Here is a 57,193-nt window from a genome sequence, read left to right on the forward strand (position 1 = left end):
CTGCGCCGCGGCGCCGAGCACGCTCCAGGCGTACGGCGAGTGCCCCTGCGAGGTGAGCCAGGGGAAGTAGTGGTCCGAGGTGACGGAGAAGTCGAAGCCCGCGCACTCCGCGACCATGGCGCTGAGGCTGCCCGTCCGGTCAAGCAGCTCCCGCTGGATGCGGGCTCCCGTGCCGTGCTCCAGCAGCTCCGCGGTCCTCTTGCGGGCCATGTCCAGGTCACCGGCCTCCTCCAGGGCGTCCCGCACATGATCCAGGAGCCCCGCCATCACCTCCCCGCAGGGCGCGGGACGCATGGTCCGCGGGTCCAGCAGGGTGTCCTCCAGGCCGGACCGGGCGGCCCGCCACGCGGCGAGGCGCAGCAGGCTGACGTCGAAGCCGGGCGCCGGGCGCCCCGCGCGCCACTCCCTGGCGGCCGTCTCGACCAGCGCCCGCGACAGGGCCGCGATCAGCACGGTCGTGGACGCCTCGAGGCACACGTCCGCGACCCGGATCTCGACCGTGGGGTAGCGGTGGGAGAGCCGGGCGTCGAAGTAGACCATGCCGCGATCGCGCAGCACACCGGTGTCGACCATGTCGCCGACCAGCTCCTCGTACCGCGCGGCGGAACCGAAGATCTGCGTGGGGCCCGCCATCGGCCACCGCCCCCACACCCGGCTGCGGTAGCTGTTGTACCGGCTGTCGTTCCCCTGCCAGTAGGGCGAATTGGCGCTCAGCGCCACCAGGGCCGAGAGCCACGGACGGATCCGGTCGAGCACCGCCACGCCCTCGTCGTCCGACTCGACCGACACATGGACATGGCAGCCACAGGTCAGCTGCTCCTGGGTGGTGAGACCGAACTGCTCCTCCATCCACTGATAGCGGCTGCCCACGTTGATCGAAGGGCTGACGGGCAGGGGAGACGTGGCGAGGGCCGCGACCGCCGCCCCCAGGTCACCCGCGTGCCGCGCCGCCTCCGAGCGCCAGCGGGCGATCTCCTCCGCGAGGCTGTCCATGCCCTTGCGCGGCTGTGTGGCGAATTCCAGCTGCTGGCCCTGCAACTCCTTCTCGAAGGTCTCCTCCTCGGGGTCGCGGTAATTGTCCGCGTGCCGCTCGGCCCCGGGGGAAGCCGCGGCGTCCTTGGCCGCTCGTGCCAGAACCGCCGACGACAGGGCCCGGGGCTCGCCGCTCTCACGATCGATGAGGAGAAGCTCCTCCTCCACTCCTACAGTGCGCAACCGACGTCGCCTTTCTCAGTTCCTTCTCCGGGCGGCGGATGCCACCGTGGTCCGAGTACCCGGATGCCGGGTTCGCAGCCGCCTTCCGTGCCCCTCGGCCTGCCGGAGGTTTCAGCAGGAGCATTTCGGCAAACCGATGTTTCATGGTGCAAATCGGCTACACAATGATGACTGAGCAGGCCGGGCCCCGCGCCCTGGTGGAGGACGTGGTCGCCGCGGAGCGCGCGGGCTTCGACTTCTCCGTCACCTCGGACCACTACTTCCCCTGGCTCACCTCGCAGGGGCACTCGCCGTACGCCTGGAGCGTGCTCGGCGCCGCGGCGCAGGCCACCTCGCGGATCCCGCTGATGACATACGTCACCTGCCCGACGGTCCGCTACCACCCCGCCGTGGTGGCGCAGAAGGCCGCCACGATGCAGCTGCTCTCCGAAGGCCGCTTCCGGCTCGGCCTCGGCTCGGGCGAGAGCCTCAACGAGCACGTGGTCGGCGCGGGCTGGCCCTCCCCGCAGGTCCGTCTCGACATGCTCGAAGAGGCGATCGAGATCATCCGCGCGCTCTTCTCCGGCGACAACGTGAACCACCAGGGCGCCCACTTCGACGTGGCCAACGCCCGCCTGTGGGACCTGCCCGACGAGCTGCCGCCCATCGGCGTCGCGGTCTCCGGCGGCCGCTCCTGCGCCCTGGCCGGACGCCTCGCCGACCTCGTCATCGCCACCGAGCCCAAGGCCGAGCTGCTCGACTCCTTCGACCGGCACGGCGGCGGCGGCAAGCCCCGCGTCGGCCAGCTGCCCGTCTGCTACGACACCGACAAGGACGCGGCGATCGCCCGCGCCCACGACCAGTTCCGCTGGTCCGTCGGCGGCTGGCCCGTCAACTCCGAGCTGCCCGGGCCCTCCGGCTTCGAGGGCGCCACCCAGCACGTCACCCCGCAGGACATCGCGGAGCAGATCCCCTGCGGTGACAACGTCGACGACTTCGTCGAGGCCGTACGCCCCTTCGCCGACGCGGGCTTCACCGAGATCGCCCTCGTCCAGGTGGGCGGCGACCACCAGCGCCCCTTCATCGACTGGGCCGAGAAGAAACTGCTGCCCGCCCTGCGCGACCTCTGACGCACCGGATACCCGCGGCCCTGCCGGGTACCCGGGACCACGTCAGGCACCAGCGACCCACCGGAGAGACTCACCGTGAACGACACACCGAACCAGGCATCCCCCACCTCCCAGACCGACTCCCCGGACCTGGTGCAAGTCGTGCTCGGCGAGTGCTCGGCGGCCGACGCGGACACTGTGTTCACCGTGCTGCGCGAGCACTTCCCGTCCGACCGCGGGGACGACGCGCCGACCCAGACGAGCAGCCACGACCCCGCCGTGTGGACCGGCGCCTTCCGCGCCTCCCGCACCCCGGAGCCCGGCGCGGGCGTCCTGCTCGCCGGGACCGTCACCGCCGATCTGCAAGGCGGGCCGATCGCCGTGGAGCGGCTGCGCGCGGCGCTCGACTCGGCCTTCGCCGTGACCGCCAAGGGCACGGTCTCCGGCGACCAGGAGGTTCAGGTGCAGCTGCTCCTGAGCGGCGCCGAGCACGGCGAGCACCGTGAGCGAGCCTGAGCCGACGCGGCCCGATCGGGCGGACCCCCGCGTGTCGGACGCGTAGGTTCCGCCCGTCGCGGCGGGGTGCGGGCATCGTGTCGGAAGGTGCTCGCACCCGCGCGGCCGGCGCGGGGCGCACAAGCGCCTGAAGCGGCGGCCGCGAAGGAGAGCGATACGGGTGCGCGCCATCAGGTCGGGTCTGCTCGCGGCGGCGCTGCTCGGCGCCCTGACCGCCTGCGGTGATCTCGACGCACGTGAGGACGGCGCGGCCGGGGCCGCGTCCCGCTTCGAGGCGAGCCTGCGCGCCACGGACACCGTACGGAGCTGCGCGGCGCTCGCCCCCGGCACCCGCGACGAACTGGAACAGACCGCCGAACTGCCCTGTGCGCGGGCCCTGCCCGAGGCAGGCCTGCCCCCGGCGGAGAAGGTGCGCACCGTCGACGTGTACGGGCGCCAGGCACGTGTCGTGACCGACAGGGACACGCTCTTCCTCTCCGCGTTCCCCGGCGGCTGGAAGATCACGGCGGCCGGCTGCACCGCGCGCCCGGAGAAGCCGTACCAGTGTCTGATCAAGGGCGGTTGACCGATGCGGTTCCTGTTCACGGTGTATCTCGTGATGGTGGCCGGGGGACTGGTCTACTGCGTGGCGCTGGGGCTGATGCAGAGATGACCCGCGACCGGAGCTTCCTGCGCGACAACAGCCTCACGCTGGTGTTCGGCACGGGCTTCCTCCTCACCCTGGCCGGCCAGGCGATCGCCGGGCACGCCGACTTCAACAACCAGCTGATCGCCGAGGACCTGCACCCGGTGACCTTCGGCGGCTATCTGCTCAGCTCCGACTTCGCCGTGGACGTGACGGAGAACTGGCAGTCCGAATACCTCCAGTTCTTCCTCTACATCTTCGGCACGGTCTGGCTGCTCCAGCGCGGCTCGCCCGAGTCCAAGCAACTCCACAAGGCGGGCCCGGAGTCCGACGCGGACCAGAAGGTCGGGGAGTACGCGAAGCCCGACTCGCCGCGCTGGGCGGCCGCCCGAGGTGCACGCCAGGCCTGGTACGCCCGGTCGCTCGGCACCCTCATGTGCACGCTCTTCCTGCTCTCCTGGCTGGCGCAGTCCGTGGCCGGCGTGGCCGCGTACAACGAACAGCACCTGCGCGAACTCCAGGCGCCCGTCAGCTGGTCCGCCTATCTCGGCGCCGCCGACTTCTGGTCCCGCACCCTCCAGAACTGGCAGTCCGAGCTGCTCGCCGTGGGGTCGATGGCCATCTTCTCCGTGTATCTGCGCCAGCGCGGCTCACCCGAGTCGAAGCCGGTGGGCGCCTCTCACGAGGCGACCGGCGTCGAGGGCTGAGCAGCAGAGGGCCGGGGCGACGGAGGGTCCAACGGCTCGCGCAGGGCGCTGCGGCCCTGCCGCCAGGCGTCCAGGAGCCGGGCGCCGAGGCGGTCCTCCAGGAACCCGGTGGCCTCTACGCCGAAGGCCACATCCGCGTCGAGCGCGGGTTCGGCCTCCAGCAGTCCGCCGACGACATCCCGGCGCACCACCTGCTCGTGCACGGCGTCCGCCTCCACGTGCTCGTCGTAGAACCGCTGGGCGGCAGGTCCCGCTCCCGCACGGCGCAGCGCCGCGGCGAGCCGTCGCGAACCGGGCGACGAGGTCACCTCCACGGACGCGAAGTGCCCGACGAGCGCGCCGCGGAGCGCGCGGTGCAGACCGAAGAGCGACATGAGGTTGACGGTGGCAAGAGCCTCGGCGGGCGCCGCGTCGGCGTAATGTCCGTACGCCGTCTCAAGGCCCAGATCCGCCATGAGGTCGGCGAAGAGCCGGGCGTGGATCTCCTCGGCCCGTCCGGCACCGAACTCGTCGAACTCGATGGCGACCATCGCCGCCTTGGCCCTGCCGTGCAGCCGGGGTATGACCCAGGCGTGCGGATCGGCCTCCTTGAGGTGGTACAGGGAGCGCAGTGCCGCGTACTCCCTGAGCTGCCACAGCTCGCCGTCGCGCTGGAGGTGGTGGCTGACGCTCGCCTCGTCGTGCCCGACGGGCTCCACCAGGAGCGCGGCGAGCGCCTGCTCGGCGCTCGCACCCGGGGGCACGTCGGCCCGCAGGGCGTTCAGGAAGCGCTGTTCCAGCGCCTGCCGCAGGGCCAGCAGCCCCGGATCCCACTCCCGTTCGTCGGGCACGCCCCGAAAGCCCTGGTAGTGGAGTTCGTACAGGACGTAGAGGGCGAGCTGGAGGTCTTCTCCGTACGGGTCCGCGCTCGCCGCCCGCCGCGCGAGTGCCGCGACGGACTCGTCGCGCAGCAGCGCGGCGGCCACACCGCTCGACAACTCGCCGCGCGGGGCCGGAAGCCCGGGGCTGTACAGACGTGACTCGACAGGGGCCGTCATGAGGCTGGGTCCCTTTCGGGGGAGTTCGCGGTGCGCGCCTGCCCGCCGTCGGGCTTCACCCGGCGGCGATGGCTGGTGTCGCACCACGGATATGTGCGGCTGCGGCGGCAGGTGCAGATCGCGACCTTGAAGCGCCGCGACGTGAAGACGGTGCCGTCGTCGCCGACCACCTCGACGGGGCCTTCCACCAGGAGGGGCCCGTCGGGGTCGACCGTGACGCGGCGGGGGCGTTCAGCGGAACCGGGCACGGATGACCACCAGTTCCTCGCGGGTCTCGTCGTCGCCGAGCAGGTTGCGCCGCTGGAGCCAGGCCCGGCGGGAGCGCAGGACGGGCCCGAACGGGATGAACCGCCGGTCGGTGACCTTCGCGTCCATGCCGAGCTCGGTGAGCCGGGTGAGCGTGGCGTCCACACCGCACAGCGCGGAGTGCACCATCAGCAGGACACCGCCCGGCCGCAGGGCGCGGGGCGCCGCGTCGCAGACCCGGTCCACGACCGCCCGGCCGGCCGGGCCGCCGTCCCACGCCCGCGCCGCGCCGCGCCGGGGGAGCAGCGGGGAGGGGGACGGGACGTACGGCGGATTGCTGACCACGAGGTCGTAGGGGCCCTTCGGGGCCGCGGCCGTCAGATCGCCGTGGCGCACGGTCACCGACTGCCCGGCCAGGCGCGCGTTGAGGCGCGCGGTCAGCACCGCTCGCCAGGAGATGTCGACGGCCGTCACTCGCGCCCCGCGCCGCGCGGCCGCGACGGCGAGTGCTCCTGTGCCGGTTCCCAGGTCCAGGACGGCGGTGCCGGGGCCGACGGCCTCGCGGTGCAGGGCGCGGGTCAGGAGTTCGGTGTCGTGCTGCGGTGCGTATACCCCGGGCGGGGCGAGCAGATGGGCCGGGCGGACCGGCGGCGGCATCGGCGTGCGCGTCTGCGTCGTCATGCGGCATCTCCCGTCTGTGGGAACTCCACGAGGGGCGCTCCTCCTTCCACGGTCCGCCGGTTCGCCAGCGGTCACCACTTGAGGCATCACAGGTAGTGACTTGTCACGAACAGTGCGGATAACTTCCTGCGTCTGTCCTGACACTGGGTGCCCGTGCGGCACTGATCCACACCTGTTGCGGGACGCCTCCGGCGCCTACGGCGGTCACTCCGCCGACGTGTGGCGGTACCTCGCCCAGAAGGGCAGCGCGAACCAGAAGAGCACGTACCAGGAGACGACACCGGCGACCAGCCACGGCACCAGATCGTCGTCGGTGGCCACCCGCAGCACCAGCAGCAGCGCGGACGTGAGGGTGCCGAGCAGGAGGATCAGGCCGAGGAAGGTCAGGCGGGACGCCCACGCCACCGCCTGTGGCTTGATCCGGCGCCCGGCGACGATGCGGTGGAAGGAGACGGGGCCGATGAGGGCGCCCGTCGTGGCCGAGCCGAGGATCACCGTCACGATGTAGATCGTCCGGTCGGTGTCGCCCAGCTCCTGGAAGTGCGGGGTGAAGACCACGGTGAGCAGGAAGCCGAAGAGGATCTGCACACCTGTCTGGGCCACCCGCACTTCCTGGATCAGCTCGGTCCACCGGCGGTCGGCACGCTCGGTCGCCGTCTCGCGGCGGCCGTCGTCTCCGTGCTCGGTGGGCTGGTCATCGCACTTGTTTTTCGACGCGTTCACGACACCGAGTCTGCCCAGGAACCACAGAAACAACAATCGGAGTGATCACCAGGGGCGCGGCCGAATTGATCGCGGCGCGGCTGATTCGGCCGGACGAAGCCGGGCAGACGGGCGCTGACTGACTGTCGTACCCCTACCCCTCAGGAGGCCCCCGTGCTGCTGGCACACCCCGCCGTGCTGGAAGACCTGGTGGAGCGCTATAAGGCCCTTGCGGTACTCCGCGCCGATCAGGGAAGCGCCGAAGGCCGTCAGGAGTTCGAGGACATCGCGTACAGCCTGTGCGTGGCCACCGGCACCAGTGATGTCGACGCGGCGCTGGTGGCCGCAAGCCACAGGCTGCCGGGGGCCAGGATCACGGACGACTCGCTGCTCTCGCCCGAGCCCGAGCCGCTCTCCGCCTGAGGCCCTGCCCTCACGGGCACCCTCCCCGCCCTCTCCGTCCGGTACGGCCCGGTCTACTCGTCCGGGCCGTACCAGACGGTCGTGGCGTTGCAGAACTCGCGGATGCCGTGCCCCGACAGCTCCCGTCCGTAGCCGGAGCGCTTGATGCCGCCGAAGGGCAGGCCGGGGTGGGAGGCGGTCATGCCGTTGAAGAAGACGCCGCCCGCCTGGAGGTCCCGTACGCAGCGCGCGATGTCGGCGTCGTCGCGGGTCCACACATTCGAACTCAGCCCGAACGGCGTGTCGTTGGCGAGCGCCACCGCCTCGTCGAGGTCCGCCACGCGGTAGAGCGTGGCCACCGGGCCGAAGGTCTCCTCGCGGTGGATCCGCATCTTCGGGGTGATGTCCGCGAGGACGGTGGGGGAGTAGAACCAGCCCCGTTCCCGTGCCTCGGGCCGCTGCCCGCCGCAGAGCGCGGTCGCGCCGTGGCCGAGCGCGTCGTCGACGAGTTCCTCCAGGTCGGCCCGCCCCTGCTCGCTGGCGAGCGGGCCGACGTCGGTGTCCTCGCTCAGCGGGTCGCCGACGGTCAACTCCCGCATGCCGGCGACGAATCGCTCGCGGAAGGCGTCGTAGACGTCGGCGTGCACGATGAAGCGCTTGGCGGCGATGCAGGACTGGCCGTTGTTCTGTACCCGGGCGGTCACCGCGGTCCGCGCGGCCCGCTCGACGTCGGCGCTGGGCAGCACCACGTACGGGTCGCTGCCGCCGAGTTCCAGGACGGTCTTCTTGATCTCGTCGCCCGCGACGGACGCCACCGAGCGGCCTGCGGGTTCGCTGCCGGTCAGGGTCGCGGCGGCCACCCGGTCGTCGCGCAGGATCTCCTCGACGGCGTCCGAGCCGACGAGCAGCGTCTGGAAGCAGCCCTCGGGGAAGCCGGCCCGGCGGAAGAGGTCTTCCAGGTACAGGGCCGTCCTCGGCACGTTCGACGCGTGCTTGAGCAGGCCGACGTTGCCCGCCATCAGGGCGGGGGCGGCGAACCGCACGACCTGCCAGAGCGGGAAGTTCCACGGCATCACGGCGAGCACCACCCCGAGCGGGCGGTAGTGGACGACCGCGCGGGACGCCCCGGAGTCCTCCACGTCAGCCTGCGCGGGCTGTTCGTCCGCGAGCAGCTCCTCGGCGTGCTCGGCGTACCAGCGCATGGCCTTGACGCACTTCGCCACCTCGGCCCGGGCCGCCTTGACGGGCTTGCCCATCTCCGTGGTCATGGTGCGGGCGACGCTGTCGCCGTCCTGCTCCAGGAGGTCGGCCGCGCGGCCGAGGAGCCGGGCGCGCTCCCCGAAGCCGGTGGTGCGATAGCGGGCGTACGCGGCGTCGGCCGCCGCGATGCGGCGCTCGATCTCCGCGGCCGCGATCGGCTCGAAGGTCTCGAGCGTCTCACCGGTGGCGGGGTTGACCGTGGCGATGGGCATGCCGTTCCTCCTCGGGACGCCTGGCGGGGGGCGCGTGGTCGGGCGGGAGCGCGTGGTGGGGATCGCGTGGTGGGCGGGGGCGGCGGGTCTACCGTCGTTCCACCCTAGGTCGGCGCATGCCCGGGGGCATGCGGAGCGGCGGAGCGCGCCGTCCCGTCCCGGGGCGGCGCGCTCCGACCCGCGGCGGGCCGTCAATCGGTGGACAGGGCCTCCAGGAGCTGTCCGGCCTTGGGGTCGGAGAGCGCGCGGGCCGCGTCGGCGAGCGCCACCATGCCCACCAGCGAGTGCCCGTCGATCACGGGCAGGCGGCGGACCTTGTGGCTCGTCATGGTCGCGAAGACCTCGTCGACGCTGTCGTCCGCGCCGATCGTCACGGCCTCGCTCTGCGCCAGCTCACCCACGAGGACCTTGGACGGGTCCTTGCCCTTGCCGAGGACCTTCACCACGATGTCGCGGTCGGTGATCACGCCCTTGAGGCGGTTGTCGGTGCCGCAGATGGGAAGTGCCCCGACGTCGAGGTCCGTGAGCTTGGTGGCCGCCTGGATGACGGTCTCCTCGGCTCCGGCGCATTCGGCGCCCGGAGTCATGATGTCGCGTGCGGTGGTCATGTGAGCCTCCTTGGCGGTCGATGGGCGGTCGGGCCCGGACGTCCCGGGCCGTCGTCGTCGAATCGGGTGCCCCTCCCACAGGGACAAAACACCCCGACGGCTCACAGGCCGAGATCGGTGAGCCCGGGGTGCTCGTCGGGACGGCGGCCGAGCGGCCACCGGTAGAGGCGGGCCGACTCCCGGATGGGCAGGTCGTTGATGCAGGCGTGGCGGGCGCGCATCAGGCCGTCGTCGTCGAACTCCCAGTTCTCGTTGCCGTACGAGCGGTACCACTGCCCGGAGTCGTCGTGCCATTCGTAGGCGAAGCGCACCGCGATGCGGTGGTCGCCGTGGGCCCACAGCTCCTTGATCAGCCGGTAGTCGAGTTCGCGGGCCCACTTGCGGGACAGGAACGCGACGATGGCCTCGCGCCCGGTGACGAACTCCGCGCGATTGCGCCAGCGGGAGTCCTCGCTGTAGGCGAGGGCCACCTTTTCGGGATCGCGGCTGTTCCAGCCGTCCTCGGCGAGCCGGACTTTCTCGATGGCCGACCGCCGGGTGAACGGCGGTACCGGGGGTCGGGCGGGCGTGGTCATGTTTTCCTCCAGGGTACGGGAGAACGATCGTTCTCCGCGTCGGCTCGCCACGCTAGGAGAACGAACGTTCTCGCGCAAGGGTGCTGGGGCGGCAAGCCTCGTAGTAGGGTCGGAGAACGCACGTTCTCGACGGAGTCGGGTACGTGCTCGATCACTAACTCGCTCGGAGACTCGATGGATCTCGCGGAAGCCGAAGCCAGGCTGCTCGACGCGGCGGAGGCGTTGTTCTACGAGCGCGGTGTCCAAGCCGTCGGCATGGACCAGGTGCGCGCGGCGTCCGGTGTCTCGCTCAAGCGGCTCTACCAGGTCTTCCCGTCCAAGTCGGAGCTGGTCCGCGCCTGCCTCGACCGCCGCGACCTCCGCTGGCGGGCCCGCCTCGCCGCCCATGTCGAGGCGCGGCCTGAGGGTGTGGAGCGCGTCCTCGCGGTCTACGACTGGCTGTATGAGTGGTTCACCGAACCGGACTTCCGCGGCTGCGCCTTCATCAACGCCTACGGAGAGCTGGGCGCGGTGGACCCGGCGGTCGCCGACGCCGTCCGGGCGCACAAGAGCGCGTTCCACGCCTACCTGGCGGGCCTGGTGGCGTCCGCGGGCGGACCCGAGCGGGTGGTCGGCCCGCTCGTCCTGCTCGCGGAAGGCGCCATGACGGCCGCCGCCATCTCCGGCTCGCCCGAACCGGCACGTCAAGCGCGGAGCGGTGCACGGCAGTTGCTGGCCGCGCCGTAAGCTCGCGTCTCTCGACATGAGGAGGGGCGATGGCGAAGACGTACCGTATGAACGCCGGTACGCGCGTGATCAACCGCGTGTTCCACACGATGACCCGGCTCGGGCTCGGCAAGGGCTACCGGTACAACCTGACGGTACGCGGCAGGAAGTCCGGCCGGCTGTACTCGACTCCGGTCGATGTGATGTCGGCCGGGGACGAGCGCTGGCTCGTCGCCGCCTACGGGGTGAGCGACTGGGTGCGCAACGCGCGCGCCGCGGGTGAGGTCGGGCTCAGCAGGGGCGGCAGGTCGCGGACGCTGGGGGTGGTCGAGCTGGGGCCCGAGGAGAGCGTGCCGGTCCTGCGCCAGTACTGGCGTGAAGTGCCCGTCACCCGGGCCTACTTCGACGTGACCGCCGACTCGACGGACGAGGAGTTCGCCGCGGAGGCGGCGCGCCACCCGGTCTTCCGGCTGGTGCCGCAGGCATGAAGGACCGGGCGGGCCTGACTTGTTGTCAGGCCCGCCCGGCCGTCCGGGGGTTCGGCTGTCAGCAGCTCAGGTTCGAGCCCGGCGTGGTGCCCAGGATCTGCGTGAACGCCTTGTACTTGTCGATGCGGCTCTGCACCTGGGCGGGGTTGCCGCCGTTGCACTCCAGGGTGCCGTTGATCGCGCGGATGGTCTCACCGAAACCGGCGCCGTTGACCATGGCGTTGTGCGGGGTCATGGTGCCCGGGCCGCTCTGGGTGTTCCAGTACCAAAGGCCCGTCTGCCAGGCGATGGCCGGGTTCCGCTCCACCAGGTACGGGTTGTTCAGGAGGTCGATGCCGAGGGCGTCGCCCGCTGCCTTGTAGTTGAAGTTCCAGCTGAGCTGGATCGGGCCGCGGCCGTAGTAGGCGGCCTGTCCGGCGGGGCAGCCGTAGGGCTGGGTCTTGTCGCAGTAGTGCGGGTAGTTGTTCTGGTTCTGCTCGACGATGTGGACCAGGCCGCCCGTCTCGTGGCTGACGTTGGCGAGGAACGCCGCGGCCTCCTGGCGCTTGACGGTGTCGCTGCCGGTGTTGGCGAAGCCCGGGTAGGACTTGAGCGCGTCGGTCAGGCCCTTGTACGTGTAGAACGAGTTCCGGTTCGGGAACATCTGGTTGAACTGCGCCTCGCTGACCACGAATCCGGACGGGTCGGGGTTGCCCGGGTCCGTGCCGCCACCGCAGGTGCCCTGGTCCGCCCAGACGTCGGAGCGGCCCGGGGTCTCGTTCTGGGTCCACCACTTGGCGGTCCAGTTGTGTCCGTTGTACGAGGCGGACTTGCCGCCCGTGTAGACGGCCGAGGAGTTCCACGGCGAGGCGCACTCGGCTGCGGACGCCGAGGGGGCGGCCGGGCCCAGGACGATCATCGCGCCGACCGCGGCGAGTGCGGCCGCGAGGCTGGTGATGCGTTTGATCATGCGACATCTCCTAACGGGCGGCACGGGGGAGGGGCCCGGTGCCGTCATGGGGGTGTCGGCGACTCAAGCGAAAGTGGTCTGTACCTGTCAAGGTCTAGACCAAGCTGTGAAGGTAAAACCTGATGTGAACGTCTTTTGACACGTGAAACATGGGATGTTCCCATGTCTTACGGAAGCGGGGGAATGGACGCGAAAGAGAAGGTGCCGACGATGCCGTTGCGTAGCGCCGCGAGGACCAACCTCGTGGACCTGGTCATCGCCCAGATGGAGAGCCTGATCTCCGACGGTGAGTGGAAGGTCGGCGAGAAGATCCCCGCCGAGCCGCTCCTGGTGGAGCAGCTGGCCGTGGGCCGCAACACCGTGCGGGAGGCGGTCCGGGCCCTCGTGCACACCGGCATGCTGGAGCCGCGCCAGGGCGACGGCACCTATGTGCGGGCGAACAGCGACTTCGGCGCGGCCGTGCAGCGCAGACTGCGCAGAGCGGGGGTCCTTGAGGCGTACGAGGTCCGGGCCTGCCTGGAGCGGGACGCCGCCCGCCATGCCGCGGAGCGCCGTACGGAGGAAGACCTCGTGACGCTGCGGGCGGCCCTCGCGGAGCGCGGGAAGGCGTGGGAGAGCGGGAACGTGGCGGCGTTCATCGACGCCGACATGGCCTTCCACCGCACGGTCGCCGACGCGGCGCACAACAGCGTCCTCGCCGAGCTGTACGGGCACCTCAGCGACGTCCTGCGCGAGACGCTTCAGTCGGTCGTCGGCGCGCCGGTGCCGGATTCGGTCCGCCACCAGTTCGACGCGCACGAGGCGATCGTCGACGCCATCGAGGCGCGTGACCCCCAGGCCGCCGAGGCGGCGGTGCTCGCGCACCTCGCCGAGGGGATGGCGGCGCTGCGGGACCAGCCGCTGGACGAGCAGGTGCCGGGTGAGCAGCCGTCAGGAGAGCAGGCGACGGGCGGGCAGCCGCTGGGCGAGCGGCCGTCGGGCGGGCTGTCGTCAGGCGTGCGAGCGTCAGGCGTGCGAGCGTCGGGCGGACAGCCGCCGGGCGGGCAGGCGTCAGGCGGGCAGTCGCTGGCCGAGCGGCCTTCAGGCGGGCAGGTGTCCGGCGGGGCCGGCTTCGTGGCGGGCAGCGCGGAGGCGGCACATGAGTGAGTCGGCACGGGCCGCTGCCCAGGCCGCCCACGACAGTGCGGCGGCACCCGCGGGCCCGGGGCCGCGACCGCCCGCCGTCGCCGGGCGGCGCGCGCTTCTCCTCGCTTTCGGAGTCGTTCTCCTCGCGCTCAACCTCCGTCCCGCCCTCGTCGCCGTCTCCCCGCTCGCCGACACCATCCGCGACGACAGCGGCATGTCGGCCGCCGCCATCAGCCTGCTCACCGCACTGCCGCTGCTCTGCTTCGGCCTGCTCGCGCCGATCGCGCCCCGGCTTGGCCGCCGCTTCGGCATGGAGCGCTCGCTGTTCGGCACGATGGCGCTGATCTGTGCGGGCACGGCGCTGCGCCTGCTCGACTCGGTCGTCGCGCTCTTCGCGGGAACCGTCGTCATCGGCGCGGGCATCGCCGTCGCCAACGTCCTGCTGCCCGGCCTGATCAAGCGGGACTTCCCCGCGAAGGCCGGCCTGATGACCGGCCTGTACTCGATGTCACTGTTCGGCGGCGCCGCCCTCGCGGCCGGTGTCACCCTACCCGTGCAGACGGCAAGCGGCATGAACTGGCGCACCACGCTCGCCTGTTGGGGCGCCCTCGCGCTCGTCGCGCTGCTCGTGTGGCTGCCCCGGCTGCGGTCGCGTACGCGGGTGGACGCGGCGGCGGCCCGGCAGGCGGCGCACCCCGTGCGCGGCCTGTGGCGCTCCCCGCTGGCCTGGCAGGTCACCGCGTACATGGGCCTGCAGTCCCTCAACTACTACGCGGCGGCCGCGTGGTTGCCGACGGTGTTCCAGGACGCGGGTATGGCTCCGGGCGACGCGGGCTGGATGCTCTCCTTCTCCTCGCTGCTCGGCATCGCGGGCTCCTTCCTCGCCCCGGTGATCGTCGGCCGGCGGCTGCGCTCGGGCACCCTCGCCGCGCTCGGCGCCGGGCTGTGCGCGCTGGGCTTCGGTGGCCTGCTGGCCGCGCCGGTCGGCGGCGCCTACCTCTGGATGACGCTGCTCGGCCTCGGTCAGGGCGCGGCGATCAGCCTGGCGCTGCTGTTCATCGTGGAGCGCGCGCCCGACGCCCGGCACGCCGCGCAGCTCTCCAGCATGTCCCAGTGCTTCGGCTACATCCTCGCCGCGACAGGGCCGACCGTACTCGGCGCCGTCCACGACGCGTCGCACAGCTGGACCGTGCCGCTCGTGCTGCTGCTCGCCCTGCTCGTGCCGCAGGTCGCGGTGGGACTCGGCGCGGCACGCGACAGGCACGTGGCGGGCACCGCCTGAGGCGGACGCGGGCGGACGCAGGCGTCCGCCAGGACCCCGCATCGGCCGCCGCGCGCTCGGGCAGGATGCACCCGGTGCGGTTTCCTCACGGCGCACCACGGCGGATCGAGAAGGGTGCGGCGATGACGGATTCGGCCTCCGGGCGGCTCGCGATCTCACGGGCGACGCTCGACGACTGGCGTGTGGTGACGGGGTGGGCGGCGGACGAGGGCTGGAACCCGGGCCTCGGCGACGCCCCCTCGTTCTTCGCGCAGGACCCCGACGGGTTCTTCATCGGCCGCCTCGACGGCGAGCCCGTCTCCGCGGTCTCGGTGGTCAACTACGGGGAGAGCTACGCCTTCCTCGGCTTCTACCTCGTCCGCCCCGACCAGCGCGGCCGAGGCTTCGGCCTCGCCACCTGGCGGGCGGGGCTCGCGCACGCGAAGGGCCGGACCGTGGGCCTGGACGGCGTCCCCGACCAGCAGCCCAACTACCGCCGCTCCGGCTTCGCCCGGGAGTACGGCACGCTCCGCTACATCGGCCCGCTCACCGCGGGAGCCGCGCCCGACCGGCACGTGCGCCCCGTCGAGGCCGCGGGCCTGAAGGCGCTTTTGGCGTACGACGGTTCGTGCCTGCCCGCCGACCGGCCGCGCTTCCTGGAGAGCTGGCTCGCCGCGCCCGGCCACCGCGCCCTCGCCCGTATCGTCGACGGAAGACTCACCGGGTACGGCGTGCTGCGGCCGGGCCGCGACGCGCTGCGCGTCGGGCCGCTGTTCGCGGACACGCGCGCCGACGCCGAGGCGCTTCTGGACGCGCTGGTCGCCGAGGCGGACGGCGCGCCCGTCGCGATGGACGTGCCCGAGTCGAACACGGAGGCCATCGCGCTCGCCGAGGCTCATGGCATGAAGCCCACCTTCGACACGGCCCGCATGTACACCGGGCCCGTCAGAGAGTTCGCCGGGGACCGGGTCTTCGGGGTCACCTCGCTCGAACTCGGCTGACCGACCGGGCCGCGGGCAGAGCGAGGCAGCACGGCGCTCGGGAGTGCGCGGGCTCAGCTGCTCCAGGTATGGGCGAGGGCGCGGGCCGCCGCCGTCACCGCTGGGGCGGAGGAGGCTCGTGGCCGCTGTCGCCGCCCAACTGCCCCTTGAGCTTCTCCTGGGCGGTGTCGACCTGCCCGGTGTACTTGTTCTGGGTCCTGCCGTCGACGTAGTCGCCGGCCTTGTCGATGCCCTGGCCGGCCTTGTCCTCGTGGCCCTTGAGCATCTGCTTGAGCTTGTCCATCACAGACATCGTCGGCCTCCTAGGTGTGAGCCGTCGGTACCAGCATGGGGGCTCCCCGGGCTCCCCGCATCCGGGGCTCAGGTGATCGTCAGCCGCCGCTTGGCCCCGGTCTCGGAGCTGGCGCCGACATAGAGGTCCACCGCGCCCTCCTCGACGCGGAACTCCCCGTCCTGGGCGTTCGTCCAGAAACCGAGGTCGTCGGCGCCGATCCGGAAGCGGACGGTCCTGGACCTGCCGGGCTCCAGCGTGACCCGGCGGAAGCCGCGCAGCTTGCGCACCGGCTGCGTGATGCTCGCCGCGATGTCATGGACGTACAGCTGGACGACCTCGTCGCCCGCGCGGTCCCCGGTGTTGGTGACGCTCACCGACACCTCCAGCGTGTCACCCTCGCGCAGAGCGTTCGCGGAGATCTGCTCGCGGCTCAGGCTCGGCTCGCCGATCTCGAAGGTCGTGTAGCTCAGGCCGTGCCCGAACGCGAACCGCGGGCCGGGGGGCAGGTCCAGATACTTCGACGTGTACTTGTTCCCCGCGTCGTAGGGTCGGCCCGTCGACTCGTGGTTGTAGTGGACCGGGATCTGTCCGACCGTGCGCGGGAACGACACGGGCAGCTTGCCGCCGGGGACGACCTCGCCGAAGAGCACGTCGGCGATGGCGTTGCCCGCCTCCAGGCCAGGGTGCCAGGCCTCAAGGACGGCGGGGGCGGAGCCCAGCCAGTCGCCCATGGTCAGCGGGCGGCCGTTGACGAGGACGACCACGAACGGCTTCCCGGCCGCCGCGACGGCCGCCACCAGCCTCTCCTGGCCGCCGGGCAGACCGATGTCGCTGCGCGCGGCGGCCTCACCGCTCATCGCGGGCGGCTCGCCGACCACGACGACCGTGACATCGGCGGCCCTCGCGGCGGCCACCGCCTTCGGGATGCCCGTGGTCTCCTCGCCCTCCGGGTCGACGCCCCGGGCATACGTCACCTTCGCGCCCGGCACCGCACGCCGGATGGCGTCGAGGACCTTCACCGAGGGGTACTTCTTCGCGGCCCCCGGGAACGACCACGTGCCGAGGAGGTCCTCGGAGTCGCCGAACGGGCCGACGACCGCGAGGGACTTGACGGAGCGCTTCAGGGGGAGCGCCCTGCCCTCGTTCTTCAGGAGGACCATCGAGCGGGCGGCCGTCGAACGGGCCGCCCTGCGCGCGGCGGGGGTCGGGCCGTCGAGGGCGGCGCCCTCATCCACGTACGGATCCTCGAAGAGCCCGAGATCGGCCTTGAGACGCAGCACGCGGGAGACCGCGTCGTCGAGCCGACGCTCGCTGATCCTGCCCTCGCGCAGCAGCCTCTTGCCGTGGACGACGAGATGCGTGCTGGTCATCTCCATGTCGACGCCCGCGTTGAGGGAGAGGCGGGCCGCGTCCGCGCCGTCCTCGGCGAAGCCGTGCGGGATCAGCTCCTGGACGCCGGCCCAGTCGCTGACGACGACGCCGTCGAAGCCCCACTCCTTCTTGAGGATGTCGGTCAGGGTGTGGGTGTTGCCGTGCGCGGGGACGCCGTTGATGGTGTTGAAGGAGGCCATCACCGTCGCCGCGCCCGCCTCCAACGCCGCCTTGAACGGCGGCAGGTAGAGATTGCGCAGCCGTGACTCCGAGACGTCCACGGTGTTGTAGTCGCGCCCGCCCTCCGCGCCGCCGTACGCCACGAAGTGCTTGGCGCAGGCGGCGACGCGGTCCTTCGCGCCGTACGCCGCCCGGCCGTCGTCGTCCGGCTCGCCCTGGTAGCCCCGCACCTTCGCCGCGGCGAACGCCGCCGTAAGGAAGGGGTCCTCGCCGTTGCCCTCGGCGATCCGGCCCCAGCGGGGCTCGTGCGTGACGTCCATCATCGGGGAGAACGTCCAGTGCACGCCGTGAGAACGGGCCTCTCGCGCCGAGACCTCGCCGTCCGCCTTCGCCACGTCCGGGTCGAAGCTCGCCGCCTGCGCCAGCGGGATCGGGAACGTCGTCCAGAAGCCATGGATGACATCGAGCCCGAAAAGCAGCGGAATGCCGAGCCGGGACTCCTCGACGGCGATGCGCTGCAGGGCGTTGGTGGTCTTCGCGCCATAGATGCTGAGCACCGAGCCGAGCCGTCCCGCGCGGGCCGCGTCCTCCACGTCCTTCGTGGCGCCGCCGCCCGGTCCGGTGTTCCAGGCCCACGGGAGCTGCTGGAGCTGCCCCAGCTTCTCTTCGACCGTCATACGGGCGAGCAGCCGCTGGATCCTGTGGTCGTGGCGGGCACTCGCGGGCCCCGGGGGGCCGGGTGCGGCCTCGGCGGTGGCGGTTCCCGCTGCTCCGGCGGCACCCACCGCACCTCCCGCGACCGCCGTGCCGCCGATCGCGGACAGCAGGGTACGCCTTCGTACATCGCGCATGCGTTCGCCTTCTCACCTCGGAGCGGGGGATAACTTCTGTGGTGGCCAGAAGAGTTGAAGCGAAAGTACGTTTCCGATACATACCGGTCAACAGACGCGACGGGGCGGGAGCGAGGAGTGTGCAGCGGGCGGGTGAACCATTGACCTCAAGTTTGGTTGAGGTCATAACGTTCCACCCATGAGCATGGAAACCACCGCATGGAACCAGCTGTACAGCGTCATGCACGCACAGCAGGACCGCCGCCCCTTCGCCCGTGCCACGCTGCGCCGCATCGGCGCCTTCGCGCGGCCCCACCGCAAACGCATCTGGCAGTTCGTGCTGCTGAGCGTCGTCACCGCACTGCTGGCCGTCGCGACTCCCGTACTGGCGGGGAAAGTCGTCAACGCCATCGTCTCCGGAGCCGACTCCGCCACCGTCGTGCGCTACGCCCTGCTGATCGCCGCCATCGCCCTCGCCGAGGCCGGGATCGGACTGCTGAGCCGCTGGCTCTCGGCGAACCTCGGTGAAGGGCTCATCCTCGACCTGCGGACCGCCGTCTTCGACCACGTCCAGCGCATGCCCGTCGCCTTCTTCACCCGCACCCGCACCGGGGCGCTGGTCAGCCGCCTCAACAACGACGTGATCGGCGCGCAGCGCGCCTTCAGCAACACCCTCTCCGGGGTCGTCGGCAATATCGTCACCCTGCTGCTCACCCTCGTCGTCATGCTCACTCTTTCGTGGCAGATCACTCTCCTTGCGCTGGCTTTGCTCCCCGTGTTCGTCGTGCCCGCCCGCCGCATGGGCGCGAAGATGGCCAGGCTCCAGCGGGAGGCCGCCCACCACAACGCCGCCATGGGCACCCGGATGACCGAGCGCTTCTCGGCGCCCGGCGCCACCCTCATCAAGCTCTTCGGCCGGCCCGGCGACGAGTCCGCCGAGTTCGCCGCGCGGGCCCACCGGGTGCGTGACATCGGCGTACGCACCGCCATGACGCAGTCCGCCTTCATCACCGCGCTCACCCTGGTCTCGGCGCTCGCCCTCGCCCTGGTCTACGGCCTCGGCGGGTACTTCGCCCTGGAGGGCACGCTGAAGGCGGGCGCCATCGTCTCGCTCGCCCTGCTGCTCACCCGGCTCTACGCGCCGCTGACGTCCCTCGCGGGAGCGCGCGTCGAGGTCATGAGCGCGCTCGTCAGCTTCGAGCGGGTCTTCGAGATCCTCGACCTCAAGCCGCTCATCGAGGAGAAGAAGGACGCGGTGCCCGTCCCCGAAGGCCCCGTGGCCGTCGAGTTCGACAACGTCCGCTTCGGCTACCCCGCCGCAGACAAGGTCTCCCTCGCCTCCCTCGAAGAGGTCGGCACACTCGACACCCGAGGCGGCGACGAGGTCCTGCACGGCGTGTCGTTCCGCGCCGAACCCGGCCAGACCATCGCGCTCGTCGGCTCCTCCGGAGCGGGCAAGTCGACCATCGCGCAACTGCTGCCGCGGCTGTACGACACCGACGAGGGGAGCGTGCGGATCGGCGGCGTCGACGTACGCGACCTGACCGCCGAGTCCATGCGGGCCACCCTTGGCATGGTCACCCAGGACGGCCACCTCTTCCACGAGTCCGTCCGCGACAATCTGCTCCTCGCGAGGCCCGGCGCGACCGAGGACGAACTCTGGGACGTGCTGCGGCGCTCCCGGCTCGAAGACCTCGTGCGCTCCCTGCCCGACGGGCTCGACACGGTGGTCGGCGAGCGCGGCTACCGGCTCTCCGGCGGTGAGCGGCAGCGGATGACCATCGCCCGGCTGCTCCTGGCCCGCCAGCGGGTCGTCATCCTCGACGAGGCGACGGCCCATCTGGACAACACCTCGGAGGCCGCCGTCCAGGAAGCGCTCGGCGAGGCCCTTGCGGGACGCACCGCCGTGGTGATCGCCCACCGGCTCTCCACGGTGCGCTCCGCCGACCAGATCCTCGTCGTCGAGGCAGGCCGGATCGTGGAGCGCGGTACGCACGAGGAACTGCTCGCGCTGGAGGGACGGTACGCGGAGCTGTACCGCACGCAGTTCGCCAAGGGGGCTCACGACGTCCACCAGGAGTTCATCGTTTCCCCACCCGTCACACGCCCCGCCGTGAGAGAAACCCCCCATGTGTGACGACGAGTTGATACCGCCGAGCGCGGACATGACGGAGGACCAGTGGCTGCGGGCGGACCCGGCGCTCGCCGAAGGGCCGGTGGGGGAGCGGGTCCGGGAGATGCGGGCGCCCCGGCGGCGGACCGTGCTCGGCGGTGTGGTCGCGGGGGCCGCGGCGCTGACGGTCCTGCCGGGCGGGGCGCAGGCCCCCGCGGCGGCGGCCGCCCGCACGGGGAAGTTCCCGCTGCCGGCCGGCCCCGGCAGGTCGGGGGAGTACGCGGTGCTCCTCACCGGCGACGCGGGCACCGGCGAGGAGGCGCAGCACGCGGTGGCCGCGGCGGCGCGCGAGGTCTGCCGCGCCGAAGGGGTCGGCCTCGCGGTGGGCCTCGGCGACAACATCTACGAGAACGGCCCCGAGTCCGCCGACGACTCGGAGTTCCGCACCAAGTTCGAGGACCCCAACTCCGGTGTGGACATCCCCTGGCTGATGGTCCTCGGCAACCACGACTGCTCCGGTCTCATCCCGGGCAGCGGCGGCGACCCCTCACGCGGCGACCGGGAGGTCGCGTACGCCAAGGCGTCACCCCGCTGGTACATGCCGGGCCGCTACTACAACGTGGCCCTGCCCGCCGCCCGCGAGGGTGATCCGCTGGTGGAGTTCTTCGCCATCGACACCAACCCCGTCGCCTCCTACGTCGCCCAACTCGACCCGCACTACCGGTGGAACGGCCCCTACATGCGCGAGCAGCGCCGCTGGCTGGACGGCGCGCTCAAGGCGTCACGGGCACGCTGGAAGATCGTCCTCGGCCACCACCCGTACCTCAACAACGGCAAGCACGGCAGCGCCGGTTCGTACGACGGCTTCGAGATCGGCCACTACACCAGCGGCATCCACCTCAAGGAGCTGTACGAGGAGGTGGTGTGCGGCAGAGCAGACCTGATCCTCTCCGGGCACGACCACACGCTCCAGATCCTGGAGCCCACCACCCGCACCGGCGGCACCCGGCAGATCGTCTGCGGGGCCGCCGCCAAGTCCGGTGACGGCAAAGCCCACTTCGGGCACCCCGCGAGCTGGCAGAACTTCTCCGACCACGGCTTCATGGTCCTGAGGGTGTCCGAGCGGGCGATGACCGTGGACGCGTACACCGTCGATGTCGCCACCCGCCAGGCGCGCCTTGCGCACAGCCTGAGGACCAAGTTCAGTCGAGGGTGACGACGACCTTGATGTCGTCGTCCTGCTCGGTGAAGGCCTCCTCGGCACGCTCCAGCGGTACGCGCCTGGTGATCATCCGTTCCAGCCAGGCGCGGTCCGCCTTCGCCAGGGCCTCGGCGCCCTGGTGGTAGTGGCGGAGGTTGGCGTTGACCGAGCCGACGACCGCGTCGTTCTCCAGGACCAGGTCCCGGTTGATCGAGCCGGCGTCCACCGACAGCCGCCGTCCCGTGGGTGAGACGCCGGTCAGGCACACGACGCCGTAGGTCGCGGTGCCCCCCATCGCCTCGAAGACGACGGAGCCCGCGCCGGTGGCCTCGATCACCACGTCGGGCTGGAGCGCGGAGGTCACCTCGGCGATGTCCTCGCTGTGGTAGGTCGCCCCGAGGCCCGTGACCAGGTCCGGCTTCGGCCCCTGGGTGACACGGTCGAGCACGTGTACGTCCAGACCGCGCTGCACGCCGAGCAGCGCGGCGAGCAGACCGATCGGGCCCGCCCCGGTGACCAGCACCCGCCGCGGCTGGAACCAGGCGCGGCCGCCGACCCGCTCCACCTGCTCCCACGCCTTGGCCACCACGGTGGTCGGCTCGAGCAGCACCCCGACCGTCTCCAGGCCGGGGTCGAGCCTGACCGCATAATCGCTCTCCACGGTCCACGACCGGCTCGCGTAGCCGTGGCGCTCCTTGATTCCGCGCTCGGTGTAGCGGCCGTTGCGGCACATGTCGAACTCGCCGCGCGCGCAGGCCCCGCACGGCTGCGGGTCCGGGCGGCGCACCACTCCGACCACCAGGTCACCGGCCGTGAACCCGCTGCCCGACGGTGCCTCGCGCACCCGGCCGAGCGATTCGTGGCCGATGACAAGACGGTCCTCGCCGGGCGGCGCCCACCCGTACTCGCCCGCGGCGATCTCCTTGTCGGTCCCGCACACGCCGACCGCCAGCCCGTCCACCAGCAGCTCGCCGTCGCCGGGGACCGGGTCGGGCACGTCGCGCACCTCCAGGGAGCGGGCGGTCGAAGGGCGGACGGTAACGGCACGCATGGCATCTCCTGGTCGGTGGTTCCGGCTCCGCTGCGAGTCCCACGAAACCGCCACATAATTCACCCAGAGTTTCGTCGGTTTCGCGCGGTGGTCAGCCGCTGATTCCCGCCGCCACCGGCCGGTGATCGCTGCCGGTGGCCGGCAGTACCCACGCGCTGCGCGGCTCCACGCCCCGGACCAGGATCTGGTCGATCCGCGCCACCGGGAACCTCGCCGGCCAGCTGAAGCCGAAGCCGTCCCCGGCCGAGTCCTGGGCCGAGCGCAGTTGCGAGGTGAGGCCGGCGAACGCGCGGTCCTCCATGGTGCCGTTCAAGTCACCGAGCAGCACCACCCGTTCGTTGCGCTCGGCGGCGATGGCCTTGGTGAGCGCCTGCGCGCCGCGGTCCCTGCCGCCCGTCCCGAACCCGTCCTGGGGAAGCAGCCGCACCGAGCCGAGGTGGGCCACGTACACCGCGAGCGGGCCCTCGTCGGTGGCCACCGTGGTGCGCAACGCCCGGTTGTAGGCCATCTTGACGGCGGCCGGCTTGGTGGCCGCCAGCGGCCCGTAGTCCATCAGGGTGTCGACCGGCCGGGTGTCCGAGAGCGGCAGCTTGCTCCACAGCCCGACCGTGCCCCGCACGGTGTGGTGCGGATACGCCTTCGCCAGCTCCTTCTCGTACACCGGCTTCGCCCGCGCGGTGATCTCCTGGAGGGCGAGCACGTCAGCGCCGGAGGCGGCCAGGTCACGGGCGGTGCCCGCCGGGTCGGGGTTCTCGGCGCCGACGTTGTGGCTGACCACGGTGAGGTCGCCGCCCGGGCGGGACTTGTCGGTGAGCAGCCCGCCGAAGAGGCTCAGCCACACCGCGACCGGCAGCAGCAGCGCGACCAGCGCGGAGGCGGAGCGGCGCCACAGCGCCCCGGCCAGGAGCACCGGGATGCCCAGGCCGAACCACGGCAGGAAGGTCTCCACCAGACTGCCGACGCCCCCGCGGTCCGTGATCTGGGCGTGCAGCAGCATGAGCAGACCCAGCAGCAGCGCGAGCACCGCGAACACCGGGCCGCGCCGCCAGGGTCCGGGTCCAGCCTGACTGGTCGGCTCCGCCGTCTCGGCGTGCACGATCGCCTCTTCCTGCTCGCTACCGATCACTTCTGCATCCTCGGGTCCTGGGTGGGGTCGGCGTACATCTGCGGGCAACCGCGGTCGGTCGCTTCGGGCCGCAGCTCGTAGTGCCAGGGTTCGTTCCGGTAGATCTGACAGAGTCCGTACGCGGCGCCGTGCCCGGAAAGCCACGCCGTCGCGGGGGAGCGTCCGATGTCGACCGCCTCCCCCGACACATGGGGTGACGTCTTCGCGGTGGCCACCCAACGGGCGGCCTCGGCTTCGGACCCGTACTTGGCGATCGCCTCGCGCAGCAGCCGCTCCTGGTATCGCGGGGAACGCCAGCCGCCGTTGACGTAGAGGGAGACTCCGTCGTTCGCGGCTTTCTCCGCGGCCCTGCGAAGGGCCTTGCGTAATTCCGGATCGAGCTTGGCCACGGCCGGAATCTCCTCGTCGAAGACCGTGGTGCCGTCGGGGACGGCACCGTCGGCGAATTTCGAGGGCGGGGCAGCCGAGAAGGAAGGGGAATGGGAGGAGGGACGGGAGGACGAGGAGTTCTGTGCCTGATGGCCAAGGGTCGCGGCGATCGCCGCGATGACGGCTGTCACGCCGACGACAAGACGCCGGTGAAGGGGGCGGACCGGGATCCGCGCTGATGGCGAGGGCTGATTCATGCCGTCAGTCAAGGCAGCGCGGTGTTGCCGGCCCGTATGGGATTTTCGATACGCCGGCGATATGCGCGGGCTCGTAGCATCGGGACCATGCGCGTGCTGATCGTCGAGGACGAACCCTTTCTGGCGGAAGCCATCCGCGACGGCCTGCGCCTGGAAGCGATCGCCGCCGACATCGCGGGGGACGGGCGTACGGCGCTGGAAATGCTGAGCGTCAACGCCTACGACATCGCCGTCCTCGACCGCGACATCCCCGGACCGAACGGCGACGAGATCGCGGCACGCATCGTCGCCTCCGGAAGCGGCATGCCGATCCTCATGCTCACCGCCGCCGACCGCCTCGACGACAAGGCGTCCGGGTTCGAACTCGGCGCCGACGACTACCTCACGAAGCCCTTCGCCCTCCAGGAACTCGCCCTCAGGCTCAGGGCGCTCGACCGCAGACGCGCCCACAGCAGACCGCCCGTGCGGGAGATCGCGGATCTGCGGCTCGACCCGTTCCGCCGCGAGGTCTACCGGGACGGCCGCTATGTCGCGCTGACCAGGAAGCAGTTCGCCGTGCTCGAAGTCCTGGTCGCCGCCGAAGGCGGTGTGGTCAGCGCCGAGGAACTTCTGGAACGCGCGTGGGACGCGAACGCCGACCCGTTCACCAACGCCGTGCGCATCACCGTCTCGGCACTGCGCAAACGGCTCGGCGAGCCCTGGATCATCGCCACCGTGCCGGGCGTCGGCTACCGCATCGACACCGCCCCCGGCACCGGAGTTCAGGGAGGCGGGCGTGGATAGGGCGCCCGGGCTGAGCGTGCGCGTCAAACTCACCCTCAGCTACGCCGGGTTCCTCATGGTCGCGGGCGCCATGCTGCTCGCCACCGTGTGGGTGTTCCTCCTGCGCAACGTCCCCGACGACTGGGACCGCCGGCTTCTCCACGAGAACCCCAACCGCCAGCTCCTCGTGCACAGCTTCGCCCCGGCGGCAGCGGCCGTACTGGCGTTCCTGCTGGTATTCGGCCTGCTCGGCGGATGGATCCTCGCCGGCCGCATGCTCGCCCCGCTGACCCGGATCACGGAGGCCACCCGCACGGCGACCCACGGCTCACTCTCCCACCGCATCCAACTGCCGGGCCGCAAGGACGAGTTCCGCGAACTCGCCGACGCCTTCGACATGATGCTCGTACGACTGGAAGCACACGTCGGCGAACAGCGGCGGTTCGCGGCCAACGCCTCTCACGAGCTGCGCACCCCGCTGGCGATCTCGAAGGCCCTGATCGACGTGGCCCGCACCGATCCGGACCACGACACCGGCGAACTCCTCGACCGCCTCCACGCCGTCAACACCCGCGCCATCGGCCTCACCGAGGCGCTGCTCCTGCTCAGCCGCGCCGACCAGCGGTCCTTCACCCGCGAGCACGTCGACCTGTCCCTCGTCGCCGAAGAAGCCGCCGAAACGCTCCTCCCTCTCGCGGAGCGGCACGGCGTCACCCTGGAGACCAGCGGTGACCTCGCCCGCACGAGCGGATCGCAGGCGCTCCTGCTGCAGCTGGCCACGAACCTCGTGCACAACGCGATCGTCCACAACCTGCCCGAGCGGGGCATGGTGCGGGTCCATACCGGAGTCCAGACCGGCGCCCATCCCGAGACGGTGGTACTCACCGTCGAGAACACCGGCGAGAAGCTGACCCCGGAGCTGACCTCGACGCTGACCGAACCGTTCCTGCGCGGCACCCGGCGCGTCCACGCCGACGGCGCGGGCGTCGGCCTGGGCCTGGCGATCGTCGAGACCATCACCCGGGCGCACGACGGAACGCTCACCCTCACCCCGCGCCCCGACGGCGGGCTCCGCATCACCGTGGAACTGCCCGCGGCCCGCCCCCACTGAAGGGGCCCACGGCGGCCGAACCGCCGCGGGCCCCGCGCTTGTCGCGGCTCGTCAGCGGCCGAGCGCCTTCTTCAGCTGCTGCTTGTTCATCGACGAGCGGCCGTCGATGTTCTTCTTCTTGGCCTCTTCGTAGAGCTGGTCCTTCGTGGGGCCCTGGGCGCCGCTGTGCGAGCGCTCGCCACCGCGCTGCGGCGCGGACTTCGGGTCCTTTGTCGACGTCCTGCTCGCGGTCTTGGACTCGCCCGAGCGGGCCCGCTCCTTGTTGACCGTCCGGGCCGCGATCTCCTTGGCCCGGCTCTTGGAGGCTCCGCGGTCCTCGGCGCTCTCCTTGATGTGCTCGTACTGACGCTCACGCTTGTTGCTGGATCCAGCCGGCATGGTGACCTCGCTCTCTCATGGCCACCGGAGACAGTGCGTGCTCCGGGGCCTCCTTTCGGGCATATCGCCCAGTTTCGGCCCCCCTGTGCCCGGACGCCGGGCTCACCCCTTTGGGGTGTCCCCGTCCCGCTCGTTGTATGCGTCGGCGGCCCGTTCGTTCATCGCGCTCCCGGCCCGCTGGACGGTGCCGGTCACCGGCCCCCGCGGCGGGTCGATGTCCTTGCCCTCCCGCATGCCCCGGGGGTGAGCGGGCGCCGCGGGCAGGAACCGGGCGGCGACACCGCTCAGCCGGGTGGTCGTCGCCGGGGCGAGCCCGTGCGCCAGATCGGCGACGCGCGCCCCGGGGGTGAGCACGAGGCGGGCCCGGCGCCGGACGGTGGCCCGCACGATCCGCTCGGCGGCGCGCTGCGCGTTCATCGACACCAGCGGGGCGCCCGCCAGCGTGGAGAACCACCCGTACTCCTGGTCCTGCGCGCCGCCGAACTCGGCGTGCAGATGCGATCCGGTGCGCATCAGACCGGGGTATACGGCCGTCACACTCACCCCGGACCCCGAGGTCTCGGCCCGCAGTCCCTCCGCGAGCGTGCCGACCGCGGCCTTGGCGCAGGCGTAGGGCAGCAGATGCGGAACGCCGAGGAGCCCGCCCACGGAGGAGATCAGCGCCAGCCGCCCGCCGCCGGGGCTGTCCCTGAGGTAGGGGAGGGCTTCCAGCGAGGCGTGCAGGGCGCCCTGGAAGATCGACCGCATCGCGTCGTCGAAGTCCTCGGCGCGCAGCGACTCCAGCGGGGCGACCTGGATGATGCCCGCGTTCGCGATGACGAGGTCGACGCCGCCGCAGTCGCTGTCGGCCGAGGCGAACAGCTCCCGCACGGCCGCCTGCTCCCGTACGTCGCAGACCGCCGTACGCACCCTGGCCCGCGGCTGTCGGCGCAGCAGCTTGGCGCGCGCCCGCTCCAGTTCCTCGCCGTCGCGCGCGGCGAGCGTGACGGCGCAGCCCCGGGAGGTCAGCCGGTCCGCCATGAGGAGGCCGAGACCGCGCGAACCGCCGGTCACGACGGCCGACCGCCCGCTCAGATCGTCGAGGGCCCGGCCGCGGGGAGCTGATGCCTGGCGCACTGGGATCTCCTTGGTTGGCTCGGTCACGGTCGGAGTCGGTCACGGTCGGATGGCTGGCGCGGTCACGGTCGGAGAAGGGTTTTGATCATGCTGTCTTCCTTCGCCTGGAACGTCTCGTACGCCTTGGGGCCCTCCTCCAGGGAGAGGTGGTGGGTCGCGAAGCCGTCGACGCCGAGCGGGTCCTCGTCGGTCAGCAGCGGCAGGATGTCGTCGACCCAGCGCTTGACGTTGGCCTGGCCCATGCGCAGCTGGAGCTGCTTGTCGAACATCGTCAGGAGCGGCAGCGGATCCGCGGCCCCGCCGTAGACACCGGAGAGCGAGATCGTGCCGCCGCGGCGGACGATGTCGATCGCCGCGTACAGGGCGCCGAGGCGGTCGACGCCCACCTTCCCCATGACCTTCGCGCCGACGGCGTCGGGCAGCATCCCCACGCCCCACTGCGCGGCCTTGACCAGCGGCGCGCCATGCGCCTCCATGCCGACGGCGTCGATGACGGCGTCAGTCCCGCGGCCCTTGGTCAGCTCGCGCACCGCCTCGCCGATGTCCTTGCCGTACCGGCGCAGGTCCAGCGCCTTGACCCCGTCCCGGGAGGCGCGGCTCAGCCGTTCGGGGACGAGGTCGACGCCCACCACCAGGCTCGCCCCGCGGTGCAGGGCGATACGGGCGGCCATCGCGCCGATCGGCCCGAGACCGAGCACCGTCACGGTGCCGCCGGGCGGGATCGCGGCGTACTCCACGGCCTGCCACGCGGTGGGCAGCACGTCGGAGAGGTAGACGAACCGGTCGTCGGGCGGGCCCTCGGGAACCTTGATGGGAAGCGTGTTGCCGAAGGGCACGCGCAACAGCTCCGCCTGACCGCCGGGCACCTGGCCGTACAGCTTGGTGTAGCCGAAGAGCGAGGCGCCCGTGCCCTGCTCGCGGTTCTGTGTCGTCTCGCACTGGGAGTGCAGTCCGGCGTCGCACATGAAGCAGTCGCCGCACGAGACGTTGAACGGCACGACGACCCGGTCGCCCACCGCCAGCTCCGTGACACCGGAGCCGATCTCCTCGACGATGCCCATGGGCTCGTGACCGAGGATGTCACCGGCGTCCAGATAGGGGCCCATCACCTCGTACAGGTGCAGGTCCGAACCGCAGATGCCCGTGGACGTCACCCGGACGATCACGTCCGTCGGTTCCTTCAGTACCGGGTCCGGCACGGTCTCGACCCGTACATCGCGCCTGCCGTGCCACGTCAGTGCCCGCATCACTCTCTCCTCGCGGCGGCTGTCGTTCGAAGCCGCGGTGATCGCGGCTTCCCGCGCGCGGGTTCCCCGGTCGTGCGGCGTCATGCGGAGGCGACCGGTCGACCCCCGCGCGACGCGCACCTCGCCCTCCGGACGCGCACTCGCCCCCAGCAAAACCACATCGGCGCGCGCGTGCCAACAGCAGCGGGGCGTTCGGGTGTGGTGCGGACGCATCAGGGCCGGTTGTACCACCCGCACTTGAGTGTCGAGTTCGCATCAAGGCAGATCCTGACGGACGTCGCCCCGCCGGGCACATCCGCGGGCAATTCGGCATTGAACTGGTATGTCCCGTCGCACCGAGTGCGGCTGCTCCAAGTGCCGAGTTCGTTGCCAGAGGCACCGTACGTGCTGAACCACACCCTGCCGCAGCCGACGACCCGGTGTGTTCCAGCGGCCCCGACCGACCGGTCGCGCCACGTCAGGGTCCCGCGGACGGAGCTGGCGCCGATCGTGATGTCGAAAGGGGTGCTCGGGTAGGGGGCTGTCTGCGCGCCGGCGGCGGGAGCGCCCAGCAAGGTGCCCGCGGTCAGCACGACGGAACCGAGGGCGGCGGCGAGATGAGTCTTCATGCGAATCTCCAGGATGGGGACTGCGGGAGCGCGACCGCGGCTTCGGCGAAGCCGCGGTCCGCAGTACTAGTGCAGGCCGTCGATGCAGTAGCCGGCGCGGTAACAGGTCTGCCCGTCGAGGTACTTCTGGTTTTCGTCGGTCATGTAGACCCAGATGTTGTCGGACCCCCCGACGACGTCCGCGATAAGGGTGAAGTCCGCCGGCCCGGATCGATTGCACCAGGTGCTGCTGCTCTTGAAGTCCAGTGAGGTGCTTCCGGCGAACGCCCGCGCGTAGACCCGCCGACAATTGCTGGCCTTGAATGAGGCGTCGATACCCACCGACCGGTTGGACCAGGTGGCCGTGCCTTTGTAGTAACTCGCCCCATACACGATCGAGATGTCGGCGGCAGCGGTGCCGGCGGCGGTCGCGGGTGTCGCCGCGAAGGCCATCCCGGCAACCGACGCGGCTGCGGTCACGGCCACGCCGACCTTCCTCGTGCGGCTCTTCACCTTCGGTGCGTCCTTCAACTTCACCATGCCCATCACTCCCAGGTCCCTCGAGTGAACGTTGCTGCCGTTGTTCGGCGACACGACTTCACCACGGGGGAACCTCGCGCCGGAAAGCATTCGAGCCGGTTCAAATCCATCGCGACGACTGCTAGCGTCGGGACGGTGCTCACCCTGCGTGTAGACGCCAATACGGTGTCCAGGACACGGCTGGCGCCTTCTCCCGCTTCGGAAGCCGTGGCGTGGCTGAGACTCACCGCCGCGTCGGGACGGCACCCGGTCTTCGGGGATCCCGGACCACTCGCCCGAGCATCACTTGCCCATCCCGATGTCGCCCTGCTCGTCGACCTGTTGCCGCGGAACGGCGACACCTACAGACCTGACCTGCTCACCCCTCAGCCAGGAACGGACGCACAGCGCCGCGACCTGATCGACGAGCAGATCGCGCACATCGAGGCCGTGGCGCAGGACGACCTCGAAACCCAGGTCTTCACCCACACCCGGACCCACTGGAACAGACCGCTGCGGGCCACCACCCGCCGGATCGCGGAGTCGGGGCAGATGCAGCGCCGTCTCGCCAACGGTCTCGCCCGGTTCTGGCGCGACACCTTGGCCGAGGGCTGGCCCGAACTGCGCTCGATCATCAATCAGGACATCGCCCACCGCGCGGCAGCCGGCGCCACCCACGGCGTCGGCCGGACGCTCGGCACACTCCACCCCGACATGGCCTGGACGGGCCACGCGATCACCCTCGCCAAGCCGTGGGATGCCGAATTCGATGTCGTCGGCCGGGACCTGGTCCTCATCCCCAGCGTGCTTGGCCGGCCCGCCGTCATCATCCAGGTCGACACCCCTGGGCAATGCGTCTTCCACTACCCGGCCCAGCGGATCGGAGCCGACCGGGATCGCAGGTCCGGAAAGATCGCGCAAGTGGTCGGCAACGCCCGAGCGGCCTTGCTGGCGGACCTCGAAACTGCCCGGTCCACCGCGGAACTGGCCGCCCGGACCGGATATACCCCGGGCACCGTCTCCTACCACCTCAGCGCCCTGCACCGCGCGCGCCTCGTCACCAAGGTCCGAGACGGGCGCTACGTGCTGTACCAGCGGACCGCGCACGCGGCGGGCCTCCTGGAAGAAGCCCATTGAACTACTCGACGCTCCTACCCAATCCCGAAGGCAGGACAAGAGCCCTGGCCGGTGGCAGGATGCACGGCAACTCGCGCAGCACACAGCGCTGTTGACCTCGATCGCGCCCTGGATCGAGCCTGCCCTGGAGGTCCTGTGTCCGCTCGCCCCCCGAAGCCCGTCCGTTCCCCGGTGGCTGCCATAGCCCTGACCGCAGTCGCCGGACTGCTGATGGCGGGCTGCACCAGCACCAAGCCCGACAGCGACGGCGACAAGGGCGCCGCCGGGATCAAGCTCGTCTCGTCCGGCAAGATCAAGACCTGCACGCATCTGCCCTATCCGCCGTTCCAGTCGAAGAAGGACGGCAAGATCGTCGGTTTCGACGTGGATCTGGTCGACCTGATCGCCAAGGAACTGGGGGTCGAGCAGGAGATCGTCAACACACCCTTCGAGGGCATCGAAACCGGCCAGGACTTCAACATCCGCAAGTGCGACCTGGCCGCCGCGGGCATGACGATCACCGACGAGCGCGACAAGGTCATGGACTTCTCGGACCCCTACTTCAACGCCACCCAGGCGCTGATCACCATCAAGGGGAAGCCCTACAAGACGTTCCAGGACCTCAAGGGAAAGAAGCTCGGCTACCAGAAGGCCACCACCGGCGGTATCTACGCCAAGAAGGAGAGCAAGGACCTCGACATCGAGCTCGTGGAGTACGAGGACGTCGGCCTGCTGCTCACCGCGGTAAAGGCCGGAAAAGTCGACGCGGGCATCAACGACAACGGCGTGCTCTTCGATTACATCAAGGACAACCCGGACACCGAGGTGACCGCGGAGTTCGACACCGGTGAGAAGTACGGGCTCGGCTTCCGCACCGGCAACGACTCACTGCGCACGAAGGTCAACGAGGTCCTCAAGGAGGCTCGGACCGACGGCAGTTACGACAGGATCTACAAGAAGTGGTTCGGCACCACTCCGCAGAGCTGACCTCAAGCATTCACACGGCTGACCAGAGGAGTTCTGCGCGTATGTCCATGTCCCGACGGCGGCGGGCACAGCTGTACCGCGGCGTCCAGTACGCCGTGCTGTTCATCGCCCTGGCCGTGTTCGCGCTGGTGGCCGACTGGGGGACGCTGCGCCAGGCGTTCTTCGACGTGGAGATCGCCAAGGCGCTGTTCCCCGAGGTGATCACCACCGCACTGGTCAACACCGCCTACTACACGCTGCTCGGCTTCGGCTTCGGCTTGGGGATCGGCATCGTGCTGGCACTGATGCGGCTGTCCACGGTGCCCCCGTACCGCTGGATCGCGATCGCCTATATCGAGTTCTTCCGCGGCGTTCCCTCCCTGCTTGTGTTCATCGCGCTCGGCTTCGGCGTGCCGCTGGCCTTCGAGGTCGCGCTCGACATGGGCGTCACGGTGATGCTGTCTCTGGGCCTGGTGGGCGCCGCCTATATGGCCGAGACGATCCGGGCGGGCATTCTGGCGGTGCCCAAGGGGCAGACGGAGGCCGCTCGTTCGCTGGGCATGTCACCGGGGCGCGCGATGGTGTCGATCGTGATGCCGCAGGCGTTCCGGATCGTGCTGCCGCCGCTGACCAACGAGCTGATCCTGCTCACCAAGGACTCCTCACTGGTGTATCTGCTCGGCCTCTCGCTCGGCCAGTTCGAGTTGGCCAACTTCGGCCGGGACGCGCTGAACGAGCACAAGAGCCTGACCCCGATCCTGATCGCCGGACTGCTGTATCTCGTCATCACCCTCCCGCTCGGCCATCTGGTGCGGCGGCTCGAGGCCCGTACGGCGAAAGCCAGGTGAGCACCATGAAGCTGGACAAGGCACCCGACGCGCCCGCACTTTCGGGCCAGGCGATCGAGGTGCGCGAGCTGCGCAAGTCATTCGGCGATCTGGAGGTGCTCAAGGGGGTCGACCTCACGGTCGGGAGCGGTGACGTGGTGTGCGTCATCGGCCCTTCGGGCTCCGGCAAGTCGACCCTGCTACGCTGCGTCAACCTCCTGGAACAGCCCACGTCGGGCAAGGTGACGGTGGCCGGAACGGAGGTCACCGATCCCGATGTGGACATCGATCGCGTGCGCCGTCGGATCGGCATGGTCTTCCAGTCCTTCAACCTCTTTCCGCACCTCACGGCGCTGGAGAACCTGACCATCGCGCAGCGCCGTGTGCTGCGGCGCGGCAAGGATGAGGCCGAGCGCATCGCGCGGGCCAACCTCGCGCGGGTGGGCCTCGTCGACAAGGAGCGGTCCTATCCGGCGCAGCTCTCCGGGGGTCAGCAGCAGCGGGTCGCTATCGCTCGGGCGCTGTCCATGGACCCCGAGTTGATGCTCTTCGACGAGCCGACCTCCGCGCTCGACCCCGAACTGGTCGGGGACGTACTCGCGGTGATGCGCTCGCTCGCCCAGGAGGGGATGACGATGCTGGTGGTCACCCATGAGATGAGTTTCGCGCGCGAGGTCGCCGACCGGGTGGTCTTCATGGACAACGGAGTGATCGTCGAGGAGGGCACGCCCGAACGTGTGGTGGGTGACCCGCAGCACGAGCGGACCCGGACGTTCCTGGCGCGCGTACTCGATCCCGCGGCGGCTGAGGTGGGCGAGGTCCCGGACACAGGTCCGCACGAGAAGCGCGTGGACCGCTGAGTGCGCCTCGGGGCCGAATATCCCGGCGTACGGGCGTACGGGCGTACGGGCGTACGGGCGTACGGGCGTACGGGAGGGGTGCGGCCGAGCCCTCGATTCGAAGGCTGCCCGATGTACAGTGAAAGGCGCCCCTGACCTGCAAAAAGCTGGCAGGGAGCCGTCTCTCAGGAGTCCAAAGTGCTGCGTACTCTCTTCAAGTCCTGCATCTGACATCTGGACGTTTCCGCAGGTCAGCAGCATGGTGACGGGGCTTTCGTCAGCAAACAGTCAGCATCAGCCCCTGGGGTTGCTGATGGGTGCACCAGTCGGTATTCGCGCATATTGCTGGCGCAGGTAGCGTGTCGGCATGCCGTGGCGGCTTCTGTCAGGTGGACCCGACGTCGCTGAGGCCGACTCCGGCCGTCCTCGCCAGCGACACGGGTGCAGTCATCCACCGGACGACGACGGCGGCGACAGCCCTCGTCTCCTTCGTTCAGCGCTGGCGGTTCGGGCGGTTTCGAACGCGGCCGAACCGGTTCCAGAGCCACCTGGAGGGTCTGCCAGGGGCCTGCACTGTATTCCTGCCGGATCATCGCCGCGGTTTGTTCCCGGGCCAGGGAGGGATCGGTGATTGGGACAGACCTGCATGGCAGTTTGGCGGCTACCTAGTTTTCGCACCAGGCGCTCATGCGGCTGGCAACATGAGCCGTGTGGTCCGCGAGTTGCTCGTACAACGCTTGTGCTTCATCCACAGAGAAATAGGCGTCTAGGAGACCGTAGAGCGGCGCCTGGAGGGAAAGCCGTTCTTGCACGTGCCATGAGGGGCGGTAGTGAACCAAAGTGTTCCGGAACCCTCCGTGGGCCTGGAGAATCAGGTTGCTTGTCGGGGAGTCGAGGACGCCCTTCAGCAGTGATCGGTCCGGCGGGCGGAGTTGGGCTCCGTACTCTTCATCAAGCTTGCGGAGACTGGAGAGCGCGTGGTGGAGCGTGATGTACCGCAGCTTCCACAAGGTGATCGCTGAGGAGGGGTTGCGGTCGTCGGTGACGAGGACACTGGTCGTGTTTAGCGCGCAGGTCATGGCTGCCAGGGATGCCTTGATCTCCTCTGGCAGGATCGGATCGAAGCTTCGACGGTAATACTTCTCTGCACGTACCTCTGTCTTGGTCAGGTCCGTCTCCTGCACGGTGTCGAAAAATGACTGTCCTTCCCAAGGAAGTCCGTCTGCCGCTGTGGCGATATAGCTGCCCTGTTCCACGGCGATGGCGTGGAGTTTGGCGCCAAGCATCTCGGAATCCTTGAAAGCTTGCGGGGGGAAGGCGAGGAAGAAGCTGGCTGTGTGGGAGGTGGAGACGAGCCTGCCGCGAAAACGCCACAGGACGAGGTCCTTTTCCAGCGGCCGGGCCAGCGGTAGCCAGGTATTGTTCAGGAACTCCTCGCGGTGCTCGTCGACGATGCGCCGGAAGTCGGCGCCAACGTCGTCCAGTTCCTTGTACTTGTCGTCGTATAGCTTGACCGATTGCCGAGCGCGCTCGATGGCAGGTGCGTAGTCGTAGGCAAGTGCGTCCGAGAGGTCGGGAGCGATGTGGCGAAGCGCTCGGTGGGACTCGTGGATGATCAGGCACATGTAGTTGTGCATGCAGAAGATCGGGACGACAGCCAGTTGTGGGGCGGCTGTGATGCTGCGGGCGAAGCGTCGCAAGAACATGATGTCCTGCGCGATCAGCGCCAGGGCTATGTCGTTGCCGGGGGTCGTCGTCACTGGTGCTCTTCTCCAAGTGCAAGGGGCGGGTGCTGCCTCCTGCTGTACGGCATCAGTCCCGCAATAGGGTCGCTCCATGGACCAGTCGTGCAGGGCATCGTGTCAGCAATCTGTGCTGCCGCACAGCAGGGTTTCGAGCGGGAGGACCGTTGCGTGCACTGCGGCGGCCCGCCGGCGGCGCAGAGCCGTGGGGCGTCTTGCGGTTTCGTGGGCCCCGCTGCCGTGCGGGATGCCAGCGGCTACAGCGGCGTACTTCGAGGGAGGGGAGCGTGAGGACTGCCCGCATGCGGGCCGCGAAGGCAGATGTCGTTCAAGAACGAGGCGCAGTCAACGCACCAGCGGATGCAGTCGGATCCCTACGCGATCTCGTAGCTGTCTGATTGGTAGCTACGAAGGCTATATACCGGACAGCGGTGGGGCTGCTGAGGTTAGAGTTCGCTCAGACTCATGCCCGGGGCCGACGTCCCTGTGAAGCCAGGGCGTGCCGGAGGTATGTGTGGACCTGCGCCCGACGCATCTTGGTTATGCCTATCAGGATCTACTCACCGCGCTGCGTCTGGTGGATCTGACGGTGGGACGTGCGAGGTCGGTGCTCGTCGACACGAAGATGTTCGCTGGGGACCGGTTCGACGACATCACCTGCGAGTGGGCCGACGGCAGCCGTGAGCGGCTGCAGATCAAGCACACGACTCACGATCGCACGTTGTCGCTGAAGAGTTTCACCAAGGACCAGCGCGGCCTGCAACTGGATCTGCTGTTCGCCTCCGTCAGTCAAGATCTGCAAACGGATCCCCGTACCTCGCACCGCCTCGTGGTACGCGACACGGAACCGGATGACCCTGATCTATCCCAGGTTCTGCAGCCTCTCAGCGCGAGCAGCGACCCGGGGCCAGCGCTGTTGGGGCTCAGCAGCAGGCGCTTTCGGTTCAGCGCCACTGCGCTGCGGGAACACGAGCCGTGGCGGTCGATGCTCGTCGACATGGACGATGACCTGCTCCGGAGCGCATGCGCCTCCTTGATCGTCGACACGGGTGTACCGGCGTGTTCGCTCAACGTTCGCGAGCCAGGGCCCGCCGAGGCTGCATTGCTGCATCGCGTCCGGGAGGAACTCGGCGCCGGCCGGCCGCCGAACCGGGATCGTGCACCTGAAGATGTAGCCTTGGCCCTTATCGAGGCAGCCAAAGAGGCCCGTGCCAGAGCGGGGACGGTGGCTCTCGAGAGCTTGTTTCCCCGGATGGCATTGAGGGTCGACTTCGGGGCGGCTCAGGAAGGGCACCCTGTGGACCGTGCCGCGGAGGTGACTCGTCCGACGGTTCTTACGCGCATGGTGGCCGCCCTGGAGAGTGCGGCTCGCTCGGGCGGTGTCGTCGTTGTCACCGGTGGTCCTGGCGTCGGCAAGTCCTGGTTGTGCGAGCAGCTCGGTGATGCGCTCGGGGACACCTGGGTCGCTGCGAGGCATCACTGCTGGCTCGGAAGTGATGACGAGCGGCTTCGTGATCGTGTCCTGACCGAAGTGGTGATCGGCAGTCTTCTGCAGCAGTTGCAGACAGCGGTCCCAGAGGCTGTGGCGCAGATCAGACCACGCTACGCGGCCACCTCCGAGACGCTCTCGGCGGCAGTTACAGCCGTGCGTAGCCTGGTTCCGGATCAGCCGGTGGCGCTGATCGTGGACGGTCTCGACCATGTCAGCCGGGTCCTCGGGAGCATCACCGGCAGCGCGTTTCAGCAGCAGTCGGACCCGGCCGCCTCCTTGGTGGAGGAACTCGCTGCCCTCAGCCTGCCTCCAGGTGTCGTCCTGGTCCTTGCCAGCCAGCCTGGCCTCCATCTTCAAGCCCTGGGCGCCCATGCGGAACACCTGACGGTCCCTGCTCTTGATCGTGGAGAGCTGTATGCGCTGGCGGATCGGCTGGGTGTCTTGTCGGCCCTGGCGGAATCGGGCTCAGAACAGCCATCCGCTGACCTTGCAGAGGCCGCTGTCGGGCTGATCGATGAGCGCTCACGGGGCAATGCCCTCTACGCCACGTACCTATGCCGACAGGCGGTGCGACCGGCACCCGTCGTGGCATCGCTGTCGGCACGAGACGTTGCTGAGGACCCTCTGGAGCGTCTGCGCGCAGTTCCTTCCTCAGCACAAGACCTCGACGACTACTACGACTACCTTCTCAAAGGCCTTACCAGCGAACAGCGGCAGGCCGTCAGCATGCTTGCCATCTGCGACTTCGCCGTCACCGCGCAGGAGCTTGGAGAGATCTTCCCGCTGCCCGGTCCGCTGCTCGGCGCTGCGCTGACGAGTGTGGCACCGATTGTCGCGCAGCAGCCGGGCATCGGCGGGCTGAAGATCCATGAGAGTTTCAGCCGCTTCATCCGGAAGATCGACAGCAAACAGGGGTGGGTCGATCTCGTTAGGAAACAGGCTGCCGCTTGGCTCACCAGGCGCGGGTTCTTCACGGACCCGCGGGCATTTCGGCACCTGCCGGAGCTTCTGTCCGCCTTGGGTCACGACGAAGAGCTGGCCTCTCACATCGGACCAGATTTCCTCTCCCGAGCGATTGCCGGTCTGCAGCCCCCGCAGGCCATCGTCCACACCTTGACCGTGGCCGCGCAGCGAGCGGCAGTCCGGAGTGACTGGTCCACACTGGTGCGCTGCGTCGAACTCAGCCGGGCCCGGGTGACCTACGAGCAAGAGGGCCTGCCGGGCTCCCTCGTGCCGTACGCCGACGTCCTGGTGACACTGTGTGGGGCCGACCGGGTGGCAGCGAGCCTGATGTACGAGGGCGAGCGCACCATGATGGCGCGATGGGGCCTGCCGCTGTGCGCGGCTGTCGATCGTGCTGGCTTGGCCGCACCGTGGGCGACGTACCTGGCGGCCTGGGAGGAGGAACGCGACGACAATGTCCGTTACGGCTCTGACATTGACGACGCTGTGTTCCTCGCGGAGCTGCGTGGACGGATCAGGCAGCCACGCAGGAACATCGACGGCGATGCCGCGCCGCGCCCTGTCGCGCAGAGAGTGGCGCAGTTCTTTGACCAGGAGAATATGCGGACTGTTGAGCGTGCGCTGGGCGTAGTGCTGGAGTGTTTGGGGCACGAGGCGCTGATGGCGAGCGTGGAGCTCATTGAGCGTGCTGACCGGCGTGTGGCTGTTCTGCTGTGTCTCGCCGACGCCCGGGCCGACGTTGTAGGAGAGCTGCCTTCGGCACGCATGCTGGCCGCAGCGGCCTGGGCGAGTGGGCCGTGCGACCCGCGGCGTCTGCTCCGTCACGGCGTGCCCGCGGCGGATCTGGTGCATGATGTCTTCTCCGGCGGCATCACCGATGTCCTTGAGAAGGCGACGCGGGAGGTGCTGGCCGACCACGCTGGCGACCTGCCGGCTCCGGTGAACAGGTGGCTGTCGCTGCTTGCCGTGGCTCATGTCTGCGACCGGCAGGCCGCGGCCCGATTGCTCCCGCTCTTTGAGGGCGTTGGTTTCTACCGCGCGTGGCTGCGCTTTACCGTGGCGACCCTGGGCCTGCGCCACGATGTCGAAGCGGGCGTCATCCCAGCCGAGGCGGCTTCTTTGACCGCCCGTGTGGCACTTGAGCATCTGGCCCAGCACAATCAGCCGTTCGCGGGCCAGCCCAAGGCAAGCGATCTCGGCGGCATCCACAGACTGGTGCGAGAGGTACTGCACGATGCCGTCGTCGTGCTCCGGGACCAGGACGTGGCGCTGGGTATCGCAGCCTTGCAGGCCATCAGCCACGGAACCACCACATCCCTCATGGGCATGGCCGGGAGCGGGCCCCTCATCACGACGGAACTGGTGTCCCTGCTCGCCGAGAGCGTCGGCCGGGTTGGAGCCGGTGTCGTGCGCGAACTCATGGACACCCTGCGCGCAGCACAAGCAGGCCGCCGGGCTTTGTATGCGGAAGACGCGGACTTCGAGCTGGAAATGGCCCGCGTGAGTCTCGCCTGCGGCGATCTGCCAGCAGCGCAGGAGTGCTGGGACCGCGCCGCCCGGTTCATGGGCGCATATGGCGGCCACAAGGACGCCACCATCAGCGAGCTGCTCGATCCATTGACCGTGCTATTCCAGGCCGAACCTGCTCGGGCCCGTGAGAGGCTCGCCCGCTCGCAGCCTCTCACCTACCTCGTCTCCCAGCACACCAACGGACGAGGCACCAGTGGAATTCCCCATACATGGTGGGGGCTGCTGGCCCGCTTGGATCCGCAGGCCGCCGCACAACTGGGAGCCCGTGCTCTGCTGGCCGAGCCCGGCCTACCCGACGCCCGAGTGGAAGAAGCCCATCACCAGCTGCTCGCCACACAGGTCGACACAGCCGACCCCGTGATCCTGGCCACGCTGAGGATCGCTGCCGGCCACGCGGGCCAGAGCCTCGACACCGACATCGCTCTTCTCCACAGACTTGCGAACCTACCCCGCGACGATGCGGCACGGGCACAGCGCCTGCTGCCGGTACTAGCCAACGCGATCACTGCCACCTACGACGACCAGAGCCTGGTCTCCACTTTTCGCAGTGCCGGAGACCCACGAGCCACGGCGCTGTCCGCGGCAGCGCAGCAGTGCGGTGGTGAAGGCGGTCCGCTGTGGTCACCGAAGCAGGCCACGACCAAGACTTCTCGCAATTGGTACGGTCCCGAAGGGCGCTATGCCACAGACGCCTACCTGCACGCGCAACAGCGCCCCACACTGCCAGGAGGTGCTGCCGGCGCCTTGGCCGCAGTCCGTGACTACGACGACAAGCCATACAAAGCTCCTCCCGGCCCCCGGTGGTCGGCAGACGCCCTCGCCAATACAGTCGGATGGAGGCTCCTGGAGATCGCCGACCGACACGGCACCGATGCGGCGACCCGACTGCTGCACCGGCTTGCCGAAGACACGAGTGTGTACAAGCCGCGTGAACTTCTGGCCGATATCGCCACCGGGCTCTGTCTGCGCCAAGAGGCTGCCCCCGACACCCTCGGCACGCTCGCCGCTACGGCCGGCGCCCTCGCCTTCACCACGATGCGGGGAGGAGGCGGATGGCGCTCCTTCGCGGGCAAAGACAGGCTCGAGCTATGGCAGCAAGCCCACAGGGCGGATCCCTCCACCGCAGTCAGCCTGCTCGCCGACCAAGTGGCACGCGCCGTGGCCGGCGCCTCATACGACCGGACGATTGGTGTCAGCCAGGCCCTGGTCTCCGCCTTCGCCGCACAGGCCCCGCTCGACGGGACGCCAGGAGCCGACGCGCTCTCCTGTTGGGACGCGGCCTATGAAGTCATCGCTCACCGCCTACCCGGCGACGCCCGTCTCGATGACGGCGTCTATCAGCCGAGCCCGGAACCGGCCGCACGGCAAGACATCGACACCGCGCTGTGTACTCTTGCTCTGGCCACCCTTGCTCTACCCGAACGCGGCGACAAACGCCGCGCCTTGATCGCGGCGACTGTGCTGCTGGCGAGCCGCCCCGGTCAAGCCCAGACCGCACTTGCGAACGTGCTTTCCTTCTCCCTCGGTGCCGGGCCACTAACCTGGCTCCTGTCCGTTCTGTGTGACCACTTGCCACCGGACTCCCTGGACGCATCACTCCTCGTCCGACTCGTTGCCTTGTGTAGCAGTGACATGCTGTCCGTGCGGGCCGAAGCTGCTGCGATCCTTACGCGTGCTGGGCGTCAGCCTCCTCCGCCCCGCAACACCGGCCCACCCGACACTCACACGTGCCGTAAGTGCCGTCTTTTCTCGTAGGGAAGGCACGCCGTGACAAACTTCCAAGAGGCAGCGACCGAGATCGTCGATCAACATCTGGCGACCCGTCTCATCTCCGCGGGTGATCCTCCGGGACTACACGAGACCGTTGTCGACCTCGTCACTGAGGCATTCCCCCAGCACGTTGAAGCGCTGATGGGGCACCAGCTGGACTCGCTCACCCACCCGAGTGGGACTCAATGGCCCGATGCCTACCTTGCTGACGAAAGTGCTGCCGAAGACGCACTTCAGCAAGCTGCGGCCGGGCTGCGCGTCGCGCTTGCCCAAGCCGGACAGATGAGCGGTAATGCGCAGATCTTCGAACACAAGACTGCCGCTCGACTACGTGACGATCCACGAGCGGCGCTGCGCGCGGAGCTGGCCCGCGTGCCGCGGCCCCTCACTCGCCCACAAATTCTGGAGTGGTCACTCGACCCTGCCCCCTGGTTCACAGAAAGCCGCGGCGAACCTGGCGTCTGGTCACCTGTGGGATTCGAGTCAGTTGCCGGTCAACGACGGTTGCCGGACGGCGTCGAGGCACTCCCTCGTGTGAGCAGCGGCCCCCACGAGGGATGGGTACAGATCGGGTTCACCGAACGGCAACTTACCCCTGCACGCCGGTATCCAGATGAGCCCGCCCGCCAGATACAGATCATCGTCGGACTGGAGGCTGGCGGCGGTCGTACACCGGCCAGCCCCCTGCCCCTCGCTAAAGCTCCCTGGCAGTTGTGGACGCGCCCGCTGCGGCATCTGGTGCCTCACCTTGTCGACACGGGCGCGGCCGTGAGGCATATCAGCACCACAGATCAACCCTTCGTGGCTCTGACCGATGCCAGCGCTACCACCCTAGTCAACGCGCCCCTTCCCTCGTACGGCCTGGGGCTACCTCACCTTGTCCTCGCACCGGCTGTCAGCGTCATTGCTGCTCTCGGCCTCGAACCCACGGAAGGAGTCTGTGGTTTCAGCCTCAGCGACGCGCAGGGAGAAGCACTGGTCGGTCGTCAATGGCGAGGCCACCTTGTCCACGACGGGAACTACAGACCTCTGCTGCCCGCGATCGAGGGGGCAGATCTGCTGATCCGCCCCGACTTGTTTGCCCGCCTTCACAACTTCGTTGGTGCCGCTCGCTGTCACGTCGGTCTCCGAGTGGTTCTCAAGCCAACAGAGCAGCTCAGTGCCATCTCGGCCAAGGACGATCGCAACCACTGATCACGTCGGCGGTGAGGGCGACTTAAAGGGCGCTTTGTCCTGGCGAAGGTGCTTGGTAAGCCCGTCGAGGATGATGGCTGAGTGTTGGTCAAAGTAGAGGCAGTGCAGCCGGCCCGGTCGGGGCCGATATTCGCCCGAGTGCAGTCGGCAGTGGGCACTGCTGCGCTGCTCTGGCAGGGGGCGCCCGAGGCGGTGGGGCGAGAGCACCACGTCGAGTGGACCGTGGATGAGGACATCGTCTGGACGGAGAACGCCCGGCAAAGCACTGATGGAACGCCTGAGCTGCGGGAAGACGGTGACCGCATCGTCTTTCGTGGACGGCTGAGTCTCGACGAGGACGGAGGGGCGGCCCTGGACGTGGGCGGCTCGGTGATCCTGTTCGATCTTGCCAACCCGCCTCTGCCGGATGGTGTCGACGGGGCGTGGGTCGAGGCCGCGTGGCAGCGGGCAACGTCACGGTCTGGCCCCACGCGGTCTGACCGTCGGTGGGCGGTTAGGTGTCGCACCAGTCATATGCCTGCGCCGCCTGGGACCTGATCCTGACGCGATCAGCTGGCGACGCTGAACCACCCCGGCCGCACCTCGGTCAGAAGCCCTGGTCCGTGACGTCAAGAGGTTCGGGCAGGCTCAGCCCGTACCAGCACAGCCGTCAGAGGTCGAAGATTTCTCTCCGGTCGGCTGCGAAGTCGAAATCGATCTCCGTGCCGTTGTCGCTGACAAAGAGGCACGTGCCCCATGAACTGTGTACGAGTAGGTGCCGACCTGCCCACTCCGGCTGATTCGGCGCGAGCCGGGCGCGGAGGCGGTCGACTTCGCGGGCGTCGGCGTGCAGGTCGGCGAAGTCGGTGGCGAGACCGGTGCCTCCCTGTACCTCGGTGAGACCGGGAACGGGTTGGTAGAGGACGGAGGTCTTGACTGGGGTGGTTAAGGACGACGTCGTGCGGGCTGGGACGGCTTGGCCAGGGGGCTGAACAGTGTCGCGCATCCAGGCAGCACTGGGATGTGCCAGAACGTCCGCTCACGCATCCAAGGCAGGAACCCCCGGACGGAGGGGCCCTTGCGGGTCCTACTCGGTAGTCGACCGTTGGCGCTGCCCTCTGCGCCCTGCGCACTCCCGGCCCGCGGGCCAGAATGCGGAATCCTCGGACGATGTGATCGCTGATCCGGTTTGATGGCGCCACAGGGCTCACCGCCCGGTAGGCGCCGTGCGGCGAGCGTTCGAGGGACGAGGGGAACGACCATCACATCGACGTACGACACCGTCGGCAGCGCATTCCGGGACACCGTGACCGCCCTGACCCGACGGCGGATCGAGATCTACCAGCACGCCGGTGAGGAATGGCGATTCGCGGAGAGCCTGAAGTCCGTCAGCGAGGACACCGCCCAGGAGTACGAGGGCCGCACCGTACTCGAACTCGTCCAGAACGGGCACGACGCACTCGGCAGCGACCGTCCGGGACGCATCTCCGTCCTCGCGGTCCCCGACGAGGGCGGCGGTGTCCTCTACGTCGCCAACGAGGGCGCGCCCTTCGAGGAGAAGAACTTCCGCGCCATCACCGAGGTGGCTCTGTCGAGCAAGGCGGCGGGCGAGGGCATCGGCAACAAGGGGCTCGGTTTCCGCAGCGTGCTGCAGCTGACCGACTGGCCGGAGATCTACTCCAAGACCTCGGCCGACTCCCCGGTGTTCGACGGCTACTGCTTCCGGTTCGCGCGACCCGACGACGTACACGCCCTCGTGGACGATCCCGGGCTGGCGGCCCGCGTGGTCGAGGACATCTCCCCCCTCGCACTGCCCGTGCCGGCCGAAGTCACGGACCCTGTACTCAAGGAACTGGCCGAGGACGGATACTCCACCGTCGTACGGCTCCCGCTGCGGGACCCTCACGCCTGGGGACTCGCCGTGGCGCAGATGAGCGGGATGGCGAACGGCGACGCGCCGCTCCTGCTCTTCCTCGACCGGGTGGCCGCACTCCTCATGGAGGTGCGCGGCGAATCCCCTGACGCGTTCACGCGGGTCCTGTCCCGTACCGAGCACGCCTCGGACCTCGTCCGCGACCGCGAGACTGACCGCGAGGGCGACCGCGCGAGCGACTGGGTGACGGAAGTCGACCTCGCTGACGCCGGCCGCTATCTGCTGGCGCGCCGCACCGTGGAGGCCGGCGCCCTCAGCGAGGCGATCCGGCGCAGCGTACGAGCCCGGGAGATCGATGCAGCCTGGGAGAACTGGAACTCCGACGCCTGGGTGGCGGTGGCCCTGAGGCTGGACACCCCGCTCGCGCACGGCCGTATGTACACGTTCCTCCCCATGGCCGCCGCTGCCCGGGCTCCCTTCCCCGGGCACGTCCACGCCCCCTTCTTCACGAAACTGGCGCGGCTCGACATCAGCGAGTCGGTGGCACTCAATGACCACCTCCTCAACCACGTCGCACACCTGGCGGTGGATCTGAGCCGGCGCATCCGCTCGGAATCACCGCACCTGGTGGCCGCCGACCTCGTGGTCGACCTCGTCAGCTGGGACGCACCGAAGCGGTTGAACGACGCTCTCGACGGCGAACTCGCCACCGAACCGATCGTCCCGCTGCACGGCGCGGACACCTGGGGCTCACTGCGGGACTCCTACGCGTGGCCCGAAGGAAAACGCTCCTGGCGGGTACTGACCACCGACGCCCTCGCCCGCGCAGGAGCTCCGCTGCTCGCCGCGTCCGTCGGTTCCGTCCGCCACGCGCGACTCGACAAGCTGTGCAGAGCCGTCCTCCCCACCTCGCTTCGCGCACCGGCACCACTGTCGGCCGAATGGGCCGAGCGCGTGGCTGCCACGCTGCCCCGAGAGGACGAGACCGCGGCAGGCCCCCTGTGGGGCGACTTCTACGGTGATGTCGCGCATGCGTTCGCGAGGGACCAGGAGGCGTTGCGGGGCCGCCGCATCATCCTCGACCAGAGCCTGCGGCTGAGGAAGACCCTCGGCGGCGCGGCCGAGTCGCAGCAGAACGACGGAACCGTCTTCTTCCACCCCGACGCCGACTCCGTCACCCGGGTCTCCGGTGACCTGAAGGCGCTGCGCCGCCGCATCGCCTTCACCCACCCGGCGATCGTCTGGGACCCCCAGGGGCGCGACTTCCTCCAGCGCCACCGGCTCGTGCGCCCGTACGAGCTCGACCGGCTCTTCGACGCGCTGGAGGACCTGCTCGCCGGCCGGCCCACCGATGCCCTCGGCCGCGACGCCCTCGTCTTCGCCTTCCGGCAGTACCCGACCCTCACCCAGACCCAGCGAGGCCGCCTGCCCCGCATTCCCTTCCGCGTCCCGCTGGCGGCCGACGGCTGGGGCAGGGCGGCGCGGTGCTCCTTCTCACCCGCCTGGGGTACCGAGGGGGCACGGAGGCTGGACCGGTTCCTCGGCGAAGCCGGGGCCGGGGTGCCCGCCGCGATCGCCGCTCAGCGAGAGGGCTGGATCAGCGGACCGGACGACTGGCCCACACCCGTCCGCGACCCGTCCGCCTACGTCGAGTTCCTCTCCGCACTGGGAGTGTGCGACGGGCTACGCCCGGCCCACGTCGGCGGCTGGCTGCAACCCACTTACGGCAACGACCTGCATCCGGCCGGCCTCGCCGTACGCTTCGGATTCGGGGACCAGCTCGCCGCCGCCTGGACCGCGGACGTCCGCAAACAATGGACGAAGTTCGCGCACCCGTGGACCCCGTACGAGTTCACGCGCGCACCGGCCCACCTCGCGGGAGCGGCCGACGTCGCGGCACTGCCCAGAACGGCTCGGCGCGAGTTCGCCGAACTGCTCCTCCACGGGCTCCGCACCTGGGACGGCAAGGTGTTCACCTTCACCGTGCACAGGCCGACGTATCCCTTCAAAGACGAACACCTCTGGCCGACACCGCTCGCCTCCTTCCTCCGGGGCTTGGCATGGCTCCCCGTGGAGGAAGCGGACGGACCCTTCTTCGTCGCGCCCGGCCAGGCGTGGTTCAGCACCGACGGCGAACTCCCCGCCTTCGTCCCCGCCCTGCCCCTGACGATCCGGCGGCTGCTCGCCGACAGGACCGTCGCCGACCGACTCCTCCACCTGGGTCTGCGCAGATGGGACGACCCACAGCACGCCGGGGCGGTCGTGCTGCAACTCGGGGACACGCTGGACAACAGCGAGGTCCCCGAGTACCTCAGCGTCGCCTTCAAACGGCACTACGAGCGGGCCTGGTCGCAGATCGCGCAGACGGGAGCCTGGCCTTGGGAACCCGGCGAGGAGATCCGGCTGGCCGTCAGCCGCGCCAACATGCTCGGCGCCCTGACGGTGCCCGCCTCCGCCGGGGGAGCCACCGTCTACGTACGCGACCAGGAGGACCCCCTCAAGGAAGCGCTCATCGAGCTGGCGGGTCACCCCGTCCTGGTCGCCCCGGCCGAGTCCGGGGAGGCGATCGTCCGACTGGCCGGGGCACACGGGCTCCGGGTGGAACGCACGTCCGCCACCCATGTGCAGGTCCGGCACCGGGACGGCTCCCCGATCACCCCGGACGGAGCGGCCACCGCGCTGGTCGAGCGCGGGGAATGGCTGGTCACCGTCGTCGCCCTCGCCATGGAGCTGAAGTCCGGGGCGTTCGTCCGGCGCAGCGAGCGCGGCGTCCGTGCCGCGCTCGAACGGCTCCGCACCATCCGCGTCGTGCACGCCGCCGACGTGGAGATCGCCATCGCCGGCGCACCGGCCGAACCACCGTCGACCACCCGGGCCCTGCCACTGCCCGACGACGACCACCCCACCGTGGTGGTCTGGAGGAGCGAGGAAGGCTGGGACGAACTCCAGGCGGCGACACCGGCCATCGCACAGCTCCTGAACCGTCCATGGCTGCAGGACGCGCTCGAACTCGTCCTGGTGAAACTGGAGCGGCTCTTCGACGGCCACGTGCCCGCCCACATCGACGACGGTTCCCTCGCCCAGGCACTGGACACGACTGAGGCGAAGGTCACCGAGATCAGACGCCATCTCACCGGCGACGTGCAGGACGCCGTACGGCTGATCCGTCCCGTCCTGGCCTGCGTCACCACCGGCGACTGGGACGAGGAGTCGGAGAACCTCCTGGCCCGTGCGGGAAACGAGTCCGAACTCCAGGCGGTCATCGACCGGTGTGCACCCGGCCTGCTCGTCCCGTCGGAGGCCCTGGTGGCCCTCGCTCGCTCCTCCACGACGCCCGCTGAACTGCGCGACGAACTACGGCTCGACTTCATGGAGTTCAACGCGGCGCTGGCCACGCTCGGCCCCGGGTACTCGCCGTACTCCTACCCCGACGTCCACGAGCAGGCCTTCGGCGACTTCGTGCGTGCGCACGCCGACGCGATCCTCGACCGGCTCCGCGAGCGCTACGCGGCCGTCGCCGACGAGGGCGGCGACTGCACCCCGTACGCCGCGGCCCGGGGCCTGCACGACCTGCGGCCCGACCCGGACTGGCTGCCCCGCTTCATGACCCCGCCCCCGGAGGCGATGCGCGCCAGGGTGGGGGAGTGGCTGCGCGAGCACGGCGCCGACGACGACCTCGACCGGCCGGGAACCCTCCCGCCCGTCGACCTGCTGCGTGAACGCAACGCCTCTGCGATCGACCTCCTGGTGAAGGTTCTGCTTCCCCAGGTGGAGGCCTGGTGCCGCAAGCAGGGCGTCGAACCTCCGAGCGGCTGGCACGGCGCGGTCTTCCTGGAGTCCAAGAGCTGCGTCGACAGGTCCGGGCTGGGCGATCTGGCGGAGCTGGGCGAGAGCCAGCTGATCGATGCGGTGGAGCGCGCGGTGGAGTGGCCCGACGGCATGCCGCGGACTGCGGACCTTGTCCTGCTCGGCCTGACGCCGGACGATCTGGCGCGGTCGGCGAAGCGCCTCTCCCGTGCTTCCGGCGGTACCGGCGGTACCGTGCCGCGCACCATCACCATCGGGGACGCCGAAGTCAGCGTGGGACGCGACCAGCTCTCCGCCATCGCGGACATCGCGGCGCGCACGGTCGGTGAATCCTTCCTTGAGCAGAGCGGCAGGGTGCGCCTGGACGCCGTACACGGCGTACCCCGGCCACGCGGGGCAACGAACTCCCCTAGGCAGCGCATCGTCGTGGCGAAGATGAACCAGACCAACGAGGACCAGCGTTCGGCCATCGGCCTGGTCGGAGAAGTAGCGGCCCGCGCATGGCTCCAGCGCCGGTACGCGGACGTGTACTGGCGGTCCGGATACGCCGCTGTCGTCAACGGAGACCGCGACGCGTCCGACTCGCTGGGGTACGACTTCGAGGTGACGTGGCGCGACACCACCCGCTTCTTCGAGGTGAAGGCGCTGAGCGAACCGAGCGCCGACCGGGTCGAGTTCGAGCTCGGACCGTCCGAGGTGGATGCGGCCCGCCGCCACGCACGCGGCAACCGCTACCGCATCCTGTTGATCACCTCCGCGCTCGCCCCCGAGGGCCGCAGGGTCTTCGAGCTCCCGAACCCCTTCTCCGCGCAGGGCCGGGACCGGTTCAAGATCGTGAGCCGAGGGTTGCGCTATCAGTGCTCACCTCTCGAGAGGGGGTAGGCTCGGCGCTCCAGCCTTCCTCGGCAATGGCTATGGCTAGGGGCGGGCCAAGCTCAGCGGTGAGGTCGAGTTGGCGCGCTTCGTGCTGCGGCCCTCAACCGCACTCGAGGAAGCCGCCGAGGTGCTCAACAGGGTGGCCGTGATCGGGCCACGGATGGCACAGCACACGACTCAGCCGCAAGCCAAGGAGACTGTGATCGCGTTGATCGACGGAGAATCTGATGGCGCCGATGCAGGGGTGGACGGATAGATGACGGGCGACTTTGGCCCCGACCGCTTGCGGCAGCTCTTCGGCGACCCGAACGAGGACGGGGTCTACCTTGTTGGCGTCGTGGAGTTCTCGGACGATGCGAGCGAGGACCAGTGGTCGTACGTCGGGAACACTCAGATGGGGACCCTGGAGTCAGTTGCCAGCAGGCTCGGCTATGAGCGGCGTGACATCACGATTGTGGAGCCTTACCGAGAGCCTGGCCGTGGGGTGCTGCCGGACGGAACAGAGCTGGCCGTGACCTCGACCACCGTGCGAGGGAGTGCGTCATGGCATCGGAGTAGCCGGGAGCCAACGCCGGAGGAACGGCTCCGGTGGGCAGGGCATCCAGTGCCGCCGCCACCTCCGCCCGAGCCGGTGCCGGTTGGCCCCAACATGGAGACGGCGAGGCCGCGGATCGAGGAGCACCAGGGCGATGTCTTTTACACGAAGACCGGCAAGCCCTTCATCTACCGGACCAACCGCTACACCCTGGTCATCGTCGAGAGCCGGCGCAACGTGCAGTGGCACGAGATCAGGTCAGCGCTGGAGGCATGGCCGATCGCGGGGCCGTCGGAGATTCCACGATGCCCCGAACGTTCTGGGCGGTACGTCTACGGGATCGTGTCCGACGAGCGGATCCGGCAAGGGGACTGGTGACGACCTTGGACCTGCGGCTCTGTGGCGGCTGATGCGATGCTCGCCGAACCTGTCGAATCGTCGGACGCTACAGCTACGGTTATGGGTAAGTTTCTACTATCGCGACTTCCTCGTCGACCGAGCGCCGAGAAGCACCCGAGCAATGCCGAGGACGCATGGCCGAGGACCAAGAGTACGAAGAGGTCGAAGCAGTTGTTTGCATCCCCAGGGGTGAGCGCCTCGCCGACTCGCGGAAGAGTGAAGGCTGGAGTCGTGGGTTCACTCCCAGGACGAGCGACAAGGGGCCGGAGCACGTCGAGATCCGCCTGAAGGCCGACAAGGAGTCAGGTTTCACAGACAAGCCCGAGATCGTCTACGTCACCGAGTACGTGGAGGATCAGCCTCCTCAGCTCACCCCCGGACAACAGGCCGTAGTTAACATCGCGGTCCAGGTCATCGATGGTCTCGTAGAAATCGCGAAACCTCTCGTTGCGCATTGGTGGCACACCCAGGCCGTGCCGGTCCTCGTTGCGAAGCGCGAAGGCTTGGTGCTGAAGCAGCAGGCCCGCAGAGCCCAGAAGAAGGCCTTGCGGGCCGGGGGCACGACGTCACCTCATGTTGCTGTTCCGGGGGTTGCGGCTGACACGCTTTCCCAGGATGTGGCCACCGCGCCCAGCGGCCCGAAGGCCACTGTGACGAGCGTGGAGTTCCAGCAGATGTTCATGACCTGGCTCGCTCGTGAGGACGCCCAGCAGGCGCTCTGGAGACTCATCATGAATGCCGAGGTCGAGGATGGCGGTGCTGCCACCCTGGCATGGCAGCAGGAACTGAAAGAGCTTTCGCCTGAGCAGCGATCTGAGCGGGTCATGGAGTTCCTCGCTACCAACCCATCGATCCTGGAGGACTTGGCTCGTCAGCTCATGGGCAGCATGGCCCCCGGGCTCGGCGAGACGACTCTCAGGTACGACCGGGTCTAGTGCTGTGACCGGCAAGGTTCACCGGGTTGCTCGTTGTGCTGCTTGGAAATGAGTTCTCCAAGCAGCGTGGGGAGGTGGGATGGCAAAACCGGTCCGGGTTCGCGGGCTGACCGAGCAGGAGGGCAGAAACTTCAGCACATCGTCCGGCGGGGCAGCACGAGTTCGTTGCGGTTTCGGCGGGCAATGATGCTGCTGGCCTCGGCCGGCGGGAGCACGGTCCCGGTCATAGCCCGCCTGGTCCAGGCGGACGAGGACACCGTCCGCGATGTGATCCACAAGTTCAACGAGATCGGGCTCGCATGCCTGAACCCTCGATGGGCGGGAGGCCGTCCCCGCCTTCTCGATCGTGACGACGAGGACTTCGTCGTCCAGACGGCCACCACCCGCCCGACGGTGCTGGGCAAGCCCTTCACCCGCTGGTCGATCCGCAAGCTCGCCGATCATCTGCGACGAAACCGTGCCCGCCCCCGTCCTCATCGGCCGGGAGGCTCTGCGGTGCCTACTCGCCCGCCGCGGGATCTCCTTCCAGCGCACGAAGACCTGGAAGGAGTCCCCAGACACGGCCTTCGACGTCAAGCTGGCCCGGATCGAGTACGCGATCAACCAGCGGCCGGACCGCACCTTCGCGTTCGACGAGTTCGGGACCCTGCAAATCCGTCCCACCGCCGGCTCCTGCTGGGCCGAGCAGACTCGGCCCGACCGCCTGTCGGCCACCTACCGGCGCACCCACGGCATCACCTACTTCCACGGCTGCTACTCCGTCGGCGACGACCAGATGTGGGGCATCAACCGGCGCCGCAAAGGCATCGACCACACCTGGGCCACGCTGAGAACGATTCGCGCGGCTCGTCCGGACGGCGGCCCGATCTACGTGATCCTGGACAACCTCTCCGCCCACTTGAACTGGCGAATCCGCAGGTGGGCGGCCCGCAACAAGGTCGAGCTGTGTTTCACCCCGACCTACGCATCCTGGGCCAACCCCATCGAGGCCCACTTCGGACCACTACGGCAGTTCACCCTGGCCAACTCGAACCACCCCAACCACACCGCCCAGACCCGGGCCCTGCACGCCTACCTCCGCTGGCGCAACCAGAACGCCCGCCATCCCGACGTCCTGGCCGCCCAACGGCGCGAACGCGCCCGCATCCGCAGCGAAAGAAGCATCCGCTGGGGCGGCAAACCCCTACCCGCCGCGGCCTGACAACCCAACCCGGTGAACCTTCCCGGTCACAGCACTAGGCGATGTCAGGCTGTTGGCATGGGCCATGGGGATCTGACGAACGCGGAATGGGGCCACCCGAAGCGGAAGATCTCCAACTGCGAGGTCCGCAACCTCCTCGGCTCCCAAGTGCACTTCGGCGCCGACGTGGCGATCCTCGTGAGCACCACGTACTTCAGCGGTCCTGCTGAGCGTTGCGTCGTGCAGAACGGCGTCATTGCCGTCCATCGCGACCACCTCGGCCTGTGGAACAACGGCGTCGCGCTGTCCGCTCTCGCCTCTGTCAACGGATCCGGCCAGGGAGACCGCCAGCATCGCGCCCGCCGGAAGAAGACGTACGGATAGCCGGAGCTGCGGATTCTGCCGTTGACGGCCTCCAGGAGTCGTCGGACTGGCTCAATGGACCTATGGAGATCGGGGAGCACTGGGCCTATCGAGCAAGGTCGAAGGAACTGGGCGGTGCACTGCGCCGCGTGGAGATCGTCAGAGTGGGCGGCGCCGGCAGCTCCCGGAGCGTCCACGTGCGCTTCTTGGATGGTGACGCGGCTGGCCTCCAGGAATGGGTGAGCCCCAACTGTCTGCTCGTCCTCTGGACTGACGTCGACGCCTTCCGGGCGGATGACGCGGCGGAGCTGGCCCTGGCCGAGGCATCGAGGGCAGTGCGGGGAAGCGCCGAATTCGAGGCGGCCCGGATGATCCTGGGCCTCGTCCGTCCCAAGGGCCGCCTACGCCTGCGTAAGGCGGTGACGGATGCCGGAGTCCTGGAGCTCGGGCGCCTTGAAGTGACCGCGCCACTCGTCGGCATGGACGCTGCCCAATTACGCGACGACCCCATGCTCCACGAGGACCGCAACGGCTGCTCCCTGGCAGGCTGGCCGATCACCGAGCGGATCGCACGCCAGGTCGCCCAGCGGCTGGCCGAGGAGATCCTCCCGGAGGTCGACCAGCGGCAACGAGCTATGGAAGAGGAGCGTGATCGATCTTCCTGGTACGGCTACCAGCGACGGGACGACCGAAAGCTGGACGCTGAGAAGGAAGCCCTGCGCACGGTACGGGAATGGTGCGGGCAAGAGAAGGCAGAGCGCCACGACGAAGTGGCGGCCCTGAGGGAGGAGGTGCTACGACTCGGTGAACTGGTCGAGCGCGCCGTGAAGGCGCTCCGCGACCGGGGCCACGGCGTCATCGCCTCCACCATTGAGCGCGACCTGGGCGTCCATATCTCCAGCCTTGGTCCAGACGTTCGTCGCTGAACGCCCGCGAGCGCTCCGGCTCCGGCCGCACCTCCGGCTGGGCCGGGGCGGGCTTCGACGGCGGCTTCTCCTTCTCGGGACGATGCGGGTGCCAGCCGTCGAGGAACGGACGAAGCTGGTCACCCGTCGGCTCCGCGTGGAAGTTCCGCCCGCGCAGCCCCCTGCGGCTCAGGACGGGATCGAGCCGGTCTGCCTCTGACCGCCCCCAGGCCGACCACTCCCGAAGGCTCTCTGCCTCGACGGGGTCCTCCGCCTGGTCAGCGGCCTCGTCCAGCGCGTCGCAGAAGGCCCGCATCTCACCGGCGGCTCGCCACTGGTCCAGCGCCGTCCCGAACTGCTCGGCCCGCGCCGCGTCCACCGCCTTGATCGAAGCCACGCTGACCGCGGCCTCCCACTTCTCCTGACGCCGCTGCCGCTTCTCCGCTTCCAGCCGTTGGCGCTCGGCTTCCTGCCTCGCCCGCTCCTCCTGCAGCCGACGCTGCTCCGCCTCGCGTTGCTCCCGCAGGCGGCGCTGTTCCGCCTCGTACTTCAGCCTGGCCCGCTCCTGCTCCTGCGCCTGTGCCTTCAGCACCTTGAAGACCGCATCGATCTGGTCTTCCAGCAGCTTCCCCTCGGTGTCGGCCCACTCGGTCTTGATGCCGAGGCGCAACTCGAGATCCCCAGAAGGCTCGAACCGGTGTGCTGGCGTCACCCGCTGCCAGTCATAGGTACGCCGGCCCGGCTGCTTGGGCACGTACCGGACCTGCCGCTGCCGCTCACGGAAGCTCATCTCGTACGTGATGCCATGGACGGTGAGCAGCGGCCTCGGCTGCTTGCGCTTCCTGGAGACAGTGATCTCGCCATGGAGGGCGAAAGCACGCTCGGCGAACAGCCGGATCAGAGACAGAACCCGGGGGCGTACCTCCTCCGAGACCTCGAAGGCGCTGTGGTCCTTCTCGACCGCGGCGATCACATCGTCGATGTCGGTCAGAGTCCTGCTGCGCGCGAGCCTGATCCGGTTCCACTCCGTGTCGTCCTCGCCGCTCACCCGCAGCAGCCCGAAGCAGATGTCGCCCTTGGCACGACCGGTGTACTTCAGGTGGTACCCGGCAGGAGAGCACTGCCTCGCCGCATCGAAGGCCCGCCGGTAACGGGCCCGCTCGGCCTCTCCCGGATCTGGGATGCGCAGGAAGCGCCCGGCCTGTTGTACCTCCGCGATCAAGGCCGCCCCGATCTCCGCGGAGGAGGGCTGCCGAACCTTGGGCACACGCTGAACACGAGGCTTCGGTTCGGCTGGAGTCTCGGACTCGGGAGGCTCAGGCACCTGGGGTGCCGTGGCGGCCGCCGTCGTACGGGACCTCCGCGGCGTGGGTTCGGGCCGGTCCGGATGATGGCCGTGCTGGAGGTAGAACCGCCCCGCCTCGGCGATCTCCGCCCTCCACCGCCCACTTTCCTTCGGCATGGTGATGAGGCCCCGCTCCTTCAGGACCCTTGCGGTGCGGGCGAGGTTCGGGGAGTCAGAGGTGACGGGTTCAGCGCCCTCTCCGATGCGTGTGAGGAGGGCAAGCTGGCGATCGTTGAGCGACGTCCAACGGTGCATGTGATCGTCGTACCGTCACTGATCCCGCCAGCACAAGCTGTAAGTGGATCGAAGTGCCCGACCAGCTAGACTGACTCCCACTCCTCCTGCGCCCCCTGTGTCCTCTAGGGTCGGCGCGTGCCAGGTGCTCGAAATTCTCCACCCGGAATTCCACCGGTAGCGTCCTTCCGTCGACGGGGACGGGTAACCGGGGTCCGGCTGCCGCTGCGGTCCGCTGAGGCGAGGTTGGAAGCGGCACGCCAGGTGGGCGAACTGACGCACGATGGAGCGCCGTCGAACTCATTCTGCGTCGCCGCGGCATTCGATGAGCGAGGTTCGTTCTGACGGTGTCGGGCTGGTCAAGCCGGTTGGAAGGGCGGCTGACAGGCGGTGTCCGTCAGCCGCCCTCGGCGATCAGGAAGTCGCGCAGGTCGGAGAGCGTCCGGGTCGTGCCGTCCACCGTCAACGACCAGAAGGTCCACCCATCCACTTGGTCGTCGCCGGTCGCCATCCGTGCCGCGGACGTGGGCGTGGCCAAGGGCCGCTGGAAGCACATGATGCTGCCGTCCGCCAGCAGGGTCGCCCTGGCCGGGCCTCGTTTCCCCCGGCCTGTCAACACGATCCCGCCTGCGGAGAATGTCTCAGGCGGCAAGGCGGCTACCAGAGTCCGCAGGTCAGTGCGATGCTCTATTGCCGTGGCCGCAGGGGGCTCGACTCCGTCGCTCGCTTGTCCGGCGACGTCGTCCGCCGCCCCTCCCTCAAGGGGTGCGTCGTTTCCCGAGAGGTCGTGGGCGAGGAGGGCCAGGCGTTCGGCAGCAGCGGCCGCTGCGCTCCACTCGGCGGTCGTCCGGGTCAGGTCGTCGAGCTCGGTGCGGGCGTACAGCGCCGCGCCGACGTGCCCTCCGCTGGCGAGGTACAGCTGGACGAGTCCGTTCACCCTGCCGAACAGGGTAGATCTGCTCTCGATGAGTAGGTCCGAGTTGAGCGCGAGCATGCGTATGGTCTCGTCTACCCGGCAGAGGTCTCGTGCCACTTCGTCTTTGGAGTACGGCTGCTCGGGACGCCGCCGAGCATGACCTTGCCCGTCGAATCCCATGAGTTCGGCATCCTCGGCCACCACGGGATCGAGCAGGACGGGTAGCTCGCCATCCAGGCTCCCGCCCACCGATGCGCGTTGCCCAAGCAGGGGAAAGCGGGCTCCCTTGCCAGGTCCGGCACTTTGATTGCCGTAGCGGGCACCGCCGCTGTTGCAGTGGTGGCAGGAGAGACGGTAGTTGGCAGGGTCGTAAGCGAGCCACCAGTACCCGCGGCGCTCCGTCTCACCCACGACGACGGACTTCGGCCGGTAGTGGTCTACGTGGTAAGGCGAGCGGACGAACCTGGTCTCGCAGTACCAGCACTTCTCCCCGATGAGGGCGATCAGCGGGTCGCGGATCGCGTCCTCCCGCCACATCTCGCGGAAGGAGAGCTGCTTGTCCGCGTCCTTCGCGTCCTTATGGAGCTTCGCGAGTTCCTTAGCGGCCCGGTCCGCCCACTTCTGCGGCGCGGTGAGTCCGCTGTTGTCCACGTGGCGCACCGGGATCAGACCCCCCGGGAGAAGCGCTCGTCGAAGAGGATCCGTGCGGTCGCTTCGAGCTCCTCGCCCGTCATAGTCCCGTTCCGGGCTCGTTTGACGAGTTCCGCGCGCCGACGGTGCAGTTCCGCCAGGAAGGAAGAGAGCACCTTGTCGCGGCGCCATGTGGCGAAGCCCAGTCCGTCGAGCTGGTCGGTGACCTCCTGGAGTTCCTGGCGAGCCTCGGGATCGTCCTCGGCCACCGGTATGAGGCGGTACTGGGTGTCGATCAGGTCCTGGGTGTGTTCGTCGAGTTGGCTCCGGAGGCGGAATAGGTCCGAGGTGAGCAGCCCACCGGCTCCTTGGCCTCGTGGATTGGTGTCCGGGACGAGCGCCTTGGTCCGTCCGTCGGCGTCCTTGTCGAGCACCCGGATCTGCTGTCGCAGCATGTTCGAGACGAGGAGGGGCTCGTGGGTGGCGGCGATGAACTGCGAGCGCTGTCCGTCGCCGAGCATGCTCTGGACGGACGAATACCAGCGCCGGCTCCACTCGGGGTGGAAGTGTGCGTCGGGTTCGTCGAGGAGGAAGAGCGACTCCTGGCCTCGCTGCAGCCGCAGCAGACCGAGGACAGTGAGGATCTGCTGTTCTCCGGAGCTCAGCTGGTCCGCCCGGACGAGGGCGCCATCCGCCTTGCGGACGCGCACGTCGACCGTGAGGTAGCCGGCCATCTGAAGGGTGGACAGGAGCCCGAACATCGACAGGTCGCTGTCGAAGAGGTTGCGGAAGGCGAGCACGTCCTCGGCGCTGCTCATGGCGAGGGCGAACCCGTCGTCGGGGGTACCCGCGCTGTACAGCGGGTCCGATTCCGGCACCGGT

General features: G+C 69.5%; 49 protein-coding genes and 1 pseudogene (1 of these 50 cut by a window edge). 26 read left to right on the plus strand and 24 right to left on the minus strand.

Going from position 1 to position 57,193, the window contains the following annotated elements:
• The coding region (locus GKQ77_RS00740; RefSeq protein WP_219686617.1) for a glutamate--cysteine ligase 2 at window positions 1-1,215 on the minus strand (1,215 nt) is incomplete at its 3' end.
• Between the two features lie 143 nt (window positions 1,216-1,358).
• Between GKQ77_RS00740 and GKQ77_RS00745 the strand changes: the two genes are divergently transcribed.
• The 4 genes from GKQ77_RS00745 (at window position 1,359) to GKQ77_RS00760 (ending at window position 4,151) form a co-directional block, all read left to right on the plus strand.
• On the plus strand, window positions 1,359-2,324 hold the full coding sequence (locus tag GKQ77_RS00745; protein ID WP_219686618.1) for an LLM class F420-dependent oxidoreductase: 966 nt from the start codon (window positions 1,359-1,361) through the stop codon (window positions 2,322-2,324).
• Window positions 2,325-2,399: 75 nt separating this feature from the next.
• Window positions 2,400-2,819 carry a hypothetical protein gene (locus tag GKQ77_RS00750; protein ID WP_308117499.1) on the plus strand — a complete coding sequence of 140 codons (420 nt, stop codon included), beginning with the start codon at window positions 2,400-2,402 and terminating at the stop codon, window positions 2,817-2,819.
• Window positions 2,820-2,979: 160 nt separating this feature from the next.
• The gene (locus tag GKQ77_RS00755; protein WP_308117500.1) at window positions 2,980-3,384 is read left to right on the plus strand and encodes a hypothetical protein; all 405 of its coding nucleotides are present in this window, start codon (window positions 2,980-2,982) and stop codon (window positions 3,382-3,384) included.
• 83 nt (window positions 3,385-3,467) lie between these two features.
• The gene (locus GKQ77_RS00760; protein ID WP_219686619.1) at window positions 3,468-4,151 is read left to right on the plus strand and encodes a DUF6766 family protein; all 684 of its coding nucleotides are present in this window, start codon (window positions 3,468-3,470) and stop codon (window positions 4,149-4,151) included.
• Here the strand turns inward: GKQ77_RS00760 and GKQ77_RS00765 are convergent.
• The 4 genes from GKQ77_RS00765 to GKQ77_RS00780 form a co-directional block, all read right to left on the minus strand.
• On the minus strand, window positions 4,124-5,188 hold the full coding sequence (locus tag GKQ77_RS00765; protein ID WP_219686620.1) for an iron-containing redox enzyme family protein: 1,065 nt from the start codon (window positions 5,186-5,188) through the stop codon (window positions 4,124-4,126). The genes GKQ77_RS00760 and GKQ77_RS00765 overlap by 28 nt on opposite strands.
• The gene (locus GKQ77_RS00770; RefSeq protein WP_219686621.1) at window positions 5,185-5,436 is read right to left on the minus strand and encodes a CDGSH iron-sulfur domain-containing protein; all 252 of its coding nucleotides are present in this window, start codon (window positions 5,434-5,436) and stop codon (window positions 5,185-5,187) included. Before GKQ77_RS00770 ends, GKQ77_RS00765 begins: the two co-directional genes overlap by 4 nt.
• Window positions 5,420-6,115: a HemK2/MTQ2 family protein methyltransferase gene (locus GKQ77_RS00775; RefSeq protein WP_219686622.1), complete on the minus strand. Its 696-nt coding sequence runs from the start codon at window positions 6,113-6,115 to the stop codon at window positions 5,420-5,422. Before GKQ77_RS00775 ends, GKQ77_RS00770 begins: the two co-directional genes overlap by 17 nt.
• Before the next feature lie 204 nt (window positions 6,116-6,319).
• Complete coding sequence (locus GKQ77_RS00780) at window positions 6,320-6,838, minus strand: DUF6328 family protein (protein ID WP_219686623.1); 519 nt, start codon at window positions 6,836-6,838, stop codon at window positions 6,320-6,322.
• Between the two features lie 153 nt (window positions 6,839-6,991).
• On the opposite strand from GKQ77_RS00780, the gene GKQ77_RS00785 reads away from it, so the two are divergent.
• Complete coding sequence (locus GKQ77_RS00785; RefSeq protein ID WP_219686624.1) at window positions 6,992-7,240, plus strand: DUF5133 domain-containing protein; 249 nt, start codon at window positions 6,992-6,994, stop codon at window positions 7,238-7,240.
• A gap of 53 nt (window positions 7,241-7,293) precedes the next feature.
• Here the strand turns inward: GKQ77_RS00785 and GKQ77_RS00790 are convergent, their stop codons facing one another.
• The 3 genes from GKQ77_RS00790 to GKQ77_RS00800 form a co-directional block, all read right to left on the minus strand.
• Window positions 7,294-8,691 carry an NADP-dependent succinic semialdehyde dehydrogenase gene (locus tag GKQ77_RS00790; RefSeq protein WP_219686625.1) on the minus strand — a complete coding sequence of 466 codons (1,398 nt, stop codon included), beginning with the start codon at window positions 8,689-8,691 and terminating at the stop codon, window positions 7,294-7,296.
• Window positions 8,692-8,882: 191 nt separating this feature from the next.
• Window positions 8,883-9,299 carry a CBS domain-containing protein gene (locus GKQ77_RS00795; protein WP_125516474.1) on the minus strand — a complete coding sequence of 139 codons (417 nt, stop codon included), beginning with the start codon at window positions 9,297-9,299 and terminating at the stop codon, window positions 8,883-8,885.
• A gap of 101 nt (window positions 9,300-9,400) precedes the next feature.
• On the minus strand, window positions 9,401-9,874 hold the full coding sequence (locus tag GKQ77_RS00800) for a nuclear transport factor 2 family protein (protein WP_219686626.1): 474 nt from the start codon (window positions 9,872-9,874) through the stop codon (window positions 9,401-9,403).
• 174 nt (window positions 9,875-10,048) lie between these two features.
• Between GKQ77_RS00800 and GKQ77_RS00805 the strand changes: the two genes are divergently transcribed.
• The gene (locus tag GKQ77_RS00805) at window positions 10,049-10,600 is read left to right on the plus strand and encodes a TetR/AcrR family transcriptional regulator (protein WP_219686627.1); all 552 of its coding nucleotides are present in this window, start codon (window positions 10,049-10,051) and stop codon (window positions 10,598-10,600) included.
• Window positions 10,601-10,629: 29 nt separating this feature from the next.
• Complete coding sequence (locus tag GKQ77_RS00810) at window positions 10,630-11,067, plus strand: nitroreductase family deazaflavin-dependent oxidoreductase (RefSeq protein ID WP_219686628.1); 438 nt, start codon at window positions 10,630-10,632, stop codon at window positions 11,065-11,067.
• Window positions 11,068-11,125: 58 nt separating this feature from the next.
• On the opposite strand, the gene GKQ77_RS00815 is transcribed toward GKQ77_RS00810, so the two are convergent.
• A complete protein-coding gene (locus GKQ77_RS00815) occupies window positions 11,126-12,016 on the minus strand; it encodes a glycoside hydrolase family 19 protein (protein ID WP_219686629.1) in 891 nt (296 codons plus the stop codon).
• A gap of 210 nt (window positions 12,017-12,226) precedes the next feature.
• Here GKQ77_RS00815 and GKQ77_RS00820 point away from each other — a divergent pair, with 210 nt between their 5' ends.
• The 3 genes from GKQ77_RS00820 (at window position 12,227) to GKQ77_RS00830 (ending at window position 15,403) form a co-directional block, all read left to right on the plus strand.
• Window positions 12,227-13,162, plus strand: coding sequence for a FadR/GntR family transcriptional regulator (locus tag GKQ77_RS00820; RefSeq protein WP_308117501.1), 936 nt, complete (start codon window positions 12,227-12,229; stop codon window positions 13,160-13,162).
• Window positions 13,155-14,423, plus strand: a complete 1,269-nt coding sequence (locus tag GKQ77_RS00825) for a CynX/NimT family MFS transporter (protein ID WP_258020669.1) — start codon at window positions 13,155-13,157, stop codon at window positions 14,421-14,423. Before GKQ77_RS00820 ends, GKQ77_RS00825 begins: the two co-directional genes overlap by 8 nt.
• A gap of 122 nt (window positions 14,424-14,545) precedes the next feature.
• Window positions 14,546-15,403: a GNAT family N-acetyltransferase gene (locus tag GKQ77_RS00830; RefSeq protein WP_219686630.1), complete on the plus strand. Its 858-nt coding sequence runs from the start codon at window positions 14,546-14,548 to the stop codon at window positions 15,401-15,403.
• A 94-nt stretch (window positions 15,404-15,497) separates the two neighbouring features.
• On the opposite strand, the gene GKQ77_RS00835 is transcribed toward GKQ77_RS00830, so the two are convergent.
• Window positions 15,498-15,695: an antitoxin gene (locus GKQ77_RS00835; protein WP_219686631.1), complete on the minus strand. Its 198-nt coding sequence runs from the start codon at window positions 15,693-15,695 to the stop codon at window positions 15,498-15,500.
• Between the two features lie 68 nt (window positions 15,696-15,763).
• Complete coding sequence (locus GKQ77_RS00840; RefSeq protein WP_219686632.1) at window positions 15,764-18,079, minus strand: glycoside hydrolase family 3 N-terminal domain-containing protein; 2,316 nt, start codon at window positions 18,077-18,079, stop codon at window positions 15,764-15,766.
• A 178-nt stretch (window positions 18,080-18,257) separates the two neighbouring features.
• On the opposite strand from GKQ77_RS00840, the gene GKQ77_RS00845 reads away from it, so the two are divergent.
• The gene (locus GKQ77_RS00845) at window positions 18,258-20,195 is read left to right on the plus strand and encodes an ABC transporter ATP-binding protein (protein WP_219686633.1); all 1,938 of its coding nucleotides are present in this window, start codon (window positions 18,258-18,260) and stop codon (window positions 20,193-20,195) included.
• Complete coding sequence (locus GKQ77_RS00850) at window positions 20,188-21,387, plus strand: metallophosphoesterase (protein WP_219686634.1); 1,200 nt, start codon at window positions 20,188-20,190, stop codon at window positions 21,385-21,387. Before GKQ77_RS00845 ends, GKQ77_RS00850 begins: the two co-directional genes overlap by 8 nt.
• Here the strand turns inward: GKQ77_RS00850 and GKQ77_RS00855 are convergent.
• The 3 genes from GKQ77_RS00855 to GKQ77_RS00865 all read right to left on the minus strand — a co-directional run bounded on the left by GKQ77_RS00855 (window position 21,374) and on the right by GKQ77_RS00865 (window position 24,175).
• Complete coding sequence (locus GKQ77_RS00855) at window positions 21,374-22,423, minus strand: glucose 1-dehydrogenase (protein WP_219686635.1); 1,050 nt, start codon at window positions 22,421-22,423, stop codon at window positions 21,374-21,376. The two genes, GKQ77_RS00850 and GKQ77_RS00855, sit on opposite strands and share 14 nt — an antisense overlap.
• 91 nt (window positions 22,424-22,514) lie before the next feature.
• Window positions 22,515-23,519: an endonuclease/exonuclease/phosphatase family protein gene (locus tag GKQ77_RS00860; protein ID WP_308117503.1), complete on the minus strand. Its 1,005-nt coding sequence runs from the start codon at window positions 23,517-23,519 to the stop codon at window positions 22,515-22,517.
• A gap of 26 nt (window positions 23,520-23,545) precedes the next feature.
• A complete protein-coding gene (locus GKQ77_RS00865) occupies window positions 23,546-24,175 on the minus strand; it encodes a M15 family metallopeptidase (protein ID WP_219686636.1) in 630 nt (209 codons plus the stop codon).
• An 87-nt stretch (window positions 24,176-24,262) separates the two neighbouring features.
• Between GKQ77_RS00865 and GKQ77_RS00870 the strand changes: the two genes are divergently transcribed.
• The gene (locus tag GKQ77_RS00870; RefSeq protein WP_219686637.1) at window positions 24,263-24,958 is read left to right on the plus strand and encodes a response regulator transcription factor; all 696 of its coding nucleotides are present in this window, start codon (window positions 24,263-24,265) and stop codon (window positions 24,956-24,958) included.
• Window positions 24,951-26,048 carry a sensor histidine kinase gene (locus GKQ77_RS00875; RefSeq protein WP_219686638.1) on the plus strand — a complete coding sequence of 366 codons (1,098 nt, stop codon included), beginning with the start codon at window positions 24,951-24,953 and terminating at the stop codon, window positions 26,046-26,048. The genes GKQ77_RS00870 and GKQ77_RS00875 overlap by 8 nt, the downstream gene beginning before the upstream one ends.
• Window positions 26,049-26,099: 51 nt before the next feature.
• Here the strand turns inward: GKQ77_RS00875 and GKQ77_RS00880 are convergent, their stop codons facing one another.
• From GKQ77_RS00880 to GKQ77_RS00900, 5 genes are all read right to left on the minus strand, one after another.
• Complete coding sequence (locus GKQ77_RS00880; RefSeq protein ID WP_219686639.1) at window positions 26,100-26,426, minus strand: plasmid stabilization protein; 327 nt, start codon at window positions 26,424-26,426, stop codon at window positions 26,100-26,102.
• Between the two features lie 102 nt (window positions 26,427-26,528).
• Complete coding sequence (locus GKQ77_RS00885) at window positions 26,529-27,542, minus strand: SDR family NAD(P)-dependent oxidoreductase (RefSeq protein ID WP_308117502.1); 1,014 nt, start codon at window positions 27,540-27,542, stop codon at window positions 26,529-26,531.
• 62 nt (window positions 27,543-27,604) lie between these two features.
• Complete coding sequence (locus GKQ77_RS00890) at window positions 27,605-28,789, minus strand: alcohol dehydrogenase catalytic domain-containing protein (protein WP_219686640.1); 1,185 nt, start codon at window positions 28,787-28,789, stop codon at window positions 27,605-27,607.
• Window positions 28,790-29,001: 212 nt separating this feature from the next.
• Complete coding sequence (locus tag GKQ77_RS00895; protein WP_219686641.1) at window positions 29,002-29,397, minus strand: hypothetical protein; 396 nt, start codon at window positions 29,395-29,397, stop codon at window positions 29,002-29,004.
• Window positions 29,398-29,463: 66 nt separating this feature from the next.
• Entirely contained in the window at window positions 29,464-29,970 is a 507-nt protein-coding gene (locus GKQ77_RS00900) for a hypothetical protein (protein ID WP_219686642.1), read from the minus strand.
• A 153-nt stretch (window positions 29,971-30,123) separates the two neighbouring features.
• On the opposite strand from GKQ77_RS00900, the gene GKQ77_RS00905 reads away from it, so the two are divergent.
• From GKQ77_RS00905 to GKQ77_RS00920, 4 genes are all read left to right on the plus strand, one after another.
• Window positions 30,124-31,032 carry a DUF5937 family protein gene (locus tag GKQ77_RS00905; RefSeq protein WP_219686643.1) on the plus strand — a complete coding sequence of 303 codons (909 nt, stop codon included), beginning with the start codon at window positions 30,124-30,126 and terminating at the stop codon, window positions 31,030-31,032.
• 210 nt (window positions 31,033-31,242) lie between these two features.
• Entirely contained in the window at window positions 31,243-31,998 is a 756-nt protein-coding gene (locus GKQ77_RS00910; RefSeq protein WP_219686667.1) for an ABC transporter substrate-binding protein, read from the plus strand.
• A 41-nt stretch (window positions 31,999-32,039) separates the two neighbouring features.
• Entirely contained in the window at window positions 32,040-32,825 is a 786-nt protein-coding gene (locus tag GKQ77_RS00915; protein ID WP_219686644.1) for an amino acid ABC transporter permease, read from the plus strand.
• 5 nt (window positions 32,826-32,830) lie between these two features.
• Complete coding sequence (locus GKQ77_RS00920; RefSeq protein ID WP_219686645.1) at window positions 32,831-33,664, plus strand: amino acid ABC transporter ATP-binding protein; 834 nt, start codon at window positions 32,831-32,833, stop codon at window positions 33,662-33,664.
• 644 nt (window positions 33,665-34,308) lie between these two features.
• Here GKQ77_RS00920 and GKQ77_RS00925 read toward each other — a convergent pair.
• On the minus strand, window positions 34,309-35,403 hold the full coding sequence (locus GKQ77_RS00925) for a hypothetical protein (RefSeq protein WP_125540961.1): 1,095 nt from the start codon (window positions 35,401-35,403) through the stop codon (window positions 34,309-34,311).
• Window positions 35,404-35,899: 496 nt separating this feature from the next.
• On the opposite strand from GKQ77_RS00925, the gene GKQ77_RS00930 reads away from it, so the two are divergent.
• Both GKQ77_RS00930 and GKQ77_RS00935 read left to right on the plus strand, forming a co-directional pair.
• Window positions 35,900-41,125, plus strand: coding sequence for an AAA family ATPase (locus GKQ77_RS00930; RefSeq protein WP_219686646.1), 5,226 nt, complete (start codon window positions 35,900-35,902; stop codon window positions 41,123-41,125).
• A 12-nt stretch (window positions 41,126-41,137) separates the two neighbouring features.
• The gene (locus tag GKQ77_RS00935; RefSeq protein ID WP_219686647.1) at window positions 41,138-42,334 is read left to right on the plus strand and encodes a hypothetical protein; all 1,197 of its coding nucleotides are present in this window, start codon (window positions 41,138-41,140) and stop codon (window positions 42,332-42,334) included.
• 649 nt (window positions 42,335-42,983) lie between these two features.
• On the opposite strand, the gene GKQ77_RS33125 is transcribed toward GKQ77_RS00935, so the two are convergent.
• Entirely contained in the window at window positions 42,984-43,319 is a 336-nt protein-coding gene (locus GKQ77_RS33125; RefSeq protein WP_258020670.1) for a hypothetical protein, read from the minus strand.
• Between the two features lie 300 nt (window positions 43,320-43,619).
• Here GKQ77_RS33125 and GKQ77_RS00945 point away from each other — a divergent pair, with 300 nt between their 5' ends.
• The 6 genes and pseudogenes from GKQ77_RS00945 to GKQ77_RS00970 all read left to right on the plus strand — a co-directional run bounded on the left by GKQ77_RS00945 (window position 43,620) and on the right by GKQ77_RS00970 (window position 53,207).
• Entirely contained in the window at window positions 43,620-48,875 is a 5,256-nt protein-coding gene (locus tag GKQ77_RS00945) for a sacsin N-terminal ATP-binding-like domain-containing protein (RefSeq protein WP_219686648.1), read from the plus strand.
• 625 nt (window positions 48,876-49,500) lie between these two features.
• A complete protein-coding gene (locus tag GKQ77_RS00950) occupies window positions 49,501-49,782 on the plus strand; it encodes a hypothetical protein (RefSeq protein ID WP_219686649.1) in 282 nt (93 codons plus the stop codon).
• Between the two features lie 155 nt (window positions 49,783-49,937).
• Window positions 49,938-50,738 (plus strand): hypothetical protein, encoded by an 801-nt coding sequence (locus GKQ77_RS00955; protein WP_219686650.1) that lies wholly within the window; start codon window positions 49,938-49,940, stop codon window positions 50,736-50,738.
• A gap of 79 nt (window positions 50,739-50,817) precedes the next feature.
• Window positions 50,818-51,939 (plus strand): annotated as a pseudogene (locus tag GKQ77_RS00960) (IS630 family transposase).
• A 57-nt stretch (window positions 51,940-51,996) separates the two neighbouring features.
• A complete protein-coding gene (locus tag GKQ77_RS00965; RefSeq protein ID WP_219686651.1) occupies window positions 51,997-52,302 on the plus strand; it encodes a restriction endonuclease in 306 nt (101 codons plus the stop codon).
• Window positions 52,303-52,364: 62 nt separating this feature from the next.
• Complete coding sequence (locus tag GKQ77_RS00970; RefSeq protein WP_219686652.1) at window positions 52,365-53,207, plus strand: PE-PGRS family protein; 843 nt, start codon at window positions 52,365-52,367, stop codon at window positions 53,205-53,207.
• Here GKQ77_RS00970 and GKQ77_RS00975 read toward each other — a convergent pair.
• The 3 genes from GKQ77_RS00975 to GKQ77_RS00985 all read right to left on the minus strand — a co-directional run.
• The gene (locus GKQ77_RS00975) at window positions 53,137-54,408 is read right to left on the minus strand and encodes a hypothetical protein (RefSeq protein WP_258020671.1); all 1,272 of its coding nucleotides are present in this window, start codon (window positions 54,406-54,408) and stop codon (window positions 53,137-53,139) included. The genes GKQ77_RS00970 and GKQ77_RS00975 overlap by 71 nt on opposite strands.
• A gap of 754 nt (window positions 54,409-55,162) precedes the next feature.
• Entirely contained in the window at window positions 55,163-56,332 is a 1,170-nt protein-coding gene (locus GKQ77_RS00980; RefSeq protein WP_219686654.1) for an HNH endonuclease, read from the minus strand.
• A 14-nt stretch (window positions 56,333-56,346) separates the two neighbouring features.
• Window positions 56,347-57,193, minus strand: the 3' portion of a protein-coding gene (locus GKQ77_RS00985) for an AAA family ATPase (protein ID WP_219686655.1). Its footprint extends 797 nt past the window's final position; 847 of the gene's 1,644 nt are visible here — the last part of the coding sequence; its start codon lies beyond the right edge, outside the window — the gene reads right to left on this strand; it ends in the stop codon at window positions 56,347-56,349.

Origin of the sequence: Streptomyces anatolicus, assembly GCF_019400875.1 — a bacterium.
In the GTDB taxonomy this organism is placed as follows: Bacteria; Actinomycetota; Actinomycetes; order Streptomycetales; family Streptomycetaceae; genus Streptomyces; species Streptomyces anatolicus.

What these genes read in the sequence shown, in the direction of transcription:
- GKQ77_RS33125 (WP_258020670.1), bottom strand. Translation starts at nt 43,319, where the DNA reads ATGCGCGACACTGTTCAGCCCCCTGGCCAAGCCGTCCCAGCCCGCACG.
- GKQ77_RS00805 (WP_219686627.1), top strand. Translation starts at nt 10,049, where the DNA reads ATGGATCTCGCGGAAGCCGAAGCCAGGCTGCTCGACGCGGCGGAGGCG.
- GKQ77_RS00775 (WP_219686622.1), bottom strand. Translation starts at nt 6,115, where the DNA reads ATGACGACGCAGACGCGCACGCCGATGCCGCCGCCGGTCCGCCCGGCC.
- GKQ77_RS00880 (WP_219686639.1), bottom strand. Translation starts at nt 26,426, where the DNA reads ATGCCGGCTGGATCCAGCAACAAGCGTGAGCGTCAGTACGAGCACATC.
- GKQ77_RS00835 (WP_219686631.1), bottom strand. Translation starts at nt 15,695, where the DNA reads ATGTCTGTGATGGACAAGCTCAAGCAGATGCTCAAGGGCCACGAGGAC.
- GKQ77_RS00815 (WP_219686629.1), bottom strand. Translation starts at nt 12,016, where the DNA reads ATGATCAAACGCATCACCAGCCTCGCGGCCGCACTCGCCGCGGTCGGC.
- GKQ77_RS00895 (WP_219686641.1), bottom strand. Translation starts at nt 29,397, where the DNA reads ATGAAGACTCATCTCGCCGCCGCCCTCGGTTCCGTCGTGCTGACCGCG.
- GKQ77_RS00855 (WP_219686635.1), bottom strand. Translation starts at nt 22,423, where the DNA reads ATGCGTGCCGTTACCGTCCGCCCTTCGACCGCCCGCTCCCTGGAGGTG.
- GKQ77_RS00790 (WP_219686625.1), bottom strand. Translation starts at nt 8,691, where the DNA reads ATGCCCATCGCCACGGTCAACCCCGCCACCGGTGAGACGCTCGAGACC.
- GKQ77_RS00840 (WP_219686632.1), bottom strand. Translation starts at nt 18,079, where the DNA reads ATGCGCGATGTACGAAGGCGTACCCTGCTGTCCGCGATCGGCGGCACG.
- GKQ77_RS00760 (WP_219686619.1), top strand. Translation starts at nt 3,468, where the DNA reads ATGACCCGCGACCGGAGCTTCCTGCGCGACAACAGCCTCACGCTGGTG.
- GKQ77_RS00965 (WP_219686651.1), top strand. Translation starts at nt 51,997, where the DNA reads ATGGGCCATGGGGATCTGACGAACGCGGAATGGGGCCACCCGAAGCGG.
- GKQ77_RS00795 (WP_125516474.1), bottom strand. Translation starts at nt 9,299, where the DNA reads ATGACCACCGCACGCGACATCATGACTCCGGGCGCCGAATGCGCCGGA.
- GKQ77_RS00825 (WP_258020669.1), top strand. Translation starts at nt 13,155, where the DNA reads ATGAGTGAGTCGGCACGGGCCGCTGCCCAGGCCGCCCACGACAGTGCG.
- GKQ77_RS00910 (WP_219686667.1), top strand. Translation starts at nt 31,243, where the DNA reads ATGGCGGGCTGCACCAGCACCAAGCCCGACAGCGACGGCGACAAGGGC.
- GKQ77_RS00850 (WP_219686634.1), top strand. Translation starts at nt 20,188, where the DNA reads ATGTGTGACGACGAGTTGATACCGCCGAGCGCGGACATGACGGAGGAC.
- GKQ77_RS00865 (WP_219686636.1), bottom strand. Translation starts at nt 24,175, where the DNA reads ATGAATCAGCCCTCGCCATCAGCGCGGATCCCGGTCCGCCCCCTTCAC.
- GKQ77_RS00920 (WP_219686645.1), top strand. Translation starts at nt 32,831, where the DNA reads ATGAAGCTGGACAAGGCACCCGACGCGCCCGCACTTTCGGGCCAGGCG.
- GKQ77_RS00800 (WP_219686626.1), bottom strand. Translation starts at nt 9,874, where the DNA reads ATGACCACGCCCGCCCGACCCCCGGTACCGCCGTTCACCCGGCGGTCG.
- GKQ77_RS00915 (WP_219686644.1), top strand. Translation starts at nt 32,040, where the DNA reads ATGTCCATGTCCCGACGGCGGCGGGCACAGCTGTACCGCGGCGTCCAG.
- GKQ77_RS00870 (WP_219686637.1), top strand. Translation starts at nt 24,263, where the DNA reads ATGCGCGTGCTGATCGTCGAGGACGAACCCTTTCTGGCGGAAGCCATC.
- GKQ77_RS00745 (WP_219686618.1), top strand. Translation starts at nt 1,359, where the DNA reads ATGGTGCAAATCGGCTACACAATGATGACTGAGCAGGCCGGGCCCCGC.
- GKQ77_RS00820 (WP_308117501.1), top strand. Translation starts at nt 12,227, where the DNA reads ATGCCGTTGCGTAGCGCCGCGAGGACCAACCTCGTGGACCTGGTCATC.
- GKQ77_RS00830 (WP_219686630.1), top strand. Translation starts at nt 14,546, where the DNA reads ATGACGGATTCGGCCTCCGGGCGGCTCGCGATCTCACGGGCGACGCTC.
- GKQ77_RS00810 (WP_219686628.1), top strand. Translation starts at nt 10,630, where the DNA reads ATGGCGAAGACGTACCGTATGAACGCCGGTACGCGCGTGATCAACCGC.
- GKQ77_RS00955 (WP_219686650.1), top strand. Translation starts at nt 49,938, where the DNA reads ATGGCCGAGGACCAAGAGTACGAAGAGGTCGAAGCAGTTGTTTGCATC.
- GKQ77_RS00890 (WP_219686640.1), bottom strand. Translation starts at nt 28,789, where the DNA reads ATGCGGGCACTGACGTGGCACGGCAGGCGCGATGTACGGGTCGAGACC.
- GKQ77_RS00765 (WP_219686620.1), bottom strand. Translation starts at nt 5,188, where the DNA reads ATGACGGCCCCTGTCGAGTCACGTCTGTACAGCCCCGGGCTTCCGGCC.
- GKQ77_RS00970 (WP_219686652.1), top strand. Translation starts at nt 52,365, where the DNA reads ATGGAGATCGGGGAGCACTGGGCCTATCGAGCAAGGTCGAAGGAACTG.
- GKQ77_RS00845 (WP_219686633.1), top strand. Translation starts at nt 18,258, where the DNA reads ATGAGCATGGAAACCACCGCATGGAACCAGCTGTACAGCGTCATGCAC.